62 protein-coding genes (2 of these 62 cut by a window edge) are annotated in these 53,909 nt (G+C 69.3%); 27 read left to right on the plus strand and 35 right to left on the minus strand.

Annotated features, from left to right (window positions below):
• Window positions 1–157, plus strand: the 3' portion of a protein-coding gene (locus LCL61_RS17110; RefSeq protein ID WP_340687727.1) for a hypothetical protein. 23 nt of this gene lie to the left of the window's left edge; the window shows 157 of its 180 coding nt (coding positions 24–180); its start codon lies beyond the left edge, outside the window; its stop codon occupies window positions 155–157.
• Between the two features lie 6 nt (window positions 158–163).
• Here the strand turns inward: LCL61_RS17110 and LCL61_RS17115 are convergent, their stop codons facing one another.
• Genes LCL61_RS17115 through LCL61_RS17125 form a run of 3 tightly spaced genes read right to left on the minus strand, consistent with a single transcriptional unit; the run spans window position 164 to window position 3,857 of the window.
• Window positions 164–2,524 (minus strand): glycoside hydrolase family 65 protein, encoded by a 2,361-nt coding sequence (locus tag LCL61_RS17115; protein ID WP_340687728.1) that lies wholly within the window; start codon window positions 2,522–2,524, stop codon window positions 164–166.
• Window positions 2,521–3,255: a beta-phosphoglucomutase family hydrolase gene (locus LCL61_RS17120; RefSeq protein ID WP_340687729.1), complete on the minus strand. Its 735-nt coding sequence runs from the start codon at window positions 3,253–3,255 to the stop codon at window positions 2,521–2,523. The genes LCL61_RS17115 and LCL61_RS17120 overlap by 4 nt, the downstream gene beginning before the upstream one ends.
• Before the next feature lie 44 nt (window positions 3,256–3,299).
• The gene (locus tag LCL61_RS17125; protein ID WP_340687730.1) at window positions 3,300–3,857 is read right to left on the minus strand and encodes a TetR/AcrR family transcriptional regulator; all 558 of its coding nucleotides are present in this window, start codon (window positions 3,855–3,857) and stop codon (window positions 3,300–3,302) included.
• A 72-nt stretch (window positions 3,858–3,929) separates the two neighbouring features.
• On the opposite strand from LCL61_RS17125, the gene LCL61_RS17130 reads away from it, so the two are divergent.
• Window positions 3,930–4,436, plus strand: a complete 507-nt coding sequence (locus tag LCL61_RS17130) for a PaaI family thioesterase (protein WP_340687731.1) — start codon at window positions 3,930–3,932, stop codon at window positions 4,434–4,436.
• Here LCL61_RS17130 and LCL61_RS17135 read toward each other — a convergent pair.
• The 3 genes from LCL61_RS17135 to LCL61_RS17145 form a co-directional block, all read right to left on the minus strand.
• The gene (locus LCL61_RS17135) at window positions 4,433–4,786 is read right to left on the minus strand and encodes a nuclear transport factor 2 family protein (RefSeq protein ID WP_340687732.1); all 354 of its coding nucleotides are present in this window, start codon (window positions 4,784–4,786) and stop codon (window positions 4,433–4,435) included. The genes LCL61_RS17130 and LCL61_RS17135 overlap by 4 nt on opposite strands.
• A gap of 54 nt (window positions 4,787–4,840) precedes the next feature.
• Window positions 4,841–6,043, minus strand: coding sequence for an ROK family protein (locus LCL61_RS17140; protein WP_340687733.1), 1,203 nt, complete (start codon window positions 6,041–6,043; stop codon window positions 4,841–4,843).
• A 208-nt stretch (window positions 6,044–6,251) separates the two neighbouring features.
• Window positions 6,252–6,980, minus strand: coding sequence for a zf-HC2 domain-containing protein (locus tag LCL61_RS17145; protein WP_340687734.1), 729 nt, complete (start codon window positions 6,978–6,980; stop codon window positions 6,252–6,254).
• 58 nt (window positions 6,981–7,038) lie between these two features.
• Here LCL61_RS17145 and sigC point away from each other — a divergent pair, with 58 nt between their 5' ends.
• From sigC to LCL61_RS17170, 5 genes are all read left to right on the plus strand, one after another.
• Window positions 7,039–7,608, plus strand: a complete 570-nt coding sequence (gene sigC / locus LCL61_RS17150; protein WP_034324554.1) for an RNA polymerase sigma factor SigC — start codon at window positions 7,039–7,041, stop codon at window positions 7,606–7,608.
• Window positions 7,609–7,788: 180 nt separating this feature from the next.
• Window positions 7,789–10,035 carry a xanthine dehydrogenase family protein molybdopterin-binding subunit gene (locus LCL61_RS17155; RefSeq protein ID WP_340687735.1) on the plus strand — a complete coding sequence of 749 codons (2,247 nt, stop codon included), beginning with the start codon at window positions 7,789–7,791 and terminating at the stop codon, window positions 10,033–10,035.
• Between the two features lie 27 nt (window positions 10,036–10,062).
• Window positions 10,063–10,518, plus strand: coding sequence for a (2Fe-2S)-binding protein (locus LCL61_RS17160; RefSeq protein ID WP_340687736.1), 456 nt, complete (start codon window positions 10,063–10,065; stop codon window positions 10,516–10,518).
• Between the two features lie 140 nt (window positions 10,519–10,658).
• Entirely contained in the window at window positions 10,659–11,900 is a 1,242-nt protein-coding gene (locus tag LCL61_RS17165; RefSeq protein WP_340687737.1) for a helix-turn-helix domain-containing protein, read from the plus strand.
• 9 nt (window positions 11,901–11,909) lie between these two features.
• Complete coding sequence (locus tag LCL61_RS17170) at window positions 11,910–12,725, plus strand: aldo/keto reductase (protein WP_340687738.1); 816 nt, start codon at window positions 11,910–11,912, stop codon at window positions 12,723–12,725.
• Here LCL61_RS17170 and LCL61_RS17175 read toward each other — a convergent pair.
• From LCL61_RS17175 to LCL61_RS17185, 3 genes are read right to left on the minus strand one after another with little or no spacing between them, the layout of a single operon-like run.
• Window positions 12,712–13,458 (minus strand): class I SAM-dependent methyltransferase, encoded by a 747-nt coding sequence (locus tag LCL61_RS17175; protein WP_340687739.1) that lies wholly within the window; start codon window positions 13,456–13,458, stop codon window positions 12,712–12,714. The genes LCL61_RS17170 and LCL61_RS17175 overlap by 14 nt on opposite strands.
• A 44-nt stretch (window positions 13,459–13,502) precedes the next feature.
• A complete protein-coding gene (gene mgrA / locus LCL61_RS17180) occupies window positions 13,503–14,537 on the minus strand; it encodes an L-glyceraldehyde 3-phosphate reductase (protein WP_340687740.1) in 1,035 nt (344 codons plus the stop codon).
• A gap of 10 nt (window positions 14,538–14,547) precedes the next feature.
• Complete coding sequence (locus LCL61_RS17185) at window positions 14,548–15,504, minus strand: YafY family protein (protein WP_340687741.1); 957 nt, start codon at window positions 15,502–15,504, stop codon at window positions 14,548–14,550.
• 62 nt (window positions 15,505–15,566) lie between these two features.
• On the opposite strand from LCL61_RS17185, the gene LCL61_RS17190 reads away from it, so the two are divergent.
• The 3 genes from LCL61_RS17190 to LCL61_RS17200 are packed head-to-tail and all read left to right on the plus strand — an operon-like array spanning window position 15,567 to window position 19,252.
• Window positions 15,567–17,006 (plus strand): MFS transporter, encoded by a 1,440-nt coding sequence (locus tag LCL61_RS17190; protein WP_340687742.1) that lies wholly within the window; start codon window positions 15,567–15,569, stop codon window positions 17,004–17,006.
• Window positions 17,007–17,027: 21 nt separating this feature from the next.
• Window positions 17,028–17,909, plus strand: coding sequence for an AAA family ATPase (locus LCL61_RS17195; RefSeq protein WP_005155088.1), 882 nt, complete (start codon window positions 17,028–17,030; stop codon window positions 17,907–17,909).
• Entirely contained in the window at window positions 17,906–19,252 is a 1,347-nt protein-coding gene (locus LCL61_RS17200; RefSeq protein ID WP_340687743.1) for a vWA domain-containing protein, read from the plus strand. Before LCL61_RS17195 ends, LCL61_RS17200 begins: the two co-directional genes overlap by 4 nt.
• Window positions 19,253–19,255: 3 nt before the next feature.
• Here LCL61_RS17200 and LCL61_RS17205 read toward each other — a convergent pair whose 3' ends face one another.
• The gene (locus LCL61_RS17205; protein WP_340687744.1) at window positions 19,256–20,077 is read right to left on the minus strand and encodes a lytic murein transglycosylase; all 822 of its coding nucleotides are present in this window, start codon (window positions 20,075–20,077) and stop codon (window positions 19,256–19,258) included.
• A 253-nt stretch (window positions 20,078–20,330) separates the two neighbouring features.
• Here LCL61_RS17205 and LCL61_RS17210 point away from each other — a divergent pair, with 253 nt between their 5' ends.
• On the plus strand, window positions 20,331–22,034 hold the full coding sequence (locus LCL61_RS17210; protein WP_340687745.1) for a cellulase family glycosylhydrolase: 1,704 nt from the start codon (window positions 20,331–20,333) through the stop codon (window positions 22,032–22,034).
• 25 nt (window positions 22,035–22,059) lie between these two features.
• On the opposite strand, the gene LCL61_RS17215 is transcribed toward LCL61_RS17210, so the two are convergent.
• Window positions 22,060–22,407 (minus strand): hypothetical protein, encoded by a 348-nt coding sequence (locus LCL61_RS17215; RefSeq protein ID WP_340687746.1) that lies wholly within the window; start codon window positions 22,405–22,407, stop codon window positions 22,060–22,062.
• 64 nt (window positions 22,408–22,471) lie between these two features.
• On the minus strand, window positions 22,472–23,446 hold the full coding sequence (add, locus tag LCL61_RS17220) for an adenosine deaminase (RefSeq protein WP_340687747.1): 975 nt from the start codon (window positions 23,444–23,446) through the stop codon (window positions 22,472–22,474).
• Window positions 23,447–23,599: 153 nt separating this feature from the next.
• On the opposite strand from add, the gene LCL61_RS17225 reads away from it, so the two are divergent.
• The gene (locus LCL61_RS17225; RefSeq protein ID WP_340687748.1) at window positions 23,600–23,815 is read left to right on the plus strand and encodes an antitoxin; all 216 of its coding nucleotides are present in this window, start codon (window positions 23,600–23,602) and stop codon (window positions 23,813–23,815) included.
• On the opposite strand, the gene recQ is transcribed toward LCL61_RS17225, so the two are convergent.
• From recQ to LCL61_RS17240, 3 genes are read right to left on the minus strand one after another with little or no spacing between them, the layout of a single operon-like run.
• Entirely contained in the window at window positions 23,812–25,644 is a 1,833-nt protein-coding gene (gene recQ, locus LCL61_RS17230) for a DNA helicase RecQ (RefSeq protein WP_340687749.1), read from the minus strand. The genes LCL61_RS17225 and recQ overlap by 4 nt on opposite strands.
• Window positions 25,645–25,692: 48 nt before the next feature.
• On the minus strand, window positions 25,693–26,517 hold the full coding sequence (locus LCL61_RS17235) for an SMI1/KNR4 family protein (RefSeq protein ID WP_340687750.1): 825 nt from the start codon (window positions 26,515–26,517) through the stop codon (window positions 25,693–25,695).
• 10 nt (window positions 26,518–26,527) lie between these two features.
• Window positions 26,528–26,875, minus strand: coding sequence for a metalloregulator ArsR/SmtB family transcription factor (locus LCL61_RS17240; RefSeq protein ID WP_340687751.1), 348 nt, complete (start codon window positions 26,873–26,875; stop codon window positions 26,528–26,530).
• Window positions 26,876–26,973: 98 nt separating this feature from the next.
• Here LCL61_RS17240 and LCL61_RS17245 point away from each other — a divergent pair, with 98 nt between their 5' ends.
• Entirely contained in the window at window positions 26,974–27,486 is a 513-nt protein-coding gene (locus LCL61_RS17245; protein WP_340687752.1) for a mycothiol transferase, read from the plus strand.
• 57 nt (window positions 27,487–27,543) lie between these two features.
• Complete coding sequence (locus tag LCL61_RS17250; protein WP_340687753.1) at window positions 27,544–28,107, plus strand: hypothetical protein; 564 nt, start codon at window positions 27,544–27,546, stop codon at window positions 28,105–28,107.
• Here the strand turns inward: LCL61_RS17250 and LCL61_RS17255 are convergent.
• Complete coding sequence (locus LCL61_RS17255; RefSeq protein ID WP_425342050.1) at window positions 28,104–28,973, minus strand: hypothetical protein; 870 nt, start codon at window positions 28,971–28,973, stop codon at window positions 28,104–28,106. The genes LCL61_RS17250 and LCL61_RS17255 overlap by 4 nt on opposite strands.
• Window positions 28,974–29,251: 278 nt before the next feature.
• Here LCL61_RS17255 and LCL61_RS17260 point away from each other — a divergent pair, with 278 nt between their 5' ends.
• Entirely contained in the window at window positions 29,252–30,202 is a 951-nt protein-coding gene (locus LCL61_RS17260; protein WP_340687755.1) for a hypothetical protein, read from the plus strand.
• Here the strand turns inward: LCL61_RS17260 and LCL61_RS17265 are convergent.
• From LCL61_RS17265 to LCL61_RS17290, 6 genes are all read right to left on the minus strand, one after another.
• The gene (locus LCL61_RS17265) at window positions 30,192–30,818 is read right to left on the minus strand and encodes a TetR/AcrR family transcriptional regulator (protein WP_340688614.1); all 627 of its coding nucleotides are present in this window, start codon (window positions 30,816–30,818) and stop codon (window positions 30,192–30,194) included. The two genes, LCL61_RS17260 and LCL61_RS17265, sit on opposite strands and share 11 nt — an antisense overlap.
• A 92-nt stretch (window positions 30,819–30,910) precedes the next feature.
• Window positions 30,911–31,219 carry a cupin domain-containing protein gene (locus LCL61_RS17270; protein ID WP_125684180.1) on the minus strand — a complete coding sequence of 103 codons (309 nt, stop codon included), beginning with the start codon at window positions 31,217–31,219 and terminating at the stop codon, window positions 30,911–30,913.
• A gap of 36 nt (window positions 31,220–31,255) precedes the next feature.
• The gene (locus tag LCL61_RS17275) at window positions 31,256–32,284 is read right to left on the minus strand and encodes a polyprenyl synthetase family protein (protein WP_340687756.1); all 1,029 of its coding nucleotides are present in this window, start codon (window positions 32,282–32,284) and stop codon (window positions 31,256–31,258) included.
• Window positions 32,285–32,368: 84 nt separating this feature from the next.
• Complete coding sequence (locus LCL61_RS17280; RefSeq protein ID WP_219150473.1) at window positions 32,369–32,812, minus strand: single-stranded DNA-binding protein; 444 nt, start codon at window positions 32,810–32,812, stop codon at window positions 32,369–32,371.
• 290 nt (window positions 32,813–33,102) lie between these two features.
• The gene (locus LCL61_RS17285) at window positions 33,103–33,513 is read right to left on the minus strand and encodes a hypothetical protein (RefSeq protein ID WP_340687757.1); all 411 of its coding nucleotides are present in this window, start codon (window positions 33,511–33,513) and stop codon (window positions 33,103–33,105) included.
• Window positions 33,514–33,554: 41 nt separating this feature from the next.
• The gene (locus tag LCL61_RS17290) at window positions 33,555–33,947 is read right to left on the minus strand and encodes an NUDIX hydrolase (protein ID WP_340687758.1); all 393 of its coding nucleotides are present in this window, start codon (window positions 33,945–33,947) and stop codon (window positions 33,555–33,557) included.
• Between the two features lie 78 nt (window positions 33,948–34,025).
• On the opposite strand from LCL61_RS17290, the gene LCL61_RS17295 reads away from it, so the two are divergent.
• A complete protein-coding gene (locus LCL61_RS17295; RefSeq protein WP_340687759.1) occupies window positions 34,026–35,183 on the plus strand; it encodes an epoxide hydrolase family protein in 1,158 nt (385 codons plus the stop codon).
• Here the strand turns inward: LCL61_RS17295 and LCL61_RS17300 are convergent.
• The gene (locus tag LCL61_RS17300; protein ID WP_340687760.1) at window positions 35,176–36,222 is read right to left on the minus strand and encodes a winged helix DNA-binding domain-containing protein; all 1,047 of its coding nucleotides are present in this window, start codon (window positions 36,220–36,222) and stop codon (window positions 35,176–35,178) included. The two genes, LCL61_RS17295 and LCL61_RS17300, sit on opposite strands and share 8 nt — an antisense overlap.
• A 147-nt stretch (window positions 36,223–36,369) precedes the next feature.
• Here LCL61_RS17300 and LCL61_RS17305 point away from each other — a divergent pair, with 147 nt between their 5' ends.
• The 3 genes from LCL61_RS17305 to LCL61_RS17315 are packed head-to-tail and all read left to right on the plus strand — an operon-like array spanning window position 36,370 to window position 38,562.
• Window positions 36,370–36,741 carry a DUF6153 family protein gene (locus LCL61_RS17305; protein ID WP_340687761.1) on the plus strand — a complete coding sequence of 124 codons (372 nt, stop codon included), beginning with the start codon at window positions 36,370–36,372 and terminating at the stop codon, window positions 36,739–36,741.
• 46 nt (window positions 36,742–36,787) lie between these two features.
• Window positions 36,788–37,375: a DUF305 domain-containing protein gene (locus tag LCL61_RS17310; protein ID WP_340687762.1), complete on the plus strand. Its 588-nt coding sequence runs from the start codon at window positions 36,788–36,790 to the stop codon at window positions 37,373–37,375.
• A 26-nt stretch (window positions 37,376–37,401) separates the two neighbouring features.
• Complete coding sequence (locus LCL61_RS17315; protein ID WP_340688615.1) at window positions 37,402–38,562, plus strand: HNH endonuclease signature motif containing protein; 1,161 nt, start codon at window positions 37,402–37,404, stop codon at window positions 38,560–38,562.
• Window positions 38,563–38,742: 180 nt separating this feature from the next.
• On the opposite strand, the gene LCL61_RS17320 is transcribed toward LCL61_RS17315, so the two are convergent.
• The 3 genes from LCL61_RS17320 to LCL61_RS17330 form a co-directional block, all read right to left on the minus strand.
• A complete protein-coding gene (locus LCL61_RS17320) occupies window positions 38,743–39,822 on the minus strand; it encodes a SagB/ThcOx family dehydrogenase (protein WP_340687763.1) in 1,080 nt (359 codons plus the stop codon).
• A 53-nt stretch (window positions 39,823–39,875) separates the two neighbouring features.
• Window positions 39,876–39,998: a hypothetical protein gene (locus LCL61_RS17325; RefSeq protein ID WP_340687764.1), complete on the minus strand. Its 123-nt coding sequence runs from the start codon at window positions 39,996–39,998 to the stop codon at window positions 39,876–39,878.
• A gap of 81 nt (window positions 39,999–40,079) precedes the next feature.
• Window positions 40,080–42,986 carry an AfsR/SARP family transcriptional regulator gene (locus tag LCL61_RS17330; protein WP_340687765.1) on the minus strand — a complete coding sequence of 969 codons (2,907 nt, stop codon included), beginning with the start codon at window positions 42,984–42,986 and terminating at the stop codon, window positions 40,080–40,082.
• Window positions 42,987–43,418: 432 nt separating this feature from the next.
• Here LCL61_RS17330 and LCL61_RS17335 point away from each other — a divergent pair, with 432 nt between their 5' ends.
• On the plus strand, window positions 43,419–43,697 hold the full coding sequence (locus LCL61_RS17335) for a YggT family protein (RefSeq protein WP_340687766.1): 279 nt from the start codon (window positions 43,419–43,421) through the stop codon (window positions 43,695–43,697).
• Between the two features lie 58 nt (window positions 43,698–43,755).
• Window positions 43,756–44,685: a Ku protein gene (locus tag LCL61_RS17340; protein ID WP_340687767.1), complete on the plus strand. Its 930-nt coding sequence runs from the start codon at window positions 43,756–43,758 to the stop codon at window positions 44,683–44,685.
• Here the strand turns inward: LCL61_RS17340 and LCL61_RS17345 are convergent.
• Together LCL61_RS17345 and LCL61_RS17350 are read right to left on the minus strand one after the other, a co-directional pair.
• Entirely contained in the window at window positions 44,672–45,319 is a 648-nt protein-coding gene (locus LCL61_RS17345) for a B3/B4 domain-containing protein (protein ID WP_340687768.1), read from the minus strand. The genes LCL61_RS17340 and LCL61_RS17345 overlap by 14 nt on opposite strands.
• 11 nt (window positions 45,320–45,330) lie before the next feature.
• Window positions 45,331–45,942, minus strand: a complete 612-nt coding sequence (locus tag LCL61_RS17350) for a LysE family translocator (protein WP_340687769.1) — start codon at window positions 45,940–45,942, stop codon at window positions 45,331–45,333.
• 148 nt (window positions 45,943–46,090) lie between these two features.
• On the opposite strand from LCL61_RS17350, the gene LCL61_RS17355 reads away from it, so the two are divergent.
• The 3 genes from LCL61_RS17355 (at window position 46,091) to LCL61_RS17365 (ending at window position 47,780) form a co-directional block, all read left to right on the plus strand.
• The gene (locus LCL61_RS17355) at window positions 46,091–46,591 is read left to right on the plus strand and encodes an ATP-binding protein (RefSeq protein WP_340687770.1); all 501 of its coding nucleotides are present in this window, start codon (window positions 46,091–46,093) and stop codon (window positions 46,589–46,591) included.
• Window positions 46,591–47,475 carry an alpha/beta hydrolase gene (locus LCL61_RS17360; protein ID WP_340687771.1) on the plus strand — a complete coding sequence of 295 codons (885 nt, stop codon included), beginning with the start codon at window positions 46,591–46,593 and terminating at the stop codon, window positions 47,473–47,475. Before LCL61_RS17355 ends, LCL61_RS17360 begins: the two co-directional genes overlap by 1 nt.
• A gap of 98 nt (window positions 47,476–47,573) precedes the next feature.
• Window positions 47,574–47,780, plus strand: coding sequence for a CsbD family protein (locus LCL61_RS17365; protein WP_126736724.1), 207 nt, complete (start codon window positions 47,574–47,576; stop codon window positions 47,778–47,780).
• Between the two features lie 47 nt (window positions 47,781–47,827).
• Here LCL61_RS17365 and LCL61_RS17370 read toward each other — a convergent pair whose 3' ends face one another.
• On the minus strand, window positions 47,828–48,934 hold the full coding sequence (locus LCL61_RS17370) for a cytochrome P450 (RefSeq protein ID WP_340687772.1): 1,107 nt from the start codon (window positions 48,932–48,934) through the stop codon (window positions 47,828–47,830).
• A gap of 88 nt (window positions 48,935–49,022) precedes the next feature.
• On the opposite strand from LCL61_RS17370, the gene LCL61_RS17375 reads away from it, so the two are divergent.
• The 3 genes from LCL61_RS17375 to LCL61_RS17385 all read left to right on the plus strand — a co-directional run bounded on the left by LCL61_RS17375 (window position 49,023) and on the right by LCL61_RS17385 (window position 50,892).
• On the plus strand, window positions 49,023–49,490 hold the full coding sequence (locus LCL61_RS17375; RefSeq protein WP_340687773.1) for a helix-turn-helix domain-containing protein: 468 nt from the start codon (window positions 49,023–49,025) through the stop codon (window positions 49,488–49,490).
• A gap of 92 nt (window positions 49,491–49,582) precedes the next feature.
• Window positions 49,583–50,179, plus strand: coding sequence for an ECF RNA polymerase sigma factor SigK (gene sigK, locus LCL61_RS17380; protein ID WP_340687774.1), 597 nt, complete (start codon window positions 49,583–49,585; stop codon window positions 50,177–50,179).
• Window positions 50,176–50,892 (plus strand): anti-sigma factor, encoded by a 717-nt coding sequence (locus LCL61_RS17385; RefSeq protein ID WP_340687775.1) that lies wholly within the window; start codon window positions 50,176–50,178, stop codon window positions 50,890–50,892. The genes sigK and LCL61_RS17385 overlap by 4 nt, the downstream gene beginning before the upstream one ends.
• Here the strand turns inward: LCL61_RS17385 and LCL61_RS17390 are convergent.
• The 6 genes from LCL61_RS17390 to LCL61_RS17415 all read right to left on the minus strand — a co-directional run.
• Window positions 50,889–51,824: an SDR family NAD(P)-dependent oxidoreductase gene (locus tag LCL61_RS17390; RefSeq protein ID WP_340687776.1), complete on the minus strand. Its 936-nt coding sequence runs from the start codon at window positions 51,822–51,824 to the stop codon at window positions 50,889–50,891. The genes LCL61_RS17385 and LCL61_RS17390 overlap by 4 nt on opposite strands.
• A gap of 11 nt (window positions 51,825–51,835) precedes the next feature.
• Complete coding sequence (locus tag LCL61_RS17395; RefSeq protein WP_340687777.1) at window positions 51,836–52,267, minus strand: ATP-binding protein; 432 nt, start codon at window positions 52,265–52,267, stop codon at window positions 51,836–51,838.
• A 68-nt stretch (window positions 52,268–52,335) separates the two neighbouring features.
• A complete protein-coding gene (amaP, locus tag LCL61_RS17400; protein ID WP_340687778.1) occupies window positions 52,336–52,902 on the minus strand; it encodes an alkaline shock response membrane anchor protein AmaP in 567 nt (188 codons plus the stop codon).
• Complete coding sequence (locus LCL61_RS17405; protein WP_340687779.1) at window positions 52,899–53,426, minus strand: DUF6286 domain-containing protein; 528 nt, start codon at window positions 53,424–53,426, stop codon at window positions 52,899–52,901. The genes amaP and LCL61_RS17405 overlap by 4 nt, the downstream gene beginning before the upstream one ends.
• Window positions 53,423–53,809 (minus strand): Asp23/Gls24 family envelope stress response protein, encoded by a 387-nt coding sequence (locus LCL61_RS17410; protein WP_340687780.1) that lies wholly within the window; start codon window positions 53,807–53,809, stop codon window positions 53,423–53,425. The genes LCL61_RS17405 and LCL61_RS17410 overlap by 4 nt, the downstream gene beginning before the upstream one ends.
• Window positions 53,810–53,814: 5 nt before the next feature.
• Window positions 53,815–53,909, minus strand: partial view of a hypothetical protein gene (locus LCL61_RS17415; protein WP_005154991.1) — the 3' portion only. Its footprint extends 82 nt past the window's final position; 95 of the gene's 177 nt are visible here — the last part of the coding sequence; its start codon lies beyond the right edge, outside the window — the gene reads right to left on this strand; its stop codon occupies window positions 53,815–53,817.

Genomic DNA, 53,909 nt, shown 5'->3' on the forward strand with positions numbered 1-53,909 from the left:
CGGACAGGACGAGGAAGAAGACCTCGACGACCTTCGCGGGATCCAGCCGAAGACCGACGTGCCCGGCGTGCCCAACCCCGATGTCGGCCCCCACGGCACCAAGGAGGTCGACGGCGTGCCGGGCAGCGGCGAAGTGACGGTCGAACCCCCGGACTGACGGGCATCACGGGTCCTTCGGCTGCCTCCGCGCCGGTGCGCGGCCCGCGGGTTGCACCGGCGCCGGGCCCGGGTCGAGCGCCGGGATCGGCAGCCGCACCGGCTCGGCGGTCACCGTGAACGTCTCCCCGTGGTGTGCCAGTTCCAGCGGTTCCCCGGTGATCACGTGATACGTCGCGCCCTCGCCGTCGATCTCGACCTGGAACCGGGTGCCGCGGAAGGTCAGCCGGAACGCGATCCGCCGGAGTTGCGGCGGCAGCCTCGGCGCGAAGCTCAGCCGGCCGCCGTAGTCGCGCAGCCCGCCGAAACCGGCGACGGTGCCCTGCCACGCGCCCGCCAGCGACGCCAGGTGCAGACCGTTGCGGACGTTGTTGTGCACGTCGTGCAGGTCGGTGAGCGCCGCCTCGGCGAGGTAGTCGTAAGCCAGTTCGAGATGCCCGACCTCGGCCGCCACCACCGCCTGCGTCCCCGCCGACAGCGAGGAATCCCGTACGGTTCGCGCCTCGTAGTAGGCGAAGTCGCGCGCTTTTTCCTCGGGGGTGAAGGAATCCCCGCACAGATGCAGCGCGAGCACGAGATCCGCCTGCTTGACCACCTGTTTGCGGTACAGGTCGAAGTACGGGTAGTTCAGCAGCAGCGGGTAGAAATCCGGGTCCGTCGCCTCGAAATCCCACTCGTCGTGCTCCAGGAACCCTTCGGACTGCGGGTGTACGCCGAGATCCTCGTCGTAGGGCACCAGCATCGCGTCGGCGGCCTTGCGCCACAACGCGACCTCGTCCGCGCCGACCTCGAACCGGCGGGCGACGTCGTCGTGCTGGCCGACGATTTCGGCGGCGTAGAACAGGTTCCGGCGGGCCATGAGGTTCGTGTAGACGTTGTTGTCCGCCACCGCGGAGTACTCGTCCGGTCCGGTGACGCCGTCGATCCGGAACCGGCCCCGCCGGTCGAAATGCCCGAGTGACAACCACAATCGCGCGGTTTCGAGGAGCAGTTCGGCGCCGCAGGTCCGCATGAACTCGTCGTCGCCGGTGGCGTTGAGATAGCGCACGACGGCGTCGGAGATGTCCGCGCTGACATGGAACGCCGCCGTGCCCGCCGGCCAGTACGCGGAGCACTCCGCGCCGTTGATGGACCGCCAGGGGAACGCGGCGCCGCGCAAACCCAGCTGTGCCGCCCTTTCCCGTGCTTTGTCCAATGTGGAGTGACGCCAGCGCAGTGCGTCGCGGGCGGCGTCCGGGATGCTGTAGGTGAGCACGGGCAAGACAAAGGTCTCGGTGTCCCAGAACGCGTGCCCGTCGTAGCCTGGGCCGGTCAATCCCTTGCCAGCCAGCGCCCTCGTCTCGCCGCGGGCCCCGGCCTGCAAGAGGTGGAAGAGCGCGAACCGCACGGCCTGCTGAAGCTCCGGGTCGCCGTCGATCTCGATGTCCGACGTCTCCCAGAAGTCGTCGAGGAACTCCTTCTGCTCGGCGAGCAGCCCCTTCCAGCCGGTCTGCCGGGCCCCGGCGAGCGCGGCCTCGACCTGCGCGCGCACGGCGGGCACCGAACGCTGCGCGGACCAGCCGTAGGCGAGGAACTTGGTGATCCGCAGCCGTCCGCCCTGGGGCACGTCGACGGCGATGGTGAGCCGCGCCAGGTCTTCCTCGGCCTCGATATGCGTGCGCACGCCGTCGGAGACGTCGATCTTGTGGTCCATCGCGGCGGCCATCCGCAAACCGGATCGGCGGGTCTGATGCACCAGCACCGCGTGATACGCCTCCGCGTGGTGGTATTCCCCGATCAGCGGCGACTCCAGCGCCGCCGCGACCCGCGGGTCACGCGTGTCGGACTCGATCGGTTCGTTCGCCAGCAGATCCGACTGCACCACCAGCTGGAGGTCGTCGTCGAGCGGTTCGACCTCGTACCTGATCGCCGCGACGGCCCGCTGCGTGAAGGAGACCAGGCGTTCGGTCTTCACCCGGACCCGGCGGCCGGTCGGCGAGGACCAGACGGTGTCGCGCGCGAGGGTGCCCTTCCGGAAGTCGAGCACGCGGTCGTGTTCGGTCGCCTGGCCGTACCGCATGTCGAGCGGTTCGTCCTCGACGAGCAGCCGGATGACCTTGCCGTCGGTCACGTTGACGACGGTCTGCCCCTCTTCGGGATAGCCGTAACCGCTTTCCGCGTAAGGAAGATCGTGCTGTTCGTAGAAACCGTTCAGGTAGGTGCCCGGAAGGCCGCGTGGCTCGGCCTCCTCAAGCGTGCCGCGCAGGCCGATGTGCCCGTTGGACACCGCGAACGCCGATTCGGTGCGCTGCAACGCGTCGACGTCCATTCCGTGCCAGCGCAGCTCCCAGGGCGCGACCTCGTAGCCGCGGAGAAGCGATTCGGTCACTTGCGGTCCTCCAGGAGTTCGGCGAGGTCCTCCACCACGACGTCGGCGCCGTGCGCGAGCAGCTCGCCCGACTGATGCGCGCGGTTCACCCCTACCACGTAACCGAAACCGCCGTCCTTGCCCGCCTGCACGCCCGCGAGGGCGTCCTCGAAGACGGCCGCGTTCGCCGGTGCGACGCCGAACGCCTCGGCGCCGGCGAGGAAGGAATCGGGGGCGGGCTTGCCGCGCAGTTTCCTTTCGACGATCACGATCCCGTCGATCCGCGCTTCGACGAACTTGGTCAGGTCCGCGGCGTCGAGCACCTTCGCGCCGTTGGCCGACGAGGTGACGACGCCGATGCGCAGCCCCGCCGCCTTGGCGGCCTCCAGATACCGGACGGAACCCGGGTACGGGGTCACGCCCTCTTCGTCGATGATCTGCAGTACCAGCTGGTTCTTCCGGTTCCCGATCCCGTTGACGGTGGCGGCCTCGATGTCGTCGTCCGGGCTTCCCTCTGGCAGTTCGATCCCGCGCGAGGTGAGAAACGTGCGGACGCCGTCGGCCCTCGGCCTTCCGTCGACGTAGGCCGCGTAATCGGTGTCGGTGAACGGCGAGAACGCGTCACCGTCGCGGGCGCGCAGGAACTCGTCGAACGTGCGCTTCCACGCTTCGCGATGCTGGGCCGCGGTTCCGGTCAGCACGCCGTCGAGGTCGAAGAGACAGGCCGTGATGGTGTCGGGCAGACCGATCATGTCTGGCCACGCTACCCGCGCCGGCCGGTGCTCGCTCGGCTTCGTCAGGCGGCGCGGATCACGAGCGCGACATGCCGCGCGGCCCGGTCCAGCGGGTCGGACGACCGGTGTACCCGGCTGACCAGCAGGGCTCCTTCGAGGTTGTTCATGATGGCCGTCGCGACGTCTTCGGGATCCTTGACATCACTGAGCAGTTCGACGAGCAGGGCATGCCAGGCGGCGAACGCGTCCTGGCACGCCTTGGTGATGGCGGGCGAGGCGTGCGCCATCTCCAGGGTGATCGTGGCGAGCGGGCAGCCACCGCGGTAGTCGTCGGCGGCCAACGCCTCACCCGCCTTGCGATACCACCAGGCCACGGCGTCTTCGACGGTCTCGGTGCGCTCGAAGGCACGGCGGACCGTCTTCGCCACGACGGCGGTGCCGAGTTCGATGGCGGCGACCGCGAGTTGCTCTTTGCCGCCGGGGAAGTGGTGGTACGCCGACCCCCACGGCGTCCCGGCCTGCTCGACCAGCCGCCGCCACGAGGTGGCCTGGTAGCCCTCGCGGCGGAAGAGCGTCATCGCGGTCGAGATCATCCGCTCGCGCGTGGTGGTGTCGGACACGTCGCTCAGCATAGCCCTTGACTAGGACGACCGTCTTAGGAAAGCCTAGGACGATCGTCTTAGGAGGCGGCCATGACCACCGATGTCACCGGGCAGACCAGGCAGAAGACCGTGACCTGGCAGGATCCGCTGCCCACCGCCCGGCTCGGCCGGGAAATGTCCGGCCTCGACTACCTCACCGGCATCGCCGAGGGGCGGATCCCGCCGGCACCGATCTCGGCGCATTTCGGCATGCGCTGGGTGAGCGTGGCCGAAGGCGACGTCGTGATCGCCGCGACGCCGGACGAGTCGCTGTACAACCCCATCGGGACCGTGCACGGCGGGGTCGCGGCGACCCTGCTCGATTCGGCGGTGGCGTGCGCGGTGCACTCGACCCTGCCCGCCGGGATCGGCTACACCTCGGTGGAGCTGAAGGTGAACTACCTGCGCGCCATTTCCGGCTCGGTGGGGGAGATCCGCGCCCACGGCTGGGTCGTGAAGGCCGGTTCGCGCGTCGCGTTCGCCGAGGGCGACATCCGCGACGGTCAGGGCAAGGTGCTCGCGACGGCGTCGAGCACCTGCCTGATCGTCAAGCCCTAGAACATATCCGCGCCGGGCGGCACGGGCTGCTTGACGTCCCAGTGCTCCACGATGAGCCCGTCCTCCACGCGCACGATGTCGACGACGGCCGCTCCGGGTTCCTCGCCCGGACGGACGACGTGCAGGTGCACGACGACGTGCTCGTCGTCGGCGATCACGCGCTTCACCGAGACGTCCGCGCCCGCCATCGGCGAATTCCGCATCGCTTCCACGAAAGCGTCACGGCCGGAGGGAAATCCCGGGCTGTGCGTGACGAAATCCGGGTGCACGTTCGTGCCCGCGGCGGCGAAGTCCTTGCGCACGAACAGGTTCTCGAAACAGTCGAGGACGATCTTCTTGGCTGTGGTCATCCTGACATGGTTTCGCGCGGGTCCTCCGCCGTCGATTACCGCGGAGGTAATGGCTCAGGCCGCGCCGACCTTGCGTTCGAAGACCAGGCCTTCGGCGGCGCGCAACCCGACGCTGATCGCGCCGGTCAGCACCCCGTCGTCGCCGAGTTCGCCCTGGACGACCGACGGGACCAAGGGAGTGAACGAACGCAGGGCGCGGTCGATCGGGTCGAGCAGCAGATCGGCCGCGGTGCCGATCCCGCCGCCGAGCACGATCAGTTCGGGATCGATCACCGCGGCCACGGACGCCACGGTGTACGCGAGCCTGTCGGCCTCCGCCTCGACGGCACGCAGGGCGAGTTCGTCGCCGTCCCGGGCGAGCCGGAAGACCTCGCGGGCCGATTTCGCCGTGCCGAGGCCGAGTTCGCGCGCGCCGCGGACGACGGACTGCGCCGCCGTCGCCTCTTCGAGGTGGCCGCGGACCGGCGGCGAGTCCTCGCCTTCGCCCGCCGCGTCCGACTGCCCGTACGGCAGGTAGCCGATCTCGCCCGCCGCGCCCGTCGCGCCGCGGAAGACCTGGCCGTTGACCATCACGCCCATGCCGACGCCGGTGCCGATCGTGATGCAGCCGAACACCGACGCCCCGCGCGCGGCGCCGCGTTCCCATTCGCCGACGGCGGTGAGGTTCGCGTCGTTCTCGACCATGAGATCCGGGCCGAGGACGGCTTCGAGTTCGTCGAGCAGGCCCGCCTTGCCCCAGCCGGGCAGGTTCGGCGCGTGCCGGAAGCAGCGTTTTTCCGGGTCGGCGACGCCGGGGGAGCCGAGGACCCGCACGACGATGTCGGCCGGGCTCAGCCCCGCTTCGCGCACGGTCGCCGCGGCGAGGGCGCCCACCGCGCTGACGAGCGCGGTGCCCGAACGTGAGGCGTTCCGCTCGTCACGGCGGGCGACCACGGTGTGGCCGAGATCCGAGACGGCGACGCGGAGGTGCTCGCGTCCGATGTCGACACCGAGGACGTAGCCCGCCGTGGGATCCGCTTCGTAGAGGACGGCGGACCGGCCGGTGCCGGTCGAGGTGTGCCCGGTCGCCCTGGCGAGACCCGCGGCTTCGAGCGCCAGTAACGCTTGGCTCACCGTGGGTTTCGAAAGTCCGGTGTCCTTGGCGACTTGGGGCCGCGTCGCCGGGCCGCTGCGGCGCAGGAGGTCCAGCACGGCGCGCTGATTGATCTTCCGCATCCCGGCGGGGGTGCCGACGGGTGGGTTTTCTGCGCCAACCACGAGCTTCGCCTCCTGTCGAACCAAGGTGTTCCACCAAAGTTATCCGCCTCCGGCCCGAAATGGGCAAGAAGGTTTACATTCGGTGGTTCCAGGCGACGATAAACGTGTCCGCGCCGGGAATCGCGCACGCCGCGCGCGAAAAACCGTGATTCACCCGGTATCCGGGCGCGTGCTCCCAGTGACCGGTAATGGTCTAGACCAGATGGCTTCAAGCGACGTGGCGGCTCGCAGGCCTCCGGAATCCCCTGTGCTGCCGGGGTCGTTCGGGGGCTTCACCGGTCTCGTGGTCCGTTTCCGCGCTGTGGGAACCCGGATGGTCGGCCGTCGTCGCCGGGCTGGGGCGGTTGCGCAGCCGGTGCTGCCGGTTCACCACGTACAGCAACAGCAGTCCGGCGACGACCAACCCGTGGGTGAGCACGCGTCCGGCGGTGACCTGTCCGGTGACGAGGTCGCCCGCCGACAACGCCAGGAGGAGCGCGACGAAACCGGTCAGCGCGGGCAGCTGCCCGGACGCCGCCTTCGTGCGGACGGCCGCCCAGCCGAGTCCGACACCGACGGCGAGGTTCCACGCGCTGCTTTCATGCGAAAGGTGCCCGATCAGGGATTCCGTGCCGTGCCCCGCGGTGTGGTCTTCGACGCCCAGCAGCTGGGCGAAGGCGAGGCCGAGCTGCGCGATCGCGACCAGCGCGAGCGCGATCCTGGCAGGCCAGCCCTCGCTCGGCGGGGCGGGGGTGCGTTCGAGGATGACGGCGGTGAGGTCCGGGACCGGGGGAGCGGGCCGCACCAGCATCGCCCGGTGCATCCGCTCGGCGCGAGAGAGCCACGACCGGCATGCGGGGCAGCCCGCCACGTGCCGGTCGACCACCTCGGGCGGGGCGGGTTCGGTTTCGCCGTCGAGCCGGGCCGACAGGGCCTCGCGGCAGGTCTCGCACTTCACGTCTCACTTGTCGGGCGCGGGCCTGCCCCGGTTCCCGGGACGCTGCTACGTTTCTCGTATGGCCGGGCCGCGCAACCACGACGACGAGCGGGTGACCGAGCTCGCTCTCGCCGCCGCCCGCGGCGACCGGCGGGCGCTCGAGGACTGGGTGCGTGCCACCCAGGCGGACGTCTGGCGCTTCGTCGCGCACCTCGCCGACGTCGGCGCCGCGGACGATCTCACCCAGGAGACGTACCTGCGCGCGTTCGGCAGCCTGCGGCGGTTCGCCGGCCGGTCCTCTTCGCGGACCTGGCTCCTGTCGATCGCGCGCCGCGTCGTCGTCGATCGCATCCGGGCGGCTTCGGCGCGTCCGAAGCTCGCCGACGTCGACTGGGAGGCCACCGCCGAGCGGCGCGGCGCTCGCCAGGCGGAGGGTGTCGCCGGCTTCGAGGACCTGGTGGAGCTGCGGATGCTGCTCGACGGGCTCGACCCGGAGCGGCGCGAGGTCCTCGTCCTCACCCAGGTGCTGGGGCTTTCGTACGCCGAGGCCGCCGAGATCTGCGGCTGCCCGGTCGGCACCGTGCGTTCGCGTGTCGCGCGTGCCCGCGAGGACCTGCTCGAAGCGGGCCGGGAGCGCGACTCCATCTGACGCCCGCCTGTGGCGCGTCACACATTTGAGCCCTTCCGCTGTCACCTCGTCACACAGATGGGGCGACACGACTACTCCGCGTTGACTAGGCCGAATGCCGATGCCTAGCGTGTCGCCATCCAACCCCAGGCCGCGCGAGGGTCCCCGCCTTCTCCGCGCGCTCTCGAAGGGATCTTCCCGATGGCCAGTCCCACCACTGGAACCCAAGGCGAGGCTCCGGACTCCGGCGGCCTCGGCCGTCGCCGGTTCCTGACCTTCCTCGTCGCCGCGCCCACGCTCACGATCGCCACGAAGATCGGTATCGACTCCGTCGCGCCCGAAGAGGCCGAAGCCGTCATCCCGACCCCGCCCGGGCCGGCCGAGATCCTCGACCTCGGCGACGTGCTGATCCTGTCGAACGCCCCCACCGCCGGTCTTCTCGTGCTCGAAGTCCGCGAAGACGGCCGCGTGCGGCTGGAACTGCCGCGGACCGAGGTCGGGCAGGGCATCACCACGGCGAACGCGATGCTGGTCGCCGAAGAGATGGACCTGCCGCTCGACCGCGTCGACGTCGTCCTCTCCGACGCCCGCTCCGAGCTGCTGTTCAACCAGCTGACCGGCGGTTCCAACACGATGCGCTCGCTCTACACCCCGGTGCGGACCGCGGCCGCCGCCGCGCGCGCCCGGCTGGTCGCGGCCGCCGCCCGGCAGTGGGGCGCCGAGGCCGACCGGCTGTTCACAAGGGACGGCGCGGTGATCGCACCCGACGGCCGCCGGGCGGGCTACGGCGCGCTGGCCAAGCCCGCCGCACGCGCCGACCTCGGCAAGCTCTCCGCGACCCCGAAGGCGGAGTCCGCGCACAAGCTGGTCGGTACGCCGCAATCGCGCAAGGACGCCCGCGCGATGGTCACCGGACAGCTGCAGTACACCCTCGACCTGGACATCCCCGGCGCGAAGCCGGTCATGGTCCGCCGCCCGCCGACGATCAACGGCACGGTCAAGCAGGTCAACAACGAGGCCGCCGTCCGCGCGATGCCCGGCATCATCGACATCGCCGTGATCAAGACCGGGGTCGCGGTGATGGCCGAGACCTTCGGCCAGGCGCTCGACGGCAAGAACGCCCTCGACGTCACCTGGAACGGCGGCACCGTCGACGGCGAGAACAACGCGACGATCAAGAAGAAGCTGCAGGCCGCGGCGCTCCCGTTCGTCGTGCCGCCGCTGCTGACCCAGTACGTCGACGGCGAGTTCGACTTCGCCTTCGCCAGCCACGCCCCGCTGGAGACCAACTCGGCGGTCGCCGACGTCCGCGAGGACGGCGCGACCATCTGGTCCGGGATGAAGGTGCCGATCCTCGCGAAGCAGAACATCGCGCAGGAACTCGGGCTGCCGGAGAACAAGGTGACCGTGCACGTCCAGCAGGCGGGCGGTTCCTTCGGACGGCGGCTGTTCTCCGACGGCGCCATCGAGGCCGCGCGTGCGTCCAAGGCGTTCAAGCGGCCGGTGCGGCTGATGTGGAGCCGCATCGACGACATGCGCCACGGCCGCGCGCGGGCCGCGAGCCACCACAAGATCCGCGCCACCTTCGCACTCGGCCAGGTGCTCACCTTCGAGCACCGGGTCGCCAGCGTGGAAACCGACTGGAGCCACGGGCTCGGCGAGGTCCTCACGGCGTTCGCCTCCGAACTGCCCGTCGGCGGCAACCTGAGCTTCGCGCAGACGGTGTTCCTGCTGACGGTGAAGTCGCCGTACAACTTCGGCGTCACGACGCAGCTGCTCAACGAGGTCCCGGTGGACTTCCACACCGGTGCCTGGCGGTCGGTGTACTCGTCGAGCACGCGCGGTGCGGAAGAGATCATGGTCGACGAGATCGCCGCGAAGCTCGGCAAGGACCCGGTCGAGTTCCGGCGTGAGTTCATCAAGGACGACCGGCAGCGCGCGGTGCTGGACAAGGTCGCCGAACTCGGCGAGTGGGGCAAGAAGATGCCCAAGGGCTTCGCGCAGGGTGTCGCCGTGCACGGCGAGTACAAGTCGTACACCGCCTGCCTCGTTGAAATGGACGCCCGTGACCCTAAGAAACCGCGCGTCACCAAGGCGACCATCGCGGTCGACGTCGGCAAGCCGATCAACCCGCGTGGGATCGAGGCGCAGATGCTCGGCGGCCTGACCGATGGGATCGCCACGACGCTGACCGCGGGTCTGCACATCGACAAGGGTCTGCCGCTGGAGGGCAGCTACTCGCAGTTCCACTACGCGCGGCAGAAGAACTCGCCGACGGACGTCAAGATCCACGTGATGCCGGAGACGGGCGAGATCGGCGGCGCCGGGGAGCTCGGCGTGCCCGCGCCGGTCGGCGCGATCGGGAACGCCTACGCGCGGGCCACCGGGATCAAACCGCGCAGCTTCCCGATCAACTTCCCGATCGACTTCGAACCCTTCCCCCGCTGACTTTCCTTCCCCGCCAAGGAGTTTTCGATGCCCAATTACACCTTCACGGTGAACGGGAAGACCGTCACCGTCGACGCTCCCGCGGATCTGCCCATGCTGTGGGCGCTGCGGGACAAGCTCGGCGTCCGCGGCCCGAAGTACGGCTGCGGGATCAACGTCTGCAAGGCCTGCACCAGCCACCTCGACGGCGAGGCGTTCAACCCGTGCGTGACGCCGGTGTCCGACTGCGCGGGCAAGGAGGTCACCACGATCGAAGGTCTCGCCGACGGTGACGACCTGCACCCGGTGCAGGAGGCCTGGCTGGAGCAGGACGTCGCGCAGTGCGGCTACTGCCAGCCGGGGCAGATCATGGCGGCGGTGGCGCTGCTGAAGAAGACGAAGAACCCGACCGACGCCGAGATCGACGCGATCCAGAACGTCTGCCGGTGCGGCACCTACTTCCGGATCCGCGAAGCCATCAAGAGCGCGGCCGCGAAGCTGTGAAATCCCGCTGATGCGGCGAAAAACTTGGTTTTTCGCCGCATCGGCGGTGCTTCTCGGCTTCGACAGGCCACCTCCGGGCAAGTCGTGTTAGATGACGTGCCCAGGGACTCGACGAGGAGTTCCTGCCCCGGAGGACGTCCATGCACTACCGAACGGTGCTCCGCGAAGGTTCGGCCGCCGTCGTCGCCGAACTGGCCGTGGAGGTCGAAAAGCAACTGCCGGCGCTCATCGACAGCACTGTCGGGCAGATCCGTGCCGAGATGCCGGTGTACCGCGACGCGCAGTTCGTCAGCCACGCCGAACTGCGGACGTCGGTGCGGAACAACCTCGAGTTCGTCATGCGGACCCTCCGCGGCACGGAGGAACCCGACCTCGCCCAGGCGAGGGCGACCGGGCGCGCCCGCGCGCTGCAGGGCGCGCCGCTGCCGGAACTCCTGCGGGCCTACCGGATCGGGCTCACCGAGGTGTGGAACCGGTTCGTCGACCTGACCGCTTCGAGCGAGCACCAGGACCTCCGCGGCCTCGTCGCCGCGACGTCGGCGATCTGGGCGCTGATCGACGACTACGCCGAGGCGCTGACGACGACGTACCGCGACACCACCGCCGAAGTCATGCTGGCGCACCAAAGCAGGCGCTCCGCGTTGGTCGAAGCGCTGTTCGCCGGCGGCGCGGCCACCGAGGGCACGCTGTGGGACATCGCGCGCGTGCTGGAACTCTCGCTCGACGGGACGTATGTGGTCGTCGCCGCCGAGACCCCGCGCGTCGGGCACGAACCGTTGCCCCAGATCGAAAACCGGCTCCGCGAACGGCATCACGCGTCCGCCTGGCGGCTCACTCCGGACCTGCAGGTGGGCGTGGTCTCGATGCGGGATCCGGTGGCGTCTCAGGTGATCATCGAGCTGCTGGGGGAGAACCAGACCGGCCGGATCGGGGTCAGCCCGGTGTTCACCGGCCTCGGGAACACCTCCCGCGCGCTGCATCTCGCGCGTGTCGCGCTCTCCAGCCTGATGCCGGGGTCGACGGGAATGGTGCAGTTCAACGAATCCCCGCTGGCCGGTCTCGTCGCCAGCGCGCCCGAGGCGTCGGTCCAGCTCGCGCACCACGTGCTGCGACCGGTCCTGGACCTGCCCGGCGACGACCGGAACGTGCTCCTGCTGACGTTGCGGGCGTGGTTCGAATGCCAGGGCTCCACGAAACTGACGTCCGAGCGGATGTTCTGTCATCCCAACACGATCCGGCACCGGCTGAAGCGGATTTCCGAGGAACTGGGGCGTTCGCTGACCGACCCGGCCGACATCGCCGAACTCGGTGCCGCCCTGCGCGCGCTCCACATGTTCCCGGACACCTCGCATTTGCCCTCGCCGAGGGATCCGCTGCGCTAGGTTCGCGGCATGGAAAAGTTCGCCATCGGCGGAGACCTGCCCGTACACCGTCTCGGTTTCGGCGCCATGCACCTGCCGACCGAAGCAGGGCCCGGACGCGACAACGCGATCGCCGTCGCGCGGCGCGCGGTCGAACTCGGCATCACGCTGATCGACACCGCGCATCTCTACGGCGGGGGCGCGAACGAGGAACTGCTCGCCGAAGCGCTCCATCCGTACCCCGGCGATCTGGTGATCACCACCAAGGTCGGCGTCGTGCGGACCGGCGACGACTGGAAGTACGACGCACGGCCGGAATCGCTGCGGGTGCAGGTCGACGAAGGGCTGCGGCGGCTGCGCGTCGAGCGGATCGAGCTGCTGCAGTTGCACCGCCTCGACCCGGAGACGCCCCTTTCCGACCAGCTCGGCGCGCTGCGGGACCTTCGCGACGAAGGCAAGATCGGCCGGATCGGGCTGTCCGAGGTCACCGTGGACGAACTCGCGCGGGCGCGGGAGATCGTGGACATCGCGAGCGTGCAGAACCGCTACAGCCTGCTCGACCGTGAGCACGAAGCGGTGCTGGACGCCTGCGAGGCGGCCGGGACCGCTTTCCTGCCTTGGCGTCCGGTGCTCGGCGCCGCGTCTTCCGCCACCGCCGCGCTCACGGCCGTCGCTGCGGAACTCGGGGTGACCACGGCGCAGGTCGGCCTCGCGTGGCTGCTCACGCGGTCGCCGGTGATCCTGCCGATCCCGGGGACGGCGAGCCTCGCGCACCTGGAGGAGAACTTCGCCGCCGCCGACGTCAAGCTGACCGCTGAGCAGCTGGAGCTGCTCACGAAGGCTTGACGGCCTCCACGAGCACCCGCCGCGAGTGCGCGACGAACTTCCCATCGGCCTCGATCATCCGATGGAGTTCCGCGAGCCTGTCGCGGTACTTCTCCACTTCGAACCCCGGCACGATCCAGATCACCTTCCGGAGGAAGTGGACCACCGCGGCGAGGTCGAAGAACTCCATCCGCAGTTTCGCCGGTTCGAGGCGCTCGACCCGCAGTCCGACGGCCTCCGCCTCGACGCGCAGCACGTCGGGCGTCCAGCCGCCGTAGTCCTGCGGGCCGAGGAAGAACTCCTTCAGCTCCCGCACGGTGCCTGCGCCGATCTGTTGCGACAGAAAGGTTCCGCCCGGACGCAGCACGCGGACGATCTCCCGCCACGGATTCGCGATCGGATGGCGGCTGCTCACCAGATCGAAGGACTCGTCGGGGAACGGCAAAGGCGCGTCGTGCTCGGCCTCGACCACCTCGCCGCCCAGCGGCGCGAGGGTCTTCCTGGCGACCTCGACGTTCGGCGGCCAGCCTTCGGTGGCGGCAAGGACCGGCGGCGGTTTCGGGATGCCCGCGAGCACCTCGCCGCCGCCGGTCTGCAGGTCCAGCCCGGCGGCGGCGGCCGCCATCCGCTCGCCGAGCAGCCGCGAGTAGCCCCACGGCGGCCGTTCCTCGGTGGCCCGGCCCTCGAACCACGAGAAGTCCCAGCCTTCGACCGGGACGGCCTCTCCCTCGGCGAGCAGCTCTTCGAACGTCATGCCCGCAGTCTCGGCTCTCCGGGCCGGTGGGGCAACGCGATTAGCTAGCCGGCGTCGGTCGAGCGCTTCCAGAGGTTGATGTCGGCCTCGGTGGCGTAGCGGTCGATCTCGGCCAGCTCCTCGTGGGTGAAGTGCAGGTTCTTCAGCGCGCCGACGTTGTCCTCCAGTTGGGCCACGCTGCTCGCGCCGATCAGCACCGACGTCATCCGCGGGTCACGCAGGCCCCACGCGAGCGCGAGCTGCGCCAGCGTCTGCCCGCGGCGCTGGGCGATCTCGTTCAGCGCCCGGATCTTGCCGAGGGTGCTCTCGGTGATCGTGTCCGGGTTGAGGGACTTCCCTTGCGCCGCACGGGAATTCTCGGGGACGCCGTCGAGGTAGCGGCTGGTCAGCAGTCCCTGCGCCAGCGGCGAGAAGGCGATGCAGCCCGCGCCTTCCGCTTCGAGCGTGTCGAGCAGCTTGTCGCCTTCGAGCCAGCGGTTGAACATCGAGTACGACGGCTGGTGGATGAGCAGCGGGGTGCCCAGCTCGCGCAGAAGTCGCGCGGCCTCGGCGGTCTTCTCCGACGAGTACGACGAGATGCCGACGTACAGCGCGCGTCCGGAGCGGACGGCGGTGTCGAGCGCGCCGACCGTCTCCTCGAGCGGCGTCTCGGGGTCGAAACGGTGCGAGTAGAAGATGTCGACGTAGTCCAGGCCCATCCTGCCGAGCGACTGGTCCAAAGAGGACAGCAGGTACTTGCGCGAGCCCCATTCGCCGTACGGGCCGGGCCACATGTCGTAGCCCGCCTTGGTCGAGACGACCAGTTCGTCACGGTAGGGCTTGAAGTCCGAAGCCAGCAGCCTGCCGAAGTTCTGCTCGGCCGAACCGTAGGGCGGGCCGTAGTTGTTGGCGAGGTCGAAATGGGTGATGCCCAGGTCGAACGCGCGCCGCGCGATGTCCCGCTGGGTGCCCAGTGGCTTGTCGTCGCCGAAGTTGTGCCACAGGCCCAGCGAGATCGCAGGCAGCTTCAGGCCGCTGCGCCCGGTGCGGCGGTAAGGGATGCTCTCGTATCGGCCCTCGGCCGCGACATAGGTGCTCACCGGGCCGATGCTAGTCGCCGGAAGCGCGGGAGAAGAGGGTGGCGACGGCGCCGAGGTGATCTTTGAACGCCGAAGGGCTCTCGACCTCGAAGGGCGCGCCGATGGCGGCGAGGATCAGGACGGGCCAGTCGAAGGTGTCGACGTTCATCGTCAGACGGCAGGACATCTCGTCGATCGCTTCGAGCGCGCCGCCGAGGTACCGCACCGCCGATTCGACCCGGTCCTTCGGCGCGTCGACCCGGACCACCAGTTCGTACGTGGTCGGCCTGGCCTTGATCTGGGCTTCGACGAACTTGACCGCGTCGCCGCCGGGGATCTCGCGCGGCCGGTAGCGCGCGCCGGTCGTGCGCGGATCGCTGAGCCGGTCGACACGGAACGTGCGCCAATCCACCCGGTCGAGGTCCCACGCCACCAGATACCAGCGCCGTCCGAGCGAGACGAGCCGGTGCGGTTCGACCAGCCGCGCGGACTCCTCGCCGCCGCGTGCCGCGTAATCGAACTTCAGCCGCTCGTCGTCCCGGCACGCCTGCGCGATCACCGTCAGGCTGGCCGCGTTGACCCGGGGGCCGGTGACGGCCGCCGGCGTCGTGTACGCCTGGAGCGCGTCGACACGTCTGCGCAGCCGGGGCGGCATCACCTGGACGACCTTCGCCAGCGCCCGGACCGAGGTCTCCTCGATGCCCTCCACCGAACCGCTCGCCGCCGTCCGCAGGCCGACCGCGATCGCCACGGCCTCCTCGTCGTCCAGCAGCAACGGCGGCATGACCGTGCCCGATCGCAACTGATAGCCGCCCGCGACGCCGCGGCTCGCGTTGACCGGATAACCCAGCTCGCGCAGCCGCTCGACGTCGCGCCGCAGCGTCCGCTCGCTCACCTCGAGTTTGTCGCTCAGTTCGGTCCCCGACCAGAAGCGGTGTGTCTGCAGCAGCGACAGCAGTCGCAGCATCCGCGCACTCGTATTCGCCATGAATCCAGGTTCGCTCCGATTCCGGTCAGAAAGTGGCCGGAATTGACTTTAGCGTTGGTCCCATGACGATGACACTGGACACCCCGAGCGGTGTGACCACGGAAAACGTGGAGAAGTCCTACCGCTGGCGCTGGCCCGCGCTGTTCGTGATCCTGACCGGCTCGGTGATGGAACTGCTCGACATGACGGTCACGAGCATCGCCGGACCGGTCATGCGGGAGTCGCTCGGTGGCGGCACGGCGATGATCCAGTGGCTCGGCGTCGCCTACACCCTCGCGATGGTGTCCGGCCTGCTCACCGGCGGGCGGCTCGGCGACATCTTCGGCCGCAAGCGCATGTTCCTCATCGGTGCGATCGGTTTCGTCGTCGGCTCGCTGTTCTGCGCGATCGCGGTGAACCCGGAAATGATCATCACCGCGCGGGTCGTGCAGGGCCTGTTCGGCGCCGCGATGGTCCCGCAGGGCCTCGGCATGATGAAGGAGATGTTCACCGGGAAGGAGCTTCAGTCCGCGTTCGGCATGTTCGGCCCGGTGATGGGGCTCGCCGCGGTCGGTGGCCCGATCCTCGCGGGCTGGCTGGTCGACGCCGATTTCTTCGGCACCGGCTGGCGGATGATCTTCCTGATCAACCTCCCGATCGGCGCGCTGGCCGTGCTCGCCGCGCTGAAGTTCCTCCCCGAATCCCGGCCCGGCGGTTCGCTCACCCTCGACATCCCCGGTGCGCTGCTCGCCACGACCGGCGCGCTGCTGATCGTCTTCCCGCTGGTGCAGGGCCGCGAGTACGGCTGGCCGCTGTGGACGTTCGCGATGATGGCCGCCGCGGTCGTGGTGTTCGGGGTCTTCGCGTGGTTCGAGAAGCGCAAGAGCGGCCGCGGCGGTGATCCGCTGGTGGAGCCGAGCCTGTTCCGCAAGCGCAGCTTCCTCGCCGGGATGGCGACCGGGACGATCTACTTCGCGGCGTTCTCCGGTTTCGGTCTGGTCTTCACGCTGTATCTGCAGCTCGGGCTCGGTTTCTCGCCGCTCAAGGCCGGGCTGACCGGGGTGCCGATGTCGCTGGGGATGATCGTCGGGATGGGCCTGGTGCAGGCGGTGCGCAAGCACGGCCGCAAGGTGCTGCACACCGGCGCGCTGATCATGACCGCCGGTGTGGTCGCCCTCCTGCTGCTCCTCGGCCCGGAGACGGGTCCGTGGCTGATCGCGCCGGCGTTGCTGGTGGTCGGGATCGGCTCCGGGCTGATCATGGGGCCGTACTTCGAGATCGCCCTGTCCGGGGTGGAACCGGCTGAGGCCGGATCGGCGTCGGGTGCGCTGACGTCGCTCCAGCAGGTCGGCGGCGCATTGGGGCTCGCGCTGCTGGGCACGGTGTTCTTCGACGCGGGGACCGCCGACCCGACCGGCGCGGCCCAGCGGACGTTTTGGGTGGTCGCGGTGATGGTGATGCTCACCTTCGCGGTCGGATTCCTGCTGCCGAAGCGGATCCGCGACGTAGAGTCGGCCGGGTAGGCGATCGAGCTGGGAGGCCGCGTGGCTGGGACCGGGTACTTCACATCCGTCGAAGACGTGACGGCGAAGCTCGCCGACACCGGCTACCTGGCCTCCGCGGCCGTCGCCACCACGGTGTTCCTCGCGGACGCCCTCGGCAAGCCGTTGCTGATCGAGGGCCCCGCGGGGGTGGGCAAGACCGAGCTGGCGAAGGCGGTCGCGCAGGCCAGCGGCTCCCGGCTCGTGCGGTTGCAGTGCTACGAAGGCGTCGACGAGTCGCGTGCGCTGTACGAGTGGAACCACGCGAAGCAGCTTCTCCGGATCACGGCCGGTAAGGACGAGACCTGGGACGAAGCCCGCAACGACATCTTCGGTGAAGAGTTCCTGTTGGCCAGGCCGCTGCTGACGGCGATCAAGGGCGACGAACCGACCGTCCTGCTCATCGACGAGACCGACAAGGCCGACGTCGAGATCGAGGGGCTGCTGCTGGAGGTGCTCGGCGACTTCCAGATCACCGTCCCGGAACTCGGCACGATCACCGCCGGCCGCAAGCCGTTCGTGGTACTGACCTCCAACGCGACCCGCGAGCTTTCCGAGGCGCTGCGACGGCGTTGCCTGTTCCTGCACATCGATTTCCCCGACGCGGCACTGGAACAGCGCATCGTGCGGCTCAAGGTGCCGGGCGTCGACGACGCGCTCGCCGCGTCCGTCGTCAAGGTGATCACCGCGCTGCGGGCGATGGAACTGCGGAAGGCGCCGTCGGTCGCCGAAACCATCGACTGGGCCCGCACCTTGCTGGCGCTCGGCGCGGACAGTCTCGGCGAGGACGTCGTCCGCGCGAGTCTCGGCGTCATCCTCAAACACCAGGACGACGTCGTGAAGGCGGACGCGCGGCTGGAACTCGGCAAGGTCCTCGACTCGTGAGCGGTGTGCCGGGCAGACTCGTCGAGTTCGTCGAAGCGTTGCGGGAACACGGGATCCCGGCGGGTCCCAGTGAGACGGTCGACGCCGCCGCGGCACTCGAAGTACTGGGCCTGGCCTCCCGTGAGCAGATGCGCGAAGGGCTCGCGGCGGCGCTGGTCCGGCGCGGCGGCCAGCGTGCGGTATTCGACGCGACGTTCGACATCTACTTCCCGCTCGGCGTCGGCGCGCCCTCGCAGGACCCCGTCGAAGACCTGACCACGTTGCGGGACCGGCTCGCCTCGGCGCTCGCGGCCAACGACCAGACCGAACTGACGCAACTGGCCGGGCTCGCCGTCGACATGCTGGGAGAGTACGGCGGCACGGCGGGCACCGGCGGGTGGTCGGCGCACCAGACCCTGGAACGGCTTCAGCCGCAGACGCTCGTGGTCCGCGTGCTCGAAGCGATCCGCGCGGGCGGCCAGGAGGATTTCACCGACAGGCTGGACCGCGACGACGTCCGGCGTCGGGTCGAAGGCTTCCGTGGGCTGGTACGGACCGAAGCCCGCCGGAGAGTGGCGGAAGTCCGTGGCAGGGAACGGGTTTCGCGGCACGCCGTCCCGCCGGCGGCCGACCGCGTCGACTTCCTGCTCGCCAGCCGCGCGCAACTCGCCGAACTCCGCCGCGTCGTCCAGCCGTTGTCGCGCAAACTCGCCACTCGGCTGGCCGCCCGGCGACGGCGGCACGCGCGCGGGCAGATCGACCTGCGCCGGACGCTGCGGCGCTCGCTGTCCACCGGTGGCGTCCCGATGCGGCCGTCGTACCGGCGGCATCGGCCGGGGAGGCCGGAAATCGTGCTGCTGTGCGACATGTCGGGCTCGGTGGCCGGATTCGCGAACTTCACCATGCTGCTGGTGCAGGCCTTGCGCGACCAGTTCAGCAAGGTGCGGGTGTTCGCGTTCATCGACGCGTGCGACGAGATCACCCACCTCGTCGACACCGGTGCCGCCGATCCGGAGGACCTCGGCGCGCGCATCCTCGCCGACGCGGAACTGACCCGCTGGGACGGGCACAGCGACTACGGGCACGCGCTCGGCGAGTTCGCCGAGCGCTACTCGGACGCCGTGGGGCCCAAGACGTCCCTGCTCATCCTCGGGGACGCCAGGACCAACGGCGGCGACCCGAACCTGGAGGCGGTGCGCGGAATGGCCGCCGCCGCGAGGCATACGTACTGGCTCAATCCCGAACGGACCGCGCTGTGGTCCACCGGGGACTCCGAGGCGCACGCGTACGCCCAGGTCGTCGAGATGCACGAATGCCGGAACGTGCACCAGCTGACGCGGCTGGTGGCTCGTCTGGTCTCGTGAGGTTCAGGGTTTGAGCGCGGCCTTGCCGTAGGCGTCGGCGTTGCTGAACACTTCCTGCCCGTACGCGGTGGAGTTGTTGTAGGTCAGCACCGCGGTCCACCAGCCGGCGGGGTCTCCGAGGTCGCCGCCCCGCGCGCACATGTACCGCGCGGTCGTCATCGCCGCGTCGTCGATGTTCTGCGGGTTCGGCGCGGCGCCGTCGCCGCTCGCGCGGACGCCGTACCGCTTCCAGGTGGCGGGCAGGAACTGCATCGGCCCGACCGCGCGATCCCACTTCGGGTCGCCGTCGAGGGCGCCCTTGTCCGTGTCGACGACCGCCAGCACACCGGGGGAGCCGTCGAGCGGGATGCCGATGATCGGCGGCGTCACGACGCCGTCCTCGCCGGCGCGGGAACCGTCGTGCCGGGCGTGCTGGGACTCGGTCCGGCCGATCCCGGCGATGGTCGCCCAGGTGATTTCGCAACGAGGAGTGGTCTTCACGGTCTTCTCGGCAGCGTTCACGTACGCCCGCAGCGTGCGCGAGGGGATGTCCGTGTTCTCCGACACCTTCGCGATCCAGGCGTCTTTCGCGGGCTCCGCGGGCAGCGGCCCGGCGTCGCCTGGGATGGCCGAACGCGGGGCGGGCTTGAGCGCGGGGACCACGAATTCCGGCTTGACCGGCACCGGCTCACGGTCGTTGAGGCTGATCACGACCCAGACGGCACCGGCGACCAAGGCGCCCACGACCAGGAGCGCGAGCATCACACAGCCGCGCGGGCCGCGCTTGCGGGGCGGCGGTTGCCACTGGTCCAGCAGGTCCAGCGTCGAAGGGGACGAAGCGGTCACCGGATCCACGGTACGTGACGAATGTGGAGAACTTGTGTGGCCCACCCCCCGCGTTTCGTCCTCTGAACGCGGACCTTGCGCGTGCAACTACCGCAAGTAGAGGACTAACTGCGGGGTGCGATCGCCCCCTTTGCCCTGTTGACAGCGCTTCACCCGAATGGTGAGACTAGTCCGCGTTAGGAAGGTTTCTTAACAAGGGCACGCCGCGCCCCTGCTTCACGGAACGCAACGACGCTTCTGAAGGAGGCACAAAGTGGTACGCCCAAGATGGCGGGCGGCGCTGGTCACGGTGCTCACGGCCGCCTCGGTCCCGATCTCCGCCCAGGCCGTTTCCGCGGCTCCAGTCCGCTATGAAGCCGAGAACGCGACGATCTCGCGCGGCGTGGTCGAATCCAACCACACGGGCTTCACCGGATCCGGCTTCGTCAACTACGACAACGTCACCGGTAGCTACGTCGAGTACACCGTCAACGCGGCGCAGGCCGGACAGCACACGCTGACCTTCCGCTACGCCAACGGCACCACCGCCAACCGCCCGCTCGACATCACGGTCAACGGCGCGATCGCCGTCGACGACCTCGGGTTCGCCGGCACCGGCGCGTGGACGACCTGGCGCACCGTCACCACGACGGTGAACCTCGCCGCGGGCGCCAACAAGATCCGCACCACCGCCGTCACGGCGAACGGCGGTCCCAACGCGGACTCGCTGTCGGTCGAGGCCGACGGCGGTTCCAACGACACCGAAGCGCCGTCAGCGCCGGGCTCGCCCACCACGTCGAACGTGAGCTGTGGCAGCGTGACCCTGACCTGGCAGGCGTCGTCCGACAACGTCAGCGTCGCCGGGTACCGCGTCCTGCGGAACGGGCAAACCGTTGCCACGACGGCGAATCCGCCCGCGACGGTGACCGGTCTCGCCGCGTCGACGGCCTACTCGTTCACGGTGGTCGCCTACGACGCGGCGGGGAACACGTCCGCGCCGAGCGCCACCGTCTCCGCCACCACGCCGGCGTGCGGTACCGGGACACCGGTGTCCATCAACGGAAAGCTCCACGTCTGCGGCGTCAAACTGTGCAACCAGTACGGCAAGCCCATCCAGCTGCGGGGGATGAGCACGCACGGGATCCAGTGGTACAGCCAATGCGTGAAGACCGCCTCGCTGGACGCGCTGGCCAACGACTGGAAGGCCGACATCCTGCGCGTCGCCATGTACATCCAGGACGACGGCTACGAGAGCAACCCGCGCAAGTTCACCGACATGATGCACAACTACATCGAAGAGGCGACGAAACGCGGCATGTACGTCCTCGTCGACTGGCATCAGCTCGACCCGGGCGACCCGAACGCGAACACGCATCTCGCGAAGACGTTCTTCACCGAGATCGCCCAGCGGCACAAGGACAAGGTCAACATCATCTACGACGTCGCGAACGAACCGAACGGCGTCAGCTGGGCGGACGTGAAGCGGTACGCCGAAGAGGTCATCCCGGTGATCCGTGCCCAGGACCCCGACAGCGTCGTCTTCCTCGGGACGCACGGCTGGTCGACCTTCGGCATCTCCGACCAGCGCGACGAGACCGACATCCTGAACAACCCGGTCAACGCCACCAACATCATGTACACGTTCCACTTCTACGCGGCGTCGCACCAGGACGAGCACTACGACGCCCTGGCGCGGACGGCCGACCGGCTCCCGGTGTTCGTCACGGAATTCGGCACCCAGACCTACACGGGTGACGGCGGGAACGACTTCACGTACTCGCAGAAGTACCTGGATCTGCTGGCCGCCAAGAAGATCGGCTGGACGAACTGGAACTTCTCCGACGACTTCCGCTCCGGTGCCGTGTTCAAGACCGGAACCTGCGCCGGGAACTCCTTCACCGGCACTTCGATGCTGAAGCCCGCCGGTGTCTGGGTGCGGGACCGCATCCGCACGCCGGACGACTTCCCGACCGGCTGACCCGGACGCCTCGTGCCCGATGTCCTCACCGGGCACGAGGCGTTCCCCGGCATGGCAGACTCCGCCGGAGGAACGCGTGGCTCACCAGCCTCATCGCCGTGGCCGGGACCCTGCTCGGCTCGACGTCGACCTTCTTGTTCCAGCGGCTCAACACCGCTCGCACCGAGCGATTCACCCGCGAAGAACGGCTTCGCCAGGACCGGACGGAAGCCTGTGCCGACTTCGCTGGCGCGATCACCGGCTCCGCCGTGGTGCCGTCAGTCTCTGGCTTCTGCGCCGGCGTGCCGCCCCTGACGCCGAGGATCTGCGCGCCGCGTTCACCGAATCCGACGTTCTCGGCGCCGCGGCCGACCATGCCGAACTGGCCGGTCACGAAGAGCGGTGCCAGCGGGCGCTCGATGCCTTCATCGACGCCGCGGGTGCCCAGGTGTGCGGCGTCAGGCCAGCCAGGCGTCGATCTCTTGGTGGATCGAACGTTTGAGTTCGGCGGATGCGAAGGACGCGTCGACGGACGCCCTGGCGAGGCCCGCGAGCGCGAGGTCGTCGTAGGCGAACGCCTCGCGAGTGCGCAGGAACTCGTCGGTCAGCGTCGTCCCGGTGACCGAAGGGACATCGGTGCTGAGCGTGACCACGAGCCCGGCGTCGACCAGCCGGGGGAGCGGGTGCTCCTCGAACGCGGGAACCAGCCCGAGCGTCACGTTCGACGACGGGCAGACCTCCAGCGCGATACCGCGTTCCCGCACCTCGGCGACCAGCGCGACGTCCTCCAGGATCCGGATGCCGTGGCCGATCCGTTCGCTGTGACCGACCTCCAGGGCCTCGCGGATGCTCGCCGGGCCGGCGTCCTCGCCCGCGTGGTGGATCAGGTGCAGCCCCGCCTCCTCGGCCTCGTCGCAGATCCCGGCGAACGGCGCGAGCGGGTACTTCTCCTCCCCGGCGAGCCCGATCGCGAACACCCCGTCCGGCGCGTACCGGCGTGCCAGGCCGAGGGTGAGCCGGGCGCGTTCGACCGACCGGCGGCGCGAGTGGTCCAGCAGCACCCGCCAGTGGAGCCCGTACTCGGCCGCCCCCACCGAGAGTCCTTTGAGGACGGACGCCAGCGGCATGTCCGGCTCTCCCAGTCGTTCGCCGTGCGAAGCCGCCGTGAAGGTGACCTCGGCGTAGCGGACGCCGTCCGCGACCTGGTCTTCGCAGAACTCGCGCGCCACCCGTTCGAAGTCCTCGGGCCTCCGCAGGCAGGACCGCAGCAGCCCGTTGTAGTCACCGAACGCACGGAAGCCGTCGAACACGGGTTGTTCCGCGGGTACCGCGACGCCGTTCGCCTCGCCGAGGTCACGGAGCGTGTCCGGCCGGATGGTGCTTTCCAGGTGGACGTGCAGATGCGCCTTGGGCAGCAGAGAAAGATCCCGCATGAGCACCAAGTTAGCGGTCACGGCCCTCGTCTCGCGCCCGGTTTTCCGGCGGCCGGATATCCGAAATGAGTGATTCGGCTCGCCGCGGGGAACCCCCGGGGCACCACCGGTCGTTGAGCAGGACACCAGACGACCCCGAGGAAAGGGACCACAGTGCCTCTACTGCGGAAGTTGACCGCCCTGGCCGGCACCGCCGGGGCCGTGCGCGCCTACGTGCGGAAGAACCCCGAGAAGGTCTCCAAGGTCGTGAACAAGGCCGCGACCTTCGTCGACCACAAGACCAAGGGCAAGTACCACAGCCAGATCGACGGCGCGGTGCGCAAGGTCGACGGGATGACCGGGCGGCCGCGACGCCCCTACCAGCCCTAAGCTTCAGCGAGCGTCTCGAGGATCTGCTCGCCGTATTTGGCGAGCTTGTTCTCGCCGACCCCGCTGACGGTACCCAGCTCCTGCAGCGTGGTGGGCCGTTTGGTGGCGATCTGGCGCAGGGTCGCGTCGTGGAAGATCACGTACGCGGGCACTCCCTGCTCCTTCGCCGCCGCGGCCCGCCACGACCGCAGCAGCTCGAACACCGGCGCCGCCTCGGCCGGCATGTCGGCGGCCGCGGCCTTCTTCGCGCTGGACCGGGCCGCGGCCTTCGCCACCCGCTCCGGCTCGCGCCGCAGCTGGACCTTCCGCTCCCCGTTCAGCACCTCGGCACTGCCCTCGGTCAGCACGAGCGAGCCGTAGTCGCCCTCGACCGCCGCGAGCCCCTGCGCAAGCAGCTGCCGCACCACGGCCCGCCACTCGGGCTCCTTCAGCTCCGTGCCGATCCCGAAGACCTTCAGGGAATCGTGCCGGTGCTGGGTCACCTTCGGCGTCGACTTGCCGAGCAGGATGTCGATGATCTGCCCCGCGCCGAACTTCTGGCGCCGCTCGTTCTGCAGCCGGACGATGGTCGACAGGATCTTCTGCGCCGGGATCGTGCCGTCCCAGGTCTCCGGCGGCGCCAGGCAGGTGTCGCAGTTGCCGCAGGGCTCGCTCCGCTGCCCGAAATAGTTCAGCACCTGCACACGACGGCATTCGACCGTTTCGCACAGCGCCAGCATCGCGTTGAGGTGGGCGCTCAGCTGCCGCTTGTGCGCGTCGGACCCCTCCGACATGTCGATCATCTTGCGTTGCTGGACGACATCCTGGAGGCCGTACGCCAGCCACGCCGTCGACGGCAGCCCGTCACGGCCCGCGCGGCCGGTCTCCTGGTAGTAGCCCTCGACGGACTTCGGCAGGTCCAGATGCGCGACGAACCGTACGTCGGGCTTGTCGATACCCATGCCGAACGCGATCGTCGCGACGACGATCAGCCCGTCCTCGCGCAGGAACCGCGACTGGTGCTTCGCGCGGGTCCGCGCGTCCAGCCCGGCGTGATACGGCACCGCCGGAATCCCGTTCTCCACCAGGAAATCCGCGGTCTTCTCGACCGAGTTCCGCGACAGGCAGTAGACGATCCCCGCGTCACCCTTGTGCTCGGTGCGCAGCAGCTCCAGCAGCTGCCGCTGCGGCGAGTTCTTGCCGACGATCCGGTACTGGATGTTCGGCCGGTCGAAGCTCGCGACGAAATGCCGCGCGTCCTCCAGGTTGAGCCGGGACGCGATCTCGGCGTGCGTCGCCTTGGTGGCGGTGGCGGTGAGCGCGATCCTCGGCACGTCCGGCCAGCGCTCGTGCACCGCGGACAGCATCAGGTAGTCGGGGCGGAAGTCGTGACCCCACTGGGAGACGCAGTGCGCCTCGTCGATCGCGAACAGCGAGATCTTGCCGCGGTCGAGCAGCCGCACCGTCGACTCCACCGAGAGCCGCTCGGGTGCCAGGTACAGCAGGTCCAGCTCGCCGGCGACGAACGCGGCCTCGACCCTGTTCCGCTCGGCGTAGTCCTGTGTCGAGTTGAGGAAACCCGCGCGGACGCCGAGGTTGCGCAGCGCGTCGACCTGGTCCTGCATCAGCGCGATCAAGGGGGAGATCACCACGCCGACGCCCGGCCGCACCAGCGCCGGGATCTGGTAACACAGCGACTTGCCGCCGCCGGTGGGCATGAGGACGAGCGCGTCACCGCCTGCGATGACGTGTTCGACGATGGCGTGCTGGTCGCCGCGGAAGTCGTCGTAGCCGAAGACGCGGTTCAGCGTTTCGAGGGCTTCCGAGGTACCGATGTCGGGGACTGCCACCCGGACGATTCTAGGGGCGGGGTCCGACAGTCGACGCGCCCGCGCACCTCAGCGCGGGAACTCCCAGTCCAGCGCCCGGTTTCCGGTGACGACCGGCCGGTAGCCGCCGTCGACGGGCCCGCCGGTCTCGAGCGCGGTCGCGGTCTGCTCCAGCAGTCCGGTCAGGGTCGCGGGCCGGTGATCGAAGCTCACCGAACCCTCGTGGTTCCAGTCGCCGAGCCGCCCGGTGCCGGTGCGCTGGTCGAGGAAGAGCCCGTCGCCACCGCCGTCGACGGCGACGGGCAGGAACCGCCCGTGCCACCAGTGGCCGACGTTGTCGTCCAGCCCGCTCGAGATCAGCACGTCGCACATGACCTTCGCTTGGCTCGCGATGGTTTCGGTGGAAGCGAGGTGGTGGAACGGGGGCAGGGCGAAACTTTCGCCGATGCCCGAAACGCCGTCGTGCCGAAGCAGGAAGGCGACGAGTTCGGCGGGCAAGGGGATGCCGGTCTCCCGTTGTGCCTGGGCGATCCGTGCGAGCGTCGCGGGCGGGCGGAGGCTCGCCGCCGTCGTCGGCGCGTGGGCCTTGAGCCACCGCTCGACGCGCTCCCAGGCGGCGTTCACCCGGCGGGTGGTCGCCTCGGGGACCGGATCGAGCGCGGCCGGGCCCTGTCCCAGGCGGCAGCCGCTGTCGACGGTGAGCGTCGGCCGGGTCGTGGGCGCGGGCGCGGCGGTCGAGTAGGACGGCGTACGTGGTGTCGTCGGCGGGGCCGCCGGGTACCACTGCGCTCCCTTGTCCTGCCCGCCACGCACCGTGACCGCGAAAACGAGCCCCAGCACGATGACGACACTCGCTACGGCGATCACGGCGGCACGCCCCCACCCCTTGCGCATGGGGCCGACCCTAGTCGCCGTCTTCGGCGGCCTTCCGGCGTTCACGGCGGCCGCGCGCGATCTCGGTGGCGAGCGCGTCGAGCGGACCGGTCCAGAACCGCCGGTACTGGTCCAGCCAGCCGTCGATCTCCTTGAGCGGGCCCGGATCGACCGAGTACAGCCGTCGCGCGCCCTCGGCGCGGACAGTGGTGAAGCCGTTCTCGCGCAGGACGCGCAGATGCTGGGAGACCGCGGGTTGCGAGATCCCGAACTCGGCGCGGACCACCGTGGTCACGTCGCCGGAACTCTGTTCCCCGCCCGCCAGCAGTTCCAGGATCCGGCGGCGCACCGGGTCCCCGAGGACGTCGAACGCGTGCATCCGGCAACTATCACGGCGTGGGCTTATATAAGTCAAGGTTGTAAGGCAGGGGTCACCTTGCGGTGGCATCGTGGGCGGGGACGCAGGAAGGGGATTCGATGAAACTGGCCGAAGTGGTGGCCGACGGGTTCGGCCGCGTCCAAGAGGTCGTGCACGACGCCGTCGAGGGGTTGAGCGCCGACCAGTTGACCGCGAGCCCGGCGCCGGGTGCGAACACGATCGCCTGGCTGGTCTGGCATCTGACCCGGGTGCAGGACGATCACGTCGCCGACCTGATGGGTACCGAGCAGATCTGGACCGCGCAGGACTGGATGGGCCGCTTCTCGCTGCCTTTCCCGGCGTCGGACATCGGATACGGACATCGCCCCGAGGACGTCGAGGCCGTTCGTGCCGGCTCCGCCGACCTGCTGACCGGCTACTACGACGCGGTGCACGAAGCGACGACGGCATGGGCCGCCGGACTCGGCGAAGCCGACCTCGACCGTATCGTCGACGAGGCATGGGATCCGCCCGTCACTCTCGGGGTTCGCCTGGTCAGCGTGCTTTCCGACGATCTCCAGCACGCCGGGCAGGCGGCGTACGTCCGAGGGCTCGTACTCCGCGATACGTAGGCGAGGTGCCGCTCCACGACGGACGACGGGAACGCCGCCCGCGGAAACACTGGTCGCATGAGTACTTCCACAGTGCGGCGACCGCCGATGACGCTCACCCCGCGGTGGCGGAAACTCGTCCTCGTCGTCCATGTCGTTTCGTCACTCGGCTGGCTCGGGATCACCATGGTGAACGCGGTCCTGACCATCACCTCCGTGTTCACCGACGACCCCCGCCGCCAGCACGCGGCCATCCTGATGATGGAGCAGATCGGTGGCTATCTCCTGCTGCCGGTCAGCATGACCGCCCTGGTCAGCGGGATCGTGCTCGGCCTCGGCACGAAATGGGGCCTGATCCGGTACAAGTGGGTCGCGATCAAACTGGTCCTGACCCTGATCGCCGCCGGGCTGACGCTCTTCTCGCTGCTTCCGGGCATCCGGGAACTGGCGGCCGCCGCAGAGTCCACTTTGGATGGTGTGTTCGTGGAGGCGGGGCGGCGCGTGGACGGGTTCTACCCGATCATCGTGTCCACGACGATGTACGTGATCATGACCGTGCTGTCGGTGTTCAAGCCGGGCGGCAAGACCCCGTACGGACGCCGGGTGACCGCCACGCGGGTTCGTGGCCGGCAGCCTGCTTAGAACTGCTCGAGGGCTTCGTCGATCCGCTCGGCTTCGGCGCGCAGATCGTCCAAGACGGTCTGCGCGGCCGTGGTCTCCTCGTTCGCCGTTTCTTCCTCGAGTTCGGCGTCGGCGAGCCGCCGCCGGAGGTCGTTCGCCCTCTCCGTGGCCTTCTCCGCCCGGCGTTCGGCGCGCGCCACGTCGATCTCGGCCTGTTTGCAGGCCTTCGCGAGCTCGGCGGCCTCGCGCCGGAGCCGGTTGAACTCCGCCACCCGCTTCTGTTCGCGTTCGGCCTCCTCGCGGGCCTTGTCGATCCGCTCCTGCTCGGCCTTCTCGGCGGCTTGCCGCTTCGCCTTCCGCCGATCGTCCAAATGCGACACGGTGGCCGGTTTCTCCCGCTCCGGCGCGGGCTTCCGCTTCGGTTGCGGGGTGAACCCGCTGGTCAGCCACTGGTCACCCGTGCTGTCCGCCCCGCTGCTCAGCCGCCCGGCGAGTGCGAGCGCCGCGACCTCGGGATCGGCCACGACGGCTTCGAGGGTGGCTTCGACCTCACGGGCGACCGGCTCGCTCATCGAACGTTCGTCCCGCAGGATCCGGTTCACCAGCTCCTGCCGCCGCCGGGCGAGTTTGCGCAGATCCTCGCCTGCCAGCGCCGAATGCGCCTTGCGCAGATCGTCACCGAGCCTGGCCAGTTCCGCCAGCTCAGGGGAGCCGGCCCGGCGGTTGAGGATCGAGGCCGCGAGCGTGGGCTTCCGCAGGGCGCGGATGCGCTCGGCCAAGGCGGGGTCCCCCGCTGCCTTGGCCTCTTTCGCCCGTTGGTTGCGCACCGACACGAACTCGGCCGGATCGCCGGCGTAGAGCTCGTCCGCGACCTCGTCGAAGTCCATCGCCCTCCGCAGGGTCAGTGGCCGGTCAAGGCCGGATCGGGTGGCCATGCTGCCGTACACCTCCGATGATGATCCCACGAGATTCCGGAGCTTTCACCTTTTCGGAGCTACTCGGCGCCTAGCGGATCGGGCGTTTCGGCGGCACCCGCCGGACCGGTGAATCCGGGTTGCCCGGAGCCGGTCGGACCAAGACAAGATCGGCACTTTGGAGGTGGCTTCCTCCCGATGGCGGAACAACGATGGGATCAGGGGAAGCCATCGGCCGCTGGAGGCACCGAATGTCCGTCACCGAACACGTTCCCGTCTCACCGCAGGCGAGTTTCCTCGGTTCCGGACCGTATCCGGAACACCGATGGCGGGTGGTCCTCTGGTCCGTCCTGGCGGGATTCGCGCTGACCGTGGTCTGGTCGGCGCCCTTTGTGGACAGTGTGATCGGTGACAGCGTCGCCAACACCCTGCTGGGACACGACGCCAAGGCGACCCCGATCGGCGGAGTGCTGGCCGGAACGTTCTTCGCGTTCGTCTCGGGGCTGGCCGGAACGTTCACCGCGTGCAACATCGCCGCTTTCGGCGCCGTCGCCCCGCTCGTCGGCGGACGAACCACCGGGCGGCCGAAGTTCACGGACACACTGAAGCCGCTGGGCTGGATCGCCGCGGGAATGCTGACGGTTTCCGTGGTGTACGGCGTCATCGTCGCGCTGGTCGGCACACGGATGCCGCAGTTCTCGACGGCTTCGTCATCCGGTGGGCTCACCCCGCGGAACATCCAGTCGATGATCGTCTACGGCGTGATCGGGATCGTGTTCATCGTGCTGGGCCTGGCTTCCGTCGGTATCGTCCGCAACCCGATCGCCGGGCTCACCCGCCGGTTCCCGCACACGCCGCTCGTGCTGATGGGCGCGCTCATCGGCGGTTTCCTGATCGGCAGGCCGTTCCCGCTGTTCCGGATGATGTTCCGCAGCGCGGCCGAAAGCCACAACGTGTTCTACGGCGCCGCCGCCTTCGCCCTGCAGTCGGTCGGCAACATCCTGGTGATGGCGCTGTTGTTCCTTCTGCTCACGCACGGCACGGGCGGGCGGCTGCAGCGATGGATGCTCGCGAAGCCCACCAGGATCGCCGTGGTGACCGGTGCCGCGCTGCTGGTCGCCGGCACGTTCACGCTGCTGTACTGGGATCTGCGCGTGCTGGGCCGGACGGGCGTCATCTGGTACCCGACGATCAAGTGGTGAAGAGCCGGGCCAGTACCTGCTCCACCGAATCCTGAAGGCACCTCGCCGCGTCCTCCCGGCCGGCGAGGTGTTTCAGCAGGCCTTGCTGGAACAGGCCGTCGAAGAGCGCATACGTCGTCGACGGGGAGAAATCCGTCGGCTTGCCCAGTAGTTCCGCGTACCGGGAGACGACCCGCCAGATCATCAGTTCGAGGGTCTCGTCGATGGCGAGAACGTCGGCCTGGAACAGCTTCTCGAACAGGCTCTGGTTGCGCAGGTCGTACCAGAGCCGGTGCAGCCGCGCGTTTTCCCGCAGCGTGGCCGCCGTCGCGGCACCGAAGGCCGTTCTCAGTTCTTCGGCCGTTTCCGCGGTTTCGACTATCCGGTCGTACCGGGTGACGCATTCGGCCTTGTACTGCTTGACGCAGTAGGTGATCAGCTCGGCCTTGTCACGGAAGTAGTAGTGCAGGACCCCGTGGGAGAACTCGGAGTTCTGCGCGATCTCCCGCAGGCTCGTGCGCGCGTAGCCCAGCTCGGACAACGTGACCAGCGCCGACCTCGCCAGCTGCGCGCGCCGTTGGCCGAACCTGTCCACCGTGCGGGTCTCGTCCCCGCTGCGGCCCGCCACGTCGGTCACAGTTCCCGGTTCCCGTCGCCTCGGGTGCCCGCCGTCCGCGAGCACGTCGTCGGATTCTAGCCCGGGAAAGGGTTTTCTTGCGCCCGACAGAATTACTCGAGCCACTCGGTGATGAAATGGTCGCTCTCGTGGATGTGGACGGCTTCGTAGATTTCCGGCCCGATCACGGCGAACTTGTGCGGGGTCTCCGCGGGCACGACCAGGACGTCACCCGCCCCTCCTTCGCGTTCGGTGTCCCCGATGGTGAACCTGGCCCGGCCGCGGATGACGACGAACGTCTCGCGGTACGGATGCTGGTGCAGCCTCGGGCCGGAACCGTCGACGTCGGTCCGCTCGCGGATGATCGAGACTCCGGAGCCGATGTCGCGGCCTTCGACATTTCCCAGGGTTTCGGTGGTCATTCCGCCACTGTAGCCCTGGTCACGGGTGCCGTGGGCCTACTCGCCGCGGTCGACGACGAATGCCGAAAGGCCGGCGAGCAGCGCCCTGGCGGGCCGGTCGGGGAGGCCGAGCGCGAGGTCCCTCGCCTTGGCGGCGTATCCGTGCGCTTCGGCGAGTGCGCGCACGACACCGGCGGATTCGCGCAGGAGCCCGAGCGCCTCTTGGCGGACCACCGGATCGGAAACCGGTCCGTGACCGATGATCTCGCGCAAGCGAGCGGCGCCGGGCCCCTCGTCGTCGAGCGCGTGGAGCATCGGCAAGGTGACGACGCCTTCACGGAGGTCCGTGCCCGCGGACTTGCCGAGGTCGGTGGTGGACGCGGAGATGTCGAGGACGTCGTCGGAGATCTGGAACGCCACCCCGATCAGTTCGCCGTACTGGCCCAACGTTTCGATGGTCCGCTCATCCGCTCCCGATACCTGTGCGCCGAGCCTGCCCGCCATCGCGATCAATGACGCGGACTTGTCGGCCATCACCTGGATGTGGTGTTCGTATGGCGCGTGACGGCCACAGTCCTCGAACGGCCAGGTCGTCTCGAGGAACTGGCCGCGCACGAGCCTGCCGAAGGTCTTCGCCTGCGACCGCAGCGCGTAGTCGCCGAGGCCGGCGCCGACCCGTGCCGCGCAGGCGAGCACGTAGTCTCCGATCAGGACGGCTTTCTTGTTGCCCCACAAGGAGTTCGCACTGGTGACCCCGTGCCGCATCGGCGCCTCGTCCATGACGTCGTCGTGATAGAGCGTCGCGACGTGCACGAGTTCGACGAGGGCGGCCGCCGAGATCGCGTCGCCTCGCCCGTCGCCGAACGCCGCAGCGGCCAACGCCATCAACGGACGCAGCCTCTTCCCACCCGCGCGGACGAGATGGGTGGCGGCTTCGGTGAGCTCCGGATGACCGGGGCTGCGCAACACCTCCTGAAGTCTCTCTTCGACCCGGGCGAGCCCGGTGCGGAGTTCGGCGGCGAACTCCACGTGCCGCTCGACGACCGGGTCCAGGCCGAGTTCCGTGACGATCGTGGTCGTGTTCACGACCTCCAGCATCCGAGCCGGAGGTTCGCGGCCGCATGGCGCCCGGGAGGGAGATCGCTCCCTCCCGAGAGGGGAACCGCCGGGTCAGAAGGGCGGCTCCGGGTTTCCGGCGGGCACCGGCGTTCGCTCCCAGGCCCCGTCCGACGGCGTGCCGCCCGAACTCCGGCCCGCCTTGTTCACCTTCGCCGTGGCATACCGCAGCGACGGGCCGATCTCGTCGACGTCGAGCTCCACCACCGTGCGCTTCTCGCCTTCCTTGGTTTCGAACGATCGCTGTTTCAGCCTGCCCTGCACGATGACCCTCGTCCCTCTGGTGAGGGATTCGGCCAGGTTCTCCGCGGCCTGCTTCCACAGTGCGCAGCGCAGGAACAGCGGGTCTCCGTCGCGCCATTCCCCGCTCGCGCGGTCCAGGACGCGTGGTGTCGACGCGACCGTGAAGTTCGCGACCGCCGCTCCGGACGGGGTGAACTTCAGCTCCGGGTCGGTCGTCAGGTTGCCGATCACCGTGAGCACCGTTTCTCCGGCCATGGGGCTTTCCTCCTCGGGTCCGCGCGCGGACCCGGCCGGGTCCGCTGTCGCCTGTGTAGAGGAGACCACCGGGGTACGACAGTTTCCCGGCGTCCCGCGGCGCCCGGATGTCATGAAAGGGTCGTTCAAGACGAAAAGTGTCCTGAACGACCCTTTCATGACATCCGGGCGGCCACGACCCCGTCCACAGTGACCGTCGCATGTGGACTGAACATCGCGCCGTACCGGATACTCCGCGTCGCCTCGTCGCCGTGCCAGTCAGTGAGCTGCTTCGCCGGGCGGAGCGAAGGTCACAGCGGTTTGATCCGGAGGATGGCGGCGCCGTCGCTCACGCCGAGCAGGTCGATGGAGAGGTCGTTGTAGGTGACGGTGCTGTCCGGCCCGAGGGTGGCCGTGAAGTCGAGACCGCTGGCCGACGCCTCGCACCTCTTGCCGGTGCAGGTGCCGCCGCTCCGGGAGCCGATGCCGCGGGCGACCAGGACGACCGTGCTCTCCTCGACGGATCGGACGGTCAGGGACTCGACCCTCGTCTCCTCGGGAAACGTCATCCTGCCGCCCGGCGGCGCGCCGACCTCGCAGACGCCGTCGGAGCAGGCGTCGAGGTCGCCGCCGTCCGCGGGCTTCGGCGGCTCGGGTGAGTTCGAACCGCAGCCCGCCACTACAGCGAGCGCTGCCAGAGCCGGCAAAAGGCGTCGGAGCATGCCAGGAGCATAGAAAAGGCCGGCCGGGACGGGTCCCGGCATCAGCCTTCGAGCGCTCGCCGGAAGTGATCGGCGAGTTCGAGTCCCGCTGCCTCTTCGCGGGTGTACCAGGTGAAAGCGTCGTGTTCCCCGGGATCGAGCACGACCTCGCCCGCGGTCTCTTCGGAAAGCGCGTACACCGTGGCGTGGATCCGCATCGGCCTGCCCGCGACGTCGTCCCAGCTGTGGGTGCCGCGTTCGCCGGTCACGTGGACGGCCAGCCCGGTCTCCTCGGCGAACTCGCGGACCACGGTCTCGTCGGGCCGCTCGCCCGGCTCGACGGTCCCGCCCGGCAATTCCCAGCGGCCGCCCAGGAAGGACCCCGGCCGCCGCCGGATGAACAGGATCTTCCCGTCGCGGATGAGCCTGCCGTAGGCCAAGTACTTGTCCGTCACGAGCGCATCTTCCCGTACCTGAGATGCGCCCTTGATTGAGGACCGAAACTGTCCGCAATGCCTCGTAACGTGGGCTTCATGGAAAACACCGAGATCCGCCCCTTCCGCCTCGACATCCCGCAGGAGCAGCTGGACGAGCTGCACGCGAAGCTCGACAGCGCGCGCTGGCCCGCTCCGCTTCCCGGCGACGGCTGGGACACCGGAGTGCCGGTGGCGTGGCTGCGCGGACTCGCCGAATACTGGCGCGACGGCTACGACTGGCGTGCCGCCGAACGGGAGATCAACCGCCATCCGCAGTTCACCACGGTCATCGACGGCCAGCGGATCCACTTCCTGCACGTCCGCTCGACCGAAGCCGGCGCGACACCGCTGATCCTCACGCACGGCTGGCCGGGTTCGGTGGTGGAGTTCCTCGACGTCATCGGCCCGCTCACGGATCCGAAGGCGTACGGCGGCGACCCGGCGGACGCGTTCCACCTCGTGATCCCGTCGCTGCCCGGTTTCGGTTTTTCCGGCCCTGTCTCGGATTCCGGCTGGACCATGCCGCGGATCGGCCGGGCATGGGCGGAACTGATGCGACGGCTCGGGTACGAACGCTACGGCGTGCAGGGCGGCGACCTCGGCGCTTCCGTGTCACCGGAGGTGGCCAGGTCCGCGCCGGACAAGGTGATCGGTGTGCACGTCAACGGCGGGTTGACCCCGATGCCGCCGATGTCCATGCCGGAGGGGGAACTCGCCTCGCTCACCGACGTCGAACGCGATCGCGTCAAGCGGATCGGGGCCTTCATGCAGGAGGAGTTCGGCTACATCGCGATCCAGTCGACGCGGCCGCAGACGCTCGGCTACGGACTCGTGGACTCCCCGGTCGCGCAGCTGGCCTGGATCATGGACAAGTTCCGTGAGTGGACGCATCCGCGCCCGACGTTGCCGGAAGAGATCATCGGCAAGGACCGGTTGCTGACCAACGTGATGTTCACCTGGCTCACCGGCACGGCGGCTTCGTCCGCGTACGTCGGCTACGCGCAGGCGGAGACCTGGGGAGCCGTCGAGAAGAACTCCGGCGTGCCGACGGCGGCGCTGATCTTCGCGCACGACGTCGGGATCCGGCGGTACGCCGAGGACGCCCACACGATCGTGCGGTGGACCGACGTCGATCGCGGCGGGCACTTCGCGGCGTTGGAAGAACCCGAGATCCTGGTCGCGGACGTGCGGGAGTTCTTCCGGTCCCTCAACTGACGAGCACGGCCGTCTCCCCGAGGAAGCGGCCGTAATCGTCCACTTCGGACTCCAGGCCGGCGATGGCGGACCGCGGGAGCGTGGCGAAGGGCTCCACGACGACCTTCGTCAGCTTCGCGGTCCGCTTGGTGTGCCACGTTCCGGCGGTCCGGCCGTCGATCAGCACGGTCGGCGCGATCATCCCGCCGCCGGAGTTGACGCGTTTCGCCTCGGCCGGGTCGAGGAGCAGATCGCGGTCGCGGTAGCCCAGCAGGTACGTGTCGAAAGCGCCGAGCAGGCGCGGGGGGCACGGGGGAGCGGACAGCTCGGTCTCCGAGAGGGCGAAGCGTTTGCCGACGGGAACGAGGTCCAGCGCGGTGAAAGCCTTGCGGCAGAGGCCGATCGGGAGCCCGGACCAAGCGCTGAAGTCCTCGGCGGTCGCGACGCCATAGGCGGTCAGGTAGCGGTGGGCGAGTTCCGTATGCGGTTCGTCCGGCGTGCGGCTCTCGGTGACCCGTTCGTCGAGGAGCACGTACGTCGGCTCCGTCCCGGCGTCGTGGCCTCGGCACAGCAGTCCGCGGTTGGCCGCGTACGCCAGGAGATGGGCCGGTGCCTGAGATTTCGCGTCGAGCTCGATGCCCTCGGCGGCCAGGCCGTCCAGGATCTCCCGCCGAGTGAGTGCCTTGCCCGGCAGGAGATCCTGGAGTTTCCCGAGCGCGCGTTCGCAGAGTTCGTCGGTGAGATCCAGTTGCCTGCGCCGTCCCTGCCCCGCCTGGGCGTTGCGCGGGCCGAACAGCCGGTTCAGCCACCGGAGATCCGCTGTCGGCACGAGATGGAGCGTCTTGCGCATCAGCCAGGTGCGCGTGACCGCGTGGGACGCCTCGATGTCCGGAGCGGTCAGACCCCGGCTCCGGACCCGGATCGCGAGGCGGGCAGCGAGCGTCGACTGTGCCTGGACCGCGGCGACGGAGCCGACCACGGCGAGCACGTCCGCGGCCGGCGCGGTCAGCAATTGCGCGTGGGCGCGGACGGCACGGAGGTCGTCGTCGGACAGCGTCACCCGCTGACGATCTCACGGGCGTGCACTGGCCCGGTGTCGCCTCCTGGCCTGCGCAGGCACGCAGATACGCAGGGAAGGCTCCCGGCACTGCTTCCGGCGGGAAACCCCACCGTCCGGCGGCGCGCCGAATCCGGCTACGGTGGAGCCGTGACCCAGACCTCGTACCCGGCCGCCCTGCGGTGGCTGTTGTTGTGCGTGGTGGCGCTGGGTCTGGTGGGTATGCACCACGTCGTCGCCGAGTCCGGCCACGACGCGGGGCACTCCGCCGTCGCGATGGCGGATCCGTGCTGCGCGGACACGTCTTCGCACGACGACGGTGGACACAGTGGACTGCACCTGTGTCTCGCGATACTCGCCGCGGCCGTGCTCCTGATCGTCTCCTGGCTGCTCATCCGGAATGGACGGACGGTGGCGACCTGGAAGTCGCGCCCGCGCGGCGGCTCGGCGTCGGGCCGTGATCCGCCGCGCTGGAGACCGGTACCCGAAAGATTGTCGCTTCTTTGCGTGTTGCGGGTGTGACAGGCGGGTTCGTCCGCCCTGCCCGAAACCGATCAGAGGAAGAACCATGACCAGCAGGAAACTGGTCGGGGCCGCGCTCGCCGCCCTGGCCTCCTTCGCCGTGCTCACCGGCTGTGCCAGCTCCGACACCGCTTCCACCGGACACGGCATGTCCACGGTGAAGGCGCCGGATCCCCAGCAGACCGGCCACAATCAGGCCGACGTCACGTTCGCGCAAGGGATGATCCCGCACCACGAACAGGCGCTCGCGATGGCGAAACTCGTCGACGGCCGCACCAAGAACGCGAAGGTCGTCGATCTCGCCGCGCGGATCCAGAAGGCGCAGGATCCGGAGATCCAGCAGCTGACCGGGTTGCTGAAAGGCTGGGGAGTCGCGCCGTCGGGCGAGCACTCCGGACACGGCTCGGCGTCCGGCATGATGACCGAGGACGATCTCGCGAAACTCGGCAAAGCCAAGGACGCCGCGTTCGACAAGCAGTGGCTCGAAATGATGGTCAAACATCACGAAGGTGCGCTCGAGATGGCGAAGACCGCCTTGCAGCAGGGCAGCAACGCCGAGGTGAAGGCGTTGGCGCAGAAGGTGATCGACGGTCAGCAGGCCGAGATCACCGAGATGCGCGCGCTGCTCGGCTGAGCCGGGACGGTGGCGCGGGCCGGGTCATCCGGCCCAGATCGGANGACGGCGATGCTGTCGACGCCGCTGTCGCGGCATCGGAAGGGATCGCACGGTTGGAGGCGGTCCGGTTCCGTGCGCTCGCGCAGCTGAACCGGCACCGTGGCGGGGTGTCGAGTGTGGTGCAGGAGGTCGCGTTCGCGCTGTCCGTTGTGGATGGTCACGCGGCCGGTCTGGTGTCGACGGCGGCGGCGTTGACCACCCGCCTGCCCCGAACACTGGGGCTGCTGGACCGCGGACAGGTGGGCGGCTACGGGGCGATGAAAGTCGCCACCGTCACCGCGTGGCTGTCCGACGACGACGCGCGTGCGGTGGACGCGGTGCTGGAAGACCGGCTGCCCGGCCGGAACTCCGACCAGATCCGGAAAGCGGCCAACCATGCGGCGGTGATGGCCGACCGTGACGGCGCCGCCCGACGCGCGGAGCGGCACCGCGCCGGGCGCCGGTTGTCGATCCGGCACGGCGAGACCGGGGTCGCCTCGATCGAGATCGAAGACGGCCCCGTCGAGAAAGTCACCGCCGCCTACACCCGGATCGACCGAGAGGCACGCGCCCTCAACACCGGCGACGAGACCCGCACCCTGGATCAGCTCCGCGCCGACGTCGCCCTCGACCTTCTGCTGGGCGGCCAGGGCGGCAAGACCGAGCGGTGCGAGGTGTTCCTCTACATGGACCTCAACACCTACCTGGGACTGAACGAGGACCCGGCCGAGCTGGCCGGGCACGGGCACATCCCGGCCTCACTGGCCCGGCACATCGCGTCCGGCCCGGACACGGTATTGCGGCGGATCATCACCGACCCCCTGTCGGGGCAGGTCCTCGACCTGGGCCGCGACCGGTACCGGCCCACCGCCGGGCTGGACGAGTTCGTGCGAGTCCGGGACCGGGAATGCCGAAGACCCGGCTGCCACCGCATCGCCCAAGCCTGCGACCTCGACCACTCGCTGCCCTGGCAGCACGGCGGCCACACCGCCGATACTGAGCTGGTCGACCTGTGTCGCCGCGACCACCGCCTCAAAGACGAACCCGGCTGGACCTACCACCTAACCGCCGACGGCACCCTCACCATCACCACCCCCACCGGACACAGCTACGACAGCACACCACCGCCACTACACGAACCCCGCACCGAGCAACCACCCTTCTGAACCGTCGCCGAAAAACGACCACGGCCCCGTGTCCGCGACGATCGGCGCCGGCCTGGTCGCCGGGATACGGCCATGGCTGAGCTGGGTGAGTAGGCCCCTGAGATCTCAATGCGACTGCGGCCGCACCATCCACAACGGGGCCACGAAGCGAAGCGCCGTCGCCGAAATACGGCAAAGCCTTCAGTCATTCAGGCGGGTGCCCACCACCGACATGCCCAGCACCAGTTCGTTGGCCGGATCGCAGCCGAGAAGATCCTCGACCAGTTCGTCGCGAAGCGCCGCGGTGAACGTGACGTTCAGTCCCAGCGCGGTCGCCATCAGGTACACGGTCTGGCTCAGGTGGCCGACGTCCATCAGCAGCACCCGATAGGTGCGGCTCACCGGATACTTCCACTGGTTCCGCTCGATGACGCTGGTGTAGATCAGCAGCGCGCCGGCCTTCCGGGTCCACTGCTGGTCGCCGGCGAGCGCGGTGAGTTCGTCGTCGTCGATCTTGGCGTCCAGTGGCGTGAGGCTGTGCCGGAAACCGTCGTAGTGGTAGGCCCCCCGATCCAGGCCCTCGACGTTCCTCGCGTAGACGTACACCTCTGTCGGATGCCGGGCTCCGCCCGACGGGCTCGTCTTGAAGACGTTCCCGGTGGCGGGGATGTCGGAATGCGTTTCCGGCCTCGTCGGCCGGGCCGCGGTGAGGAGTGTGCTCAAATCGCGCAGCCGCAAGGGTTCTTCGCCGAACTCGCGGACACTTCTGCGTTGGTTCAGTGCGTCGCCCAAGGCGATCGCGTTCAAGGGTTCCGGTGACGGTTCGGGCAGCGCTATCGCGTCGTGCTCGCCGGAAGGCCTCACCGGAGAAGGCGGAGGACTGGCCTTCGCCTTCTCCAGCAAGGTTTTCGCCGTCATTTCGCTGGTCGTGAACTCGGTCTCCCGCAAGGAGCGGGTACCGAAGTGAAACGCCCGCGCGGACGTTCCCCAAGGCCCCCAATCCCGAAGGATCTCCTCTTCCCGTTGTTGCCGGGAAGAACCTTTGACCACCAGCACGTCGTACCGGATCATCGCTCGCGCGATACGGACGAGCCTTTCCCCGGTCTCGGGATTCTCGTCCGCGGTGCGGATCGATTCCGGTTCTCGCCAAGAACTGAACCAGCGCAGGACGCGTTCGGTTCCTTCGGCGAGTTTCAGCTGGCGATGGCCGAGGTGGTCGTCCCAGACGACGTCACCATCGGACCAATAAAGCGTTCCGCATGAGGAAACCCTGACCAGCATCGAATGTCTTGTGCCCCAGTCCCCAGTAATACTTTCCGAATACGTCTGGTCATTCAGTGTCGCGAGCGGAAAGGAGGCCCGCCGTGCGGCGGCGGCTCGAACCCGCCCCAGGTGCTCTGCGCCTTGTACTCCGCTTCGAGTTCGTACAAGAACTCGTCGTCGTCTTCATCGTGCATGTCGCCGATCCTCTCCGTGAGCGGTTACTCCGGTCAAGCGAATATACCTACGCCAACAGGGTACCGGAGCGGAACGGAGAATTACGCCGAGTAATCGCTCAGGCGCTGTTTGAGTTCGCGAACCTCTGGCGACTCCGAAATGCCGAGATCGGTGTAGAGGCGCAATGCGAACCGGCGATGACGGTCCGCATTCAGTCGCTCACCGAGAATGTCGAACGCGAACGCCATCTCCTTGTGGGCGATGGGCAGCATGCTGCGATTCCCGGTCGATTCGAGCACTTCGACCGCGGTCGTCAACTGACTGACCGCGAGCACACCGTCACCGAGTCCGCGCGAATTGATACCGAGGGCGAGAAAGCATTCCGCCTCGAGATCGGGTGATTCGTTCTCCTGGGCCAGCCTCAGTGCCTGGTCGAGTTCCTCGGCGGCTTCGGGATAGCGCCTGTTCTCGGTGTGGATCAGCCCGATCCGGTGCCTGGCGCGGGCTTCGATGAGGACACTGCCATGGGCATGGGCGGTCTCGCGGACCCAGCCGAGGTGTTCGATGGCCTCGTCCGACTCGCCCTTGAGCCAGTGGGTGACCCCCGAGTTGCCCCTGGCCCGGCACTGCATCCGGATGTCGCCGGTGGTCGCGGCCAGTTCGAACACCTCGTTGAACAGCCGGTTCGCTTCGGTGAACTCGTTGAGCCGCCACAGGGTCAGCGCGTACATGTGCAGGGCCTGGTACTCGAGGACCACGTTCCCGGTGACCCGCGCCGCGGAGAGGGCGAGGGTCTCCAGCTCCCTGGCCTGCCGGTAGTAGCCGCGGTTGTCGAAGTAGCGCCACACCGCCGAACAGAAGGGCACGAGGTCGGAGTACTGCTGGTGGTTGTTCATCGCGACGGCCACCGGCAGCACGTTCTGCCATTGCGCGTCCATCCAGTGCGCCGCCTGGTCGTAGTCGGCGAAGGACTGTCCGAACTCGCTCTTCGGGACCTCGAGGCCACCCGGCTCGTCTTCGGAGTCCGGGTCGATGAACTCCATCGCGGCCGCGACGGTGCTGCGGTAGTAGTCGAACAGCCGCCGCATCATCGCCTCGCGCTGGTGCTCGGGCTCTTCGGCGAGCAGGAGTTCGCGACCGTAGCTGCGGAGCAGGTCGTGCATCTCGTACCGGTCCATCGACGGCTGGCGCAGGAGGTTCACGTCGACGAGGCGTTCGGCGAGGCGGCGGGCCTCGCCGAGGCTCACTTCCGCCAAGGCCGCCGTCGAATGGAGGTCGAAAGCGGCACCGGGATGATGGCTCAGCCGGCGGAACACCCGGCGCTCGGTCTCGGTCAAGTTCAGATAGGACACCCGGAACGCGCCCGCGACGTCGCGTTCCCCGGCGGTGAGCTCGCCGAACCGGTTCCGTTCGTCGCGCAGCTGCCTGGCGACGAAGTCGAGCGTCCACGATGCCCGCGCACGCAGTCTGCTCGCCGTGACGGCCAGCGCGAGCGGGAGATCACCGCACAGGCTGGCGACCTGGTCGGCCGCGTCCGGGGATTCCCTTCTCAACCGCGAAGGCCCGACGATCCGGCCGAGCAGTTCCACGGCGTCGGCCCGGCTGAACGGTTCCAGCGAGAGCAGTTCGGCGCCGTCGAGGTCCACGAGCCGGGTGCGGCTGGTGATCAGCACGCAGCAGCTCGCCGAACCGGGCAGCAGCGGGTTCACCTGCGTCGCCCCGATGGCGTTGTCCAGCACCAGAAGCACGCGTTTGCCGGCGAGGCAGCTCCGGAAGAGCGCCGCGCGCTGTTCGGTCCCGGTGGGAATGTCCGAACCCTGGATGCCGAGCGATCGCAGCAGCGCCTCGAGCGCGGCCCCAGGGTCGACCGGGTCGCCCGCGGGCGAGAATCCTTCGAGGTTCACGAAGAGCTGCCCGTCGGGGAACAGCGGCGCGAGCCGGTGTGCGGCGTGGACGGCCAGCGCGGTCTTGCCGACACCGGGCATCCCGTCGATCGCGATCAGCCTCGGCCCCGCCGAGGAGCCTGCCTGGCCGATCTCGAGGACGGTCCGCAGTTCCGCGGCACGGCCACCGAACGCGGGGAGGTCCGCGGGAAGCTGCGCGGGGCGGGGGAACAGCGCCTTCTGCGCGTCCGCGTCCTCGCGACGTCCGCCGGTGTCCATTCCGGCCCGGAGCCCGCCGACGCCGTACCGGACGAGGGCGCTGTCGGTCATCAGCTCGGCGTCGGCGCGCAGGATCTGCTGGTGGAGCGCGCTCAGTTCGGCGCTCGGGTCGACGCCGAGCTCCTCGGCGAGCGCGACCCTGGTCCGGTCGAACGTCCGGAGCGCGTCGGCGCCGCGTCCCGCCCGGTAGAGCGCCAGCATGGTGAGGCACTGCAGGGTCTCGCGCGTGGGATGCCAGGCGGCGAGGTCGAAGGCCTCGCGAGCCGCCGCTTCGGTTTCGCCGAGCCGGAGCCTGGCGCCGATCAGGAGCTCGCAGGCGGCCAGGCGTTCTTCATCGAGCCGTCGCGCGGTCTGCTCGATGGCGTCGCCTTCGAGGCCGTCGAACGCCGGGCCGCGCCAGAGCGAGAGCGCGTCCGCCAGTTTGGCGGCCGCCTGGGAGATCAGCCCGGCAGACAGGAGTTCGGCGCCCTGGTTGTAGTCCGCTTCGAAGCGGACCGAGTCGAGCGAGGCGCTGCTGATGACGACGCGGTACGCCGAGCCGGTGGTGACCACGGCGGACCTGGCCACGCCGAGGTCGTGCCGCAGCCGCGCGATCGCGTTGCTGACCTGGCGGACCGCGGTCTTCGGTGGATTCTCCGGCCACATGGTGCCGATCAGGTACGACACCGGGACCAGCCTGCCCGCGTTGATCAGCAAGGCGGCGAGGAGACGCTGTTCGCGGCGTCCGCCCAGCCGGACGGGGACACCGTCGACTTCGGCTTCGAGCGGGCCGAGAACGGAGAAGCTGAGCTGGGAGGGCCGGCCGGTGGGCGATCCCGCCGAATCGGGTAAACGATCAGCGGTCATATGCGACTATGTCGTCCGAGGCCGTGAGCGTGCTCACGCACTACCTCCAGTCCGTTCGCCGGCTGACCGGCACCCTAACCCACCGCTTCGGCCTCCAGCCAGATCAGCGCGGGCGACGCACTACGGCATTCGGCCTAACGGGCGCGCGCGGGCCTCCCCTGAAACCGGTTCGATTCTACGCCCGGCCGCCCCTGAACTGCGCGGACGCCCGGCGGTGGAGTGCCGATGTAATTCCGATGCAGGGCCTTGGAAAGCTGAAGACATCAGCTGGCGGGTCGGCGCGACGGGGCAGCGCGCCGAACCGTGTGTAGGGGCTCCGCGGCGGTTGGCCTTCGAACTGGGGGTGGCCAACCGCCCTGGTAGCCCTTTCTTCCTGTCACAGGTTGCTCCCAGCAAAGCGCGGCACACTGGACCGAAGAGGAGTGTGCCGCCATGAGTGCTCTAGGTGATCTGCTGGGCTTCCTGCTCACCCTGTTCCTGATCGTGCTCATCGTCCGGATGGTGCTCGACTGGGTCGTCAACCTCGCCACCCGTCCGCCCGGCTGGGCCTTCCGGGCTCGCGGGATCGCCCATCGGCTGACCGAGCCCGTGCTGGCGCCGGTCCGCCGCGTGGTGCGCCCGGTGCGGGCGGGCGGGGTCGCGTTCGACCTCGCCTTCACCCTCGTGTTCCTCGGGGTCGTTCTCCTGCAGTCCCTCGCGTTCAGCCTCTGACCAGGTGTGATCCGCCGCGATTACGGGTACCAGCCCGCTGGAGGAGAGGAGTGTGCCCATGCGTCCGGTCTGGAGCGGTTCGCTTTCACTCGGTCTGGTGACGGTGCCGGTCCGGCTGTACAGCGCGGTCGAGGACCACACGGTGCACTTCCGCCAGTTCCAGCGCGGAACCGAGGACCGCATCCGGTACCGGCGGGTGAACGAGCGCACCGGCAAGGAAGTCGGCTACGAAGACATCGTCAAGGGTTACGAGCTCGGCAACGGCGAGTACGTGGTCGTCGAACCCGAGGAGCTCGACGAGATCGCTCCCGGCCGGTCGAAGTCGCTCGACATCGAGAGCTTCGTCGAGCTGGACGCCATCGACCCGATGTTCTTCGACAAGACGTATTGGCTCGCGCCCGCGAAGGACGAGTTCGAGCGCCCGTACGCGTTGCTGCTCGAGGCGATGGACTCGTCGGGTAAGGCCGGGATCGCCAAATTCGTCATGCGCGGCCGCGAGTACCTGGCGCTGGTGCGCTCCGGTGACGGCGTGATGGTGCTCAACACCCTCCATTTCGCGGCCGATCTGCGGGATCCCGCCGAGCAGCTGCCGGACCTGCCGGGCAAGGCGAAGGCGCGCGGCAAGGAACTCGACATGGCCGTCAACCTGATCGACGCGATGAGCGACGACTGGCGGCCCGAGGACTACCGCGACACCTACACCGACCGCGTGCGGGACCTGATCAAGGCCAAGAAGAAGGGCGACACCATCACGCCCGCGACCGAACCCGGTGAGCCGACGAAGGTCGTCGACCTGTTCGAGGCGCTTTCGAAGAGCGTGGAGAGCGGGAAGGCCAAGAAGAAGTCCGGGGCCAAGAAGCCGACAGCGAAGAAGGACCTCTCTTCGCTGTCGAAAGCCGACCTGGACAAGCTGGCACGGGAGCGGAACATCAAGGGGCGGTCGAAGATGACCCGCGCCGGCTTGGAGAAGGCGCTCAAGGCCTCGTGACGACCCCCGCCGTCGCCAGTTCGCGCGCGATGGCCTCGATCAGCAGCCGCACGTCCTCGCCCGCGGTCGCGTGCAGCCCTTCGGAAACGATCAGCACGTCGGACGTCGTGGCGGAGACCGCGGAGTGCCCGCTCTGCCGGTTCGTCCATCGGCGCGCGTGGGCTTGACCGTCTTCGTCGGCGAAGATCACCTCGCCGGGGTTCGGCTGCTCGACCGTGCCGGCGAAGGTCACGTACTTCTCGTCGCCCCGCGCGTGGCGGACTTCCAGCGAGCCGCTGATCTTCGCGACGTCGAGCACCGCGACCGGGACGGCGTAGGCGACCGAGACCGCGTTGCAGAGATCGATCACCGGGTGGATCCGGGGAAGCGTGCCTTCTTTCCGCAGCCTGCGCAGCAGTGACTCGGACGCACAGCGGTACTGCGTCGGTTTCAGGCCCATCTTGGCGAACGCCCGCCGCCAGGCCTGGATCTCGGGGAATTCCGATTCGGGCCCGTCCGCGAGCCGCCGCGTCGCCCGCGCGAGGAACTTCTCGACGTCGACCGGCATTTCCGGGGTGATGCCGGTGGCCCGCAGTGTGCCGACGGCGAGGGCGGGATGAGCGGCGCGGATTTCCGGGTGGTGCTGGAGTCGCATGCTGAACCTGTCTACTGGGTGGTGAACGCGAGTTTGGCGCCGAGCGCGGCGAAGGAACCGGCGAAGATCCGCCGGAGCCAGGTGAGCACGCGCGGCCGGGAAAGGACGTGGTGCCGCACGCCGGCGGCGAGGACGCCGTACACGCTGAACACCACGAAGGTGGCCAGCATGAACACCCCGCTCAGCAGCAGCATCCGAGGGATCGAACCGGGCTCGCCCGCCGGGACGAACTGGGGCAGGAACGCGAAGAAGAACAGGGTCAGCTTCGGGTTCAGGACGTTGATCAGCACGCCGGAGGTGATCGTCCGCAGGGTCGACGCCGGTTCGGGATCGCCGTCCACGACGATCGCCTCACGGTCCTTCAGGGTCGCCCACGCCATGTAGAGCAGGTAGGCGACGCCGAGGTACTTGATGATCTCGAACGCCACCGCGCTCGCGTGCAGCAGCGCCGCGAGACCGGTGATCGCGGCGACCATGTGCGGGATGATGCCGAGGGTGCACGCCAGCGCGGCGACGACGCTCGCGCGTCTGCCTCGGGCCAGTCCGGCGGAAAGGGTGTAGACCACGCCGGTGCCGGGCGTGGCGACCACGACCAGCGTGGTGACCAGGAAGGCGATGCTCACGAGAGCACTGTGCGCGCTTTTTGGTCCGATGGACAGAGCCAAAGACGGGTGACTCCACAGGTCCAAAGGCTTGCGTGAGGCGGCGTGAGGGGTTCACCGGAAGGAGTGGCATGATGCACGCTCGCACGTCGACGAGGAAGGCCTTGGTTTGAGCGCGCGCACTTCCCAGGTGGACGACCTCCGGCTGGTGGCACAACCGAATGCCGTGTTGTGCTCCGAGCTCTTCGTCCGTCTCATCTTGTCGGATTGGTCCTTGCGGCCGTTGCTCGATCAGGCGAAGACCGCCGCCGCCAGATTGGTGGGCACGCTGGTCGACGCGGCCGATCCGAAGGAGCCCCCCTTCCTGACGCTGAGATTGCGCCTGCGGTCGGACGTGCTGGTCATCGAGGTCGACCACGCGCTGGACGGACTCCCCGTGCCGACGCCCGCTCCGGGAGAGCGGACCGGGGTGGCGCCGAGCGAGACCGGCGGCGTGACCCTCTGGTGTGAGCTGCCGCTGCCCGGTGGCCTGTCGGCCGGACAGGTCCGGCTGCCGAGGCGGGGCGACCGTCGCACCCTGGTGGACGAACCCGTCTCCGGTGAGCCCGTCGGCGCCGATCCCGAAGTCCTGGAACGGCTTTTGACCCGGCTGAGCGGCTGGTCCGGCTGATGGGGACGAGGCGGGTCACCACGCCGGTGCTCGAGATCGAGTACGAACACGCCGGTGACGCGGGTGGGCCGCCGGTGGTCCTGCTCCACGGCTTTCCGTACGACGTGCGGGCCTACGACGAGGTCGCCGCGCTCCTCGCGGCGGGCGGAGCCTCCGTGTACGTCCCGTATCTCCGTGGGTTCGGTGGGACGCGCTTCCTCGACGAGGCGGCACCCCGCTCCGGACAACAGGCCGCCCTCGCGCAGGACCTGTTCGAGTTCATGGACGCCCTCGGGCTGGAGAAGGCCGTCGTCGCGGGATACGACTGGGGCGGCCGCGCGGCGTGCATCGCGGCCGCGCTCCGGCCCGAGCGCGTGCGCGGGCTGGTCTCGGTGGACGGCTACAACGTCCAGAATCTCGCCTACGCCGGGGAACCCGCTCCGCCGGAGTGGGAACGCACGTACTGGTACCAGTTTTATTTCCACTCCGAGCGCGGACGGCGCGGGCTGGCGGAGAACCGCGACGAGCTGTGCGCCTTGTTGTGGCGCACCTGGTCGCCGACCTGGACGGGCGCCGACGCGGCGTTCCCGGCCAGCGCCTCCAGCCTCCACAACCCGGACTTCGTCGACGTCGTCATCCACTCTTACCGGCACCGGTTCGGCCTGGCGGAAGGCGATCCGCGGTATCAGGCGCTCGAAGACCTGATCGCGAAGGAGCCGGCCATCACGGTGCCGACGGTCGTGCTGGAAAGCGGGGACGACGGTATCGGCGGCCCGAGCGCGGAGGGCGACCGCGAGTACTTCACCGGGTCGTATGAGCATCGCGTTCTGCCGGGGGTGGGCCACAACGTCCCGCAGGAAGCCCCTGAGGCGTTCGCGGCCGCTGTGGCGTCGCTGCTCGGGTGAGGACGATCACCCGTCCGTGCGCGTGACGAATCCCGATCTTCGTTTGTCCTTCGGACGTAAGGCGCACGATCCGGGCGCCACGGACGGAGGAGGACCCGATGTCGTTGGGCGACAAGATCAGCAACAAGGCCGAGGAGTTCGGCGGTAAGGCCAAGGAGGCCGCCGGTGACGCCACCGGTAATGAGGAATTGCGCGCGGAAGGCCAGGCGGACCAGGCGAAGGCCGGTCTCAAGGGCGCGGTGGAAAACGTGAAGGACGCCGTCGGCGACGTGGCGGACAAGGTCCGCGACACCTTCAAGAAGTAGGTTTCCTTCCGGGCCGGGGCGGCGGATTTCCGCGCCCCGGCCCGTTTTCAGTCGTGAAGGACCACCGGCAGGCTCGTGAGCCGCGTTCCCTGGATACCGCCGAGGAACGTTTGCCGCAGTTCGCCGTAGGGCACCGCGAGCCGGGCTTCGGGGAACTCCGTGCGGAGAACCGTCGCGACCGCCCGCAGTTCGAGCTGCGCGAGCTGGGCGCCGACGCAGAAATGCGGGCCCGCGCCGAAGGTCAGGTCCGGGCCCGGTTTCCTGGCCGGGTCGGTGTTGATGCCCTGGATGTCGACGAGCACCGGGGCCCCGGCGGGGAGCCGGATCCCGGCGAGATCGACCTCCGAGGTCGTGAATCGCCAGAGAGTGAACGGTGCTGGCGGGTGCGTCCGGAGGGTTTCCCGGACCAGGTGGCTTTCGGGGGTGGTGTCCCCGTCCAGGAGCCGCGAGACGAGGAAGCCGATCGAGGCGTCGGTGGTCAGCTGCCCGGCGAAGATCAACGCGAACAGGTGATACCGCAGGTCCTCTTCGGACGTCTCGGGCGGAAGGTTGTCGCGTAGTTCCGTCGCGAGTCCCTTTCGGTTCGGGGTCAGCCCCGCGGCGGCGAGGTCCGCGATCGCGGCGATGGCCTTGCCCTGGGCGCCCGGCCCGGGGTCGGACATGCGGCGGCACGCGTCGACGGCGGCGTCGAGCAGGTGGAGTGGGATACCGAGCAGGTCGAGCAGCACGGTGAGGGGGAAATGGGTGGAGAACCCGTCCATGAGGTCGACCGTGCCACCGCCGAGGTCCGTCAGCAGTGTTCGTGCGATCCGGTGGATCCGGTCGGATTGCGCCTGGATCCGTTTGGCGCTCAGCAAAGGAGCGTGCGCTCGCCGCAGCAGGGCGTGGTCGGGGCCGTCCAGTGTGGTGAGGGACGGCTGTTCGGCGGCGGTTCGTTCGAGCCTGGTCCAGCCTTCGGGGGCGAGCGCGGGATCCTTCGCGAAGCGCGGGTCCGCCAAGACCTCACGGGCCGGCTGCTCCTCGGTCACGATCCACGCGCTTCCGCCCTCGGGGGCGGCCACTTCGACGAGGGGACCGGCGGCCCGCAGCGCGGGACGGACAGGGTCGGGTTCGGTGATGCCGCGGGTCGTCGCGGCGAACGGATCGGGGAGCACAAAAACTCCTTCATGAGAAAGTATCTTCACGGTGAAGGTATATTCGGGGCCGGTAGGTTGTCAAAGCGCACGGATCCGAGGAGGGGTGATGGAGGACGACGTCGCGGCGCGGAGCGCGTCGCTGCTGGACGGCCTCCGGAGCTTCGGGGCGAACTACACCGAGTTCACCCGGCGTTTCGCGGATTGGCTCGGCCTGCACGCCACCGACACCGCCGCGCTGGTGGAGATCCTCTACGCCGAAGACACCGGATCGCCGTTGTCCCCGGCCCGGCTCGGCGAACGCATCGCGCTGACCTCCGGCGCGACCACGAATCTGCTGAACCGGCTGGAAACCCTCGGCTACGTGGTGCGGACCAGGGAGAACAGCGACCGGCGGAGGGTGACCCTGCGCAGCGGCCCGGACATCCAGGGGCCCGCGCGTGAGTTCTTCGGCCCGTTCAGCGCCGGGCTCGCGGCGCTGGTGGCGGAGTACCCGGTGGAGGAGATCGAACGGTTCGAGGCCTTCCTGCGGCAGCTGAAGTCCACAATGGACACCGTGCTCGAAGAACAGGGGTAGCCCGGACCAGTCCGATCCGCTCTCGGCACCGAATCCCTCCCGGACGCCACGGAACCGCGTAGCCGGGCGTCGGGTGAGGTGGAGGCGGCTTGATGGTCGAGGGTGTGCGGACGAGTCCGCGCGGAAGCGGCGGCACCGGAGCGGTGCCTGCCGAGGCGAGTTTGATGGAACGGGTCGCGGCAGGTGACGAACAGGCGTTCGCCGACCTGTACGACGTCGTGGCCGGACCGGTGTGGGGAGTGGTGAACAGGGTCGTCCGCAACGGCACGTTCGCCGAGGAGGTCACCCAAGAGGTCCTGGTGGAGGTGTGGCGGACGGCCGCCCGGTTCAAACCGGGCAAGGGGAGCACGCTGGCCTGGGTGCTCACGATCGCGCACCGGCGGGCGGTGGACCGGGTGCGTTCGCATCAGGCCGCGCTCGACCGGGACGATCGCGCGGGACGGCTCGACTTCCGCCGCCCGTTCGACGAGGTCGCCGAGTCGACGATCAGCAACCTGGAGCAGCAACGGGTGCGCCAGTGCCTGTCCGCGTTGACCGATCTGCAACGGGAATCGGTGGTGCTGGCCTACTACAACGGCTACACGTACCCGGAAGTCGCGGAAGTGCTCAAGACCGCGCCCGGCACGGTGAAGACCCGCATCCGCGACGGACTGATCCGGTTGCGTGACTGCTTGGGGGTCGGGCAATGACGGCCGAGCTGCACACGCTGACCGGGGCCTACGCCGTGGACGCCGTCCCGGAGGAAGAGGCCGCGGCCTTCAAACGGCACTTGCGGGGCTGCCCCGCCTGCCGCCAGGAGGTCCGGGAACTCCGCGAGGCCGCCGCGCGTCTGGGGGCAGCCCTCGCCACGCCACCACCGCCGAGGCTGCGGGAAGCGACGCTCGCGGAGGTCGCCCGCACCCGTCAGTGGCCTCCGCTGGTCGCTGTCGCGCGCCGAGGTGGGCCGGCGAAGACGAGGATCGCCCTCTGGGGTGCCGCGGCGGCCGCCGTCGGAGCGCTGGTGTTCAGCTTGGTCACCACGTCCACCGACCCGGGAGCCGACCCCGCACAGCAACAGCTGGCTTCCGTGAACGCCGTGCTCACCGCGCCCGACGCCTCGACGGTCAAGGAGGGCGCCGAACGGGGGACCACCACGGTCGTGACCTCGCGGAGCGAGGGCAAGATCGTCGTACTGGCCGGTGATCTCCCGCCCTTGGCGCCCGGAAAGGCGTATCAGGTCTGGCTCATCGGGGCGAGCGGCGTGCATTCCGCCGGGCTGCTGGCGCCGGACGGTCCACATCGGACCCGCCCGGTCCTCGTGGACCTGCCGGGCGGGATCGACCGCGTCGGCATCACCGCGGAACCCGCCGGAGGTTCGCCCGCCCCGACCGTTCCGGCGGTGGTCATGGTGGACCTGGTCTAGCGTCCGGTCAACCGCTCGCAGGCCTGCCAGAGTTCCTGGCGCTGCGCGGCGGTTTCCCGGGTCTTGCCGAGATAGTGCGTCGGCCGCTGGACGCGGTCGTGCCAGAACATGCCGTTGTACCGGCCCGGTTCCTCGGCGGCGGCGAGCCAGACGAACGTGTCCGCGCCCTGCCCGGGGTCGCGCAGGATCCGCCGCGTCAGCTTCCGGAACGTCGGCAGGGAGGTCGCGACTCCGGGAGTGTCGGCCCAGCCGGGGTGCGCGCTGTGCACGGTGACCCCGGAGCCGTCCAGCCGGTCCGCCCAGAGCTCGGCGAGCACCACCTGCATCCGCTTGGTGCGCGCGTATCCGGCGGCGGGCTTGTACTCGTCCCGGCGGTATTGCAGGTCGTCGGCGCGCAACGGCTGACCGTACATGCCACCGGAGCTGACCCAGATCACCCGCGCGCCCTCGCCGAATTTCGGGCGGAGCGACGCGGTCAGCAGATGAGGGCCGAGTACGTGCGTGGCGAGCATGAGTTCGTTGCCCTCGGCCGTCTCCGTGCGTTCCGCGGGCATGACCCCGGCGTTGTGCACCAGGATGTCGACCTCGCCGTCGAGGTCCTTGGCGTAGTCGCGTACGGACGACATCAGGCTGACATCGCACTGGTCGACGACGATCCGCGAGCCGGGCACGGCGCGCTCGATCTCGGCGCGGGCGGCGTCGCCGTCGCCGCGGATCGCGATCCGGACGGTCGCCCCCAGCTTCGCCAACCCGATGGCCGTCGCCTTCCCCAACCCCGCTTTCGCGCCGGTCACCACGGCGACCTTGCCCGCGAGCGCGTCCGGCGCGGGATCCTCGGGCCACCAGTGCCGCCGCAGGAAGTGCCCGATGCTGCTGTACCCGAGCAGGGTCCGGTCGAGCACGGTGTCGGCGGCTCGGGTCACGGTGGACATGGGGGCGCTCCTCATCGATCGTGGGGGACCAGTGCCCACACCGACTTCCCGGTCCGCTCCGTTCGGAAACCCCAGTCGACGGCGAGCCGACCGATCAGACGGAGCCCGTAATGCGCCGAAGCGGGGAAGGACCGCAAGCCTTCCAGATCCGGGCCGTCGTCGGAAACCTCGACCAGGAAGCCGCGAAGTTGCCGGACGACGCGTAGTTCACCCGGCTCGTCCGCGTGCCGGTACGCGTTGCTCACCAGCTCGTCGACCACGAGCAGCAGCGCACCGAGCGGCTCGTCCGCGCCGCGCCCGAAGCCGATGCGGTCGACGACCACGGATCGGACATGGCGCAGATCGGGACGATTCCGCAGGTCGACCGTGACTTCCGCGGCGTCGGCCACCCGGCGGCACAGTCGCTCGAGTTCCGCTTCCAGCTCCGCCTGATCACCGTTCACCGCACCCAGCTCCCGTCGCCGAACACCTCTCGCGAGGTGTTCGGCGCCGACGGGGCCATGGACGGGTGTCACTGAATGCGGGAACCGGCTTTCGCGGTGAAGCGGAACTCGATGGTCATCGGAAGCTCGGTGAGATCCAGTGCCTGACGCAAGCGCGGCAGGCCCTCCTCGGTGATCCGCTCGCGGATGGCGGCCACATCGCCGTCCTGTTCGGCGCTCAGCACCACGGCAAGCACCGGCGCGTCCTGGGAACCGCCGAGCGTCGCGTGCGCGGCGTGGACGCCGGGATAGGTCGCGACCTCCGCGGTGAACGGTTCCACCGCGGTGCTCGCGGCCAGCGCGGTCTGACCGGCCTCCTGGTCGAAGCGCCAGGTGTGGGACTTCGGTTTGCGGACGGGCTGCGCGATGAGCCAGCGCAGCGCCAGCAGGCCGACGACCACCGCGACGCCGGCGACGGCGTACCAGACCCATCCGGGCGGCATGGCGGTGCCGGGGACGAGGGTGGCGTCCGGATCGAGCAGCGGGATCCTGCCGAAATGGGTCCCGAGGGCGAACCCGCCGACGGCGAGCAGCACGAGCCCGATCAGCACCAGCAGGGTGCGGTTCAGCCGGGCGGGACGGTTGAGGTCGGTCATGACGCGCTCCTCGTGGCCTTGACGCGGACCCGCACGGCCGGGACGGCGGCGGGGCCGATCTGGGAGAGGCGGTGCTCGATGGCAGCGCGGACGGCGTCGGCGAGTCCGGCGGTGTTCGTCCGCCCGGTGGTGACCACCGAGACGATCTTGTTCCGCTTGACCTTCAGTTTCGCCGCCGAGACACCATCCACAGTGGACGCCGCGGTGCGCAGCGTCGACCGGTAACTGCGCCGGGAGGCCCCGGAGTCCGTGCCGCTTTCGAGAGGCAGCACGGTGGGCCGTCCCGGGACGATCGCGGCCACGAGAAGCAGCAAGCCGAGCAGCGCGACCACGCCGCCCGCGATCGCGGGCAGCGGATCACTCCACCGGGTGCCGTAGAGGGCGGACGCGACGGTGTCGTAGCTGATCCACGGTTTCTCGCCGATGATCGTCTGGACCGCGACGGTGGCGGCCAAAACGCATCCGGCGAGCACCACGAGGGCGACCAGCACGGCCGGGACACTGCGGCGGGGGCGCCGTTTCATCGGACCCTCCTCGTTTCGGTCTCCGTGGAATGCAGGGCCGTGACGGTGATGTCGACCCGCGTGACGGCCAGGCCCGAGAGCTCGCCGACGCGGCGGATCAGATGCTCTCGCGCGCTTTCGGTGGTGGCGCGCACGGAAAGCGGGTACTTCACCGAGAGCCGGACCTCCAACGTGGCCGTCGAGCCGGTGACGTGCGCGCTCACCTTGGCGCCCTGGCCGGGGTCTTCTCCGCCGACCGCGATCCCGAGCACCCGGGAGGCGGCGCCGCCGACGCCGTCGAGTTCGGTGATCGCCCGTGCGGCGATCCGCTCGACGGCGCCGTCGGCCACGGTCAGGGCGCCGCGCCCGTCCGTTCCGGGCGCGGCGGCGGTCATGGTCGTCATGGCGATCAGCCCCTGTCGCGGCCCGCCAGGGCCGAAAGGTCGAGCTTGCCGTCGAGGAACCGGCCGACCAGCAGACCGAGGACGGCGAGCACGAGCACGA

Origin of the sequence: Amycolatopsis coloradensis (assembly GCF_037997115.1) — a bacterium.
In the GTDB taxonomy this organism is placed as follows: domain Bacteria; phylum Actinomycetota; class Actinomycetes; order Mycobacteriales; family Pseudonocardiaceae; genus Amycolatopsis; species Amycolatopsis coloradensis_A.

Excerpts from the sequence above, each read along its gene's own strand:
- LCL61_RS17280 (WP_219150473.1), bottom strand. The coding sequence starts at position 32,812 with ATGGCCGGAGAAACGGTGCTCACGGTGATCGGCAACCTGACGACCGAC.
- LCL61_RS17345 (WP_340687768.1), bottom strand. The coding sequence starts at position 45,319 with ATGCGACTCCAGCACCACCCGGAAATCCGCGCCGCTCATCCCGCCCTC.
- LCL61_RS17390 (WP_340687776.1), bottom strand. The coding sequence starts at position 51,824 with ATGTCCACCGTGACCCGAGCCGCCGACACCGTGCTCGACCGGACCCTG.
- LCL61_RS17165 (WP_340687737.1), top strand. The coding sequence starts at position 10,659 with ATGCACTACCGAACGGTGCTCCGCGAAGGTTCGGCCGCCGTCGTCGCC.
- LCL61_RS17190 (WP_340687742.1), top strand. The coding sequence starts at position 15,567 with ATGACGATGACACTGGACACCCCGAGCGGTGTGACCACGGAAAACGTG.
- LCL61_RS17270 (WP_125684180.1), bottom strand. The coding sequence starts at position 31,219 with ATGACCACCGAAACCCTGGGAAATGTCGAAGGCCGCGACATCGGCTCC.
- LCL61_RS17340 (WP_340687767.1), top strand. The coding sequence starts at position 43,756 with ATGCGTCCGGTCTGGAGCGGTTCGCTTTCACTCGGTCTGGTGACGGTG.
- LCL61_RS17240 (WP_340687751.1), bottom strand. The coding sequence starts at position 26,875 with ATGCACGCGTTCGACGTCCTCGGGGACCCGGTGCGCCGCCGGATCCTG.
- LCL61_RS17135 (WP_340687732.1), bottom strand. The coding sequence starts at position 4,786 with ATGACCACAGCCAAGAAGATCGTCCTCGACTGTTTCGAGAACCTGTTC.
- LCL61_RS17410 (WP_340687780.1), bottom strand. The coding sequence starts at position 53,809 with ATGACGACCATGACCGCCGCCGCGCCCGGAACGGACGGGCGCGGCGCC.
- LCL61_RS17335 (WP_340687766.1), top strand. The coding sequence starts at position 43,419 with ATGAGTGCTCTAGGTGATCTGCTGGGCTTCCTGCTCACCCTGTTCCTG.
- LCL61_RS17250 (WP_340687753.1), top strand. The coding sequence starts at position 27,544 with ATGAGTACTTCCACAGTGCGGCGACCGCCGATGACGCTCACCCCGCGG.
- LCL61_RS17320 (WP_340687763.1), bottom strand. The coding sequence starts at position 39,822 with ATGCTGGTCAGGGTTTCCTCATGCGGAACGCTTTATTGGTCCGATGGT.
- LCL61_RS17365 (WP_126736724.1), top strand. The coding sequence starts at position 47,574 with ATGTCGTTGGGCGACAAGATCAGCAACAAGGCCGAGGAGTTCGGCGGT.
- LCL61_RS17360 (WP_340687771.1), top strand. The coding sequence starts at position 46,591 with ATGGGGACGAGGCGGGTCACCACGCCGGTGCTCGAGATCGAGTACGAA.
- amaP (WP_340687778.1), bottom strand. The coding sequence starts at position 52,902 with ATGACCGACCTCAACCGTCCCGCCCGGCTGAACCGCACCCTGCTGGTG.
- LCL61_RS17295 (WP_340687759.1), top strand. The coding sequence starts at position 34,026 with ATGGAAAACACCGAGATCCGCCCCTTCCGCCTCGACATCCCGCAGGAG.
- LCL61_RS17285 (WP_340687757.1), bottom strand. The coding sequence starts at position 33,513 with ATGCTCCGACGCCTTTTGCCGGCTCTGGCAGCGCTCGCTGTAGTGGCG.
- LCL61_RS17185 (WP_340687741.1), bottom strand. The coding sequence starts at position 15,504 with ATGGCGAATACGAGTGCGCGGATGCTGCGACTGCTGTCGCTGCTGCAG.
- LCL61_RS17235 (WP_340687750.1), bottom strand. The coding sequence starts at position 26,517 with ATGCGCAAGGGGTGGGGGCGTGCCGCCGTGATCGCCGTAGCGAGTGTC.
- LCL61_RS17175 (WP_340687739.1), bottom strand. The coding sequence starts at position 13,458 with ATGACGTTCGAAGAGCTGCTCGCCGAGGGAGAGGCCGTCCCGGTCGAA.
- LCL61_RS17375 (WP_340687773.1), top strand. The coding sequence starts at position 49,023 with ATGGAGGACGACGTCGCGGCGCGGAGCGCGTCGCTGCTGGACGGCCTC.
- LCL61_RS17120 (WP_340687729.1), bottom strand. The coding sequence starts at position 3,255 with ATGATCGGTCTGCCCGACACCATCACGGCCTGTCTCTTCGACCTCGAC.
- LCL61_RS17245 (WP_340687752.1), top strand. The coding sequence starts at position 26,974 with ATGAAACTGGCCGAAGTGGTGGCCGACGGGTTCGGCCGCGTCCAAGAG.
- LCL61_RS17160 (WP_340687736.1), top strand. The coding sequence starts at position 10,063 with ATGCCCAATTACACCTTCACGGTGAACGGGAAGACCGTCACCGTCGAC.
- LCL61_RS17130 (WP_340687731.1), top strand. The coding sequence starts at position 3,930 with ATGACCACCGATGTCACCGGGCAGACCAGGCAGAAGACCGTGACCTGG.
- LCL61_RS17260 (WP_340687755.1), top strand. The coding sequence starts at position 29,252 with ATGTCCGTCACCGAACACGTTCCCGTCTCACCGCAGGCGAGTTTCCTC.
- LCL61_RS17385 (WP_340687775.1), top strand. The coding sequence starts at position 50,176 with ATGACGGCCGAGCTGCACACGCTGACCGGGGCCTACGCCGTGGACGCC.
- LCL61_RS17255 (WP_425342050.1), bottom strand. The coding sequence starts at position 28,973 with ATGGACTTCGACGAGGTCGCGGACGAGCTCTACGCCGGCGATCCGGCC.
- LCL61_RS17310 (WP_340687762.1), top strand. The coding sequence starts at position 36,788 with ATGACCAGCAGGAAACTGGTCGGGGCCGCGCTCGCCGCCCTGGCCTCC.
- LCL61_RS17155 (WP_340687735.1), top strand. The coding sequence starts at position 7,789 with ATGGCCAGTCCCACCACTGGAACCCAAGGCGAGGCTCCGGACTCCGGC.
- add (WP_340687747.1), bottom strand. The coding sequence starts at position 23,446 with ATGCGGGATCTTTCTCTGCTGCCCAAGGCGCATCTGCACGTCCACCTG.
- sigC (WP_034324554.1), top strand. The coding sequence starts at position 7,039 with ATGGCCGGGCCGCGCAACCACGACGACGAGCGGGTGACCGAGCTCGCT.
- sigK (WP_340687774.1), top strand. The coding sequence starts at position 49,583 with ATGGTCGAGGGTGTGCGGACGAGTCCGCGCGGAAGCGGCGGCACCGGA.
- LCL61_RS17170 (WP_340687738.1), top strand. The coding sequence starts at position 11,910 with ATGGAAAAGTTCGCCATCGGCGGAGACCTGCCCGTACACCGTCTCGGT.
- LCL61_RS17325 (WP_340687764.1), bottom strand. The coding sequence starts at position 39,998 with ATGCACGATGAAGACGACGACGAGTTCTTGTACGAACTCGAAGCGGAG.
- LCL61_RS17405 (WP_340687779.1), bottom strand. The coding sequence starts at position 53,426 with ATGAAACGGCGCCCCCGCCGCAGTGTCCCGGCCGTGCTGGTCGCCCTC.
- LCL61_RS17330 (WP_340687765.1), bottom strand. The coding sequence starts at position 42,986 with ATGACCGCTGATCGTTTACCCGATTCGGCGGGATCGCCCACCGGCCGG.